The organism is Blastococcus sp. SYSU DS0616, assembly GCF_054051015.1.
On record NZ_JBJHAJ010000004.1, the window covers coordinates 167,955 to 223,658 of the forward strand.

Below are 55,704 nucleotides of genomic sequence, written 5' to 3' on the forward strand. Positions count from 1 at the left end.
CGGAACGCGCGCGCGGCCACCACGAGCGCCGAGCCCCAGGTGTTCGTCCCCGAGGAACCCCCGGCCACCGACGCGACCGGGTAGCGGGTGTCGCCGATCCGCACCTCGACGTCGGCGACGTCCACCCCGAGGGCGTCGGCGGTGATCTGCGGCAGGATCGTCCAGGCCCCGGTCCCGAGATCGGCGGCGCCGATCTCGGCGATGTAGCGGCCGCCCTCGAAGCGCAGGTTCGCCGTCGAGGTGGCCTGGCGCATCGTCGGGTAGACCGAGGACGCGACCCCGTACCCGACGAGCCAGTTCCCCTCCCGCCGTCCGCGCGGGCGGTCGGCCCAGCCGAAGCGCTCGGCCCCCTCGCGCAGGCAGCGCACCAGGTTGCGGCTCGACCAGGGCTTGCCCGTCTCCGGGTCGACCTCGGGCTCGTTGCGGATCCGCAGCTCGATCGGGTCGATGCCCAGCTCCTCGGCCAGCTCGTCCATGGCGACCTCGGGGCCGAACATGCCCGGGCACTCTCCGGGCGCGCGCATCCAGGAGGGCACCGGGACGTCGAGGGCGGCCAGCCGGTGGGTGCTCCGCCGGCTGGGTGAGGCGTACATCATCCGGGCGGGGACGCCGGTCTGCTCCGCGAACTCCTTGATCCGCGAGGTCTGCTCGACGACGTCGATCGCGATCGCCTGGAGCCGGCCGCGGCGGTCGGCGGCCAGCTGCATCTGCTGGATCGTCGGCGTGCGGTAACCGGCCAGGAAGAACATCTGCTGCCGGGTGAGCGCGAGCTTCACCGGCCGGCCGGGCAGCGCGCGGGCGGCCATCGTCGCGAGCATGACGTTGGCGTGCGGCTGCCCCTTGGAGCCGAACCCGCCGCCCACGTACGGGCAGACCACCCGCACCTGCTCCTGCTCCAGGCCGAACACCTCGCAGACCGCGGCGCGGTCGGGGTGCACGCCCTGGGTGGAGTCCCACAGGGTCAGGAACTGCGCCTCGGCGTCCCACAGCGCCGTCGTCGCATGCGGCTCCAGGGGGTTGTTGTGGTACATCGCCGTCGAGTAGGTGCGCTGCAGCGTCACCTCCGCGGTGGCCATCGCCGCGGCGACGTCGCCCTCCGCGGTGTCGGTCTGGTGGCCGGCGTTGACCTTCTCCGGCTTGTAGAGGTCGTCCCGGTCGACGGCGAGCTCGGCGTCGTGCGGCTGCTCGTCGTAGGTCACGCGGATCGCGTCGGCGGCCTGTCGGGCGACCTCGGAGGTCTCCGCGACCACCACCCCGATCGGCTGCCCGCGGAAGGCCACCTCGTCGCTCTGCAGGACGGCGTACTCGGCGTCCTCGGTGCTCGCCAGCCGCTCGGCGTCGAACGGGGTGAGGATCCGCAGCACCCCGTCGAGGGCCGCGGCCGCCGTGGTGTCCATGGCGGTCACGCGGCCGCGGGCGACGGTCGCCTGCACCGGGTGGCAGTAGGCGGGGTTCTCCACCGGCGTCTCGACGGCGTAGGTCGCGGTGCCCCGCACCTTGGCCTCGCCGTCGCGCCGGACCAGCCCCTGCCCGATCGCGCGCGGCTCCAGCAGGTCGGTCATGACTGCTCCTCGGTCAGCGTGCGCAGGGTGGCGGCGACGGTGCGGGTGACGAGCGGGATCTTGAAGCCGTTGCCGCCCTCGACGCCGGGCTGCGGCTGGGCGGCCGCGAGTTCGGCGTCCATCGCGGCCCGGACGGCGTCGTCGGTGAGCGGCTGCCCGCGCAGGATCTCCTCGGCGCGGGACGCCCGCCACGGCTTGTGCGCCACCCCGCCGAGCGCGATGCGGACGTCGCCGTCGTGCACCACGGCCGCGACGCTCACGAGCGCGAAGGCGTACGAGGCCCGGTCGCGCACCTTCCGGTAGGCGCTCCGCGTCCCCGCCGACAGCGGCGGCAGGTCGATCGCGGTGATCAGCTCGCCGTGCTCCAGCACCGTGTCCCGCGACGGGTCGTCGCCGGGGAGCCGGTGCAGGTCCGTGAACGGGATGGTGCGGACGCCGGCCGGGCCGAGGGTGTGCACCCGCGCGTCGAGCGCGGCGAGCGCGACGGCCATGTCGGAGGGGTGGGTGGCGATGCAGGTCTCGGGGGCGGTCGGATCCGGCAGCGCACCCGGCGTCCCGAGGATCGCGTGGTAGCGCACGTAGCCGCCGACCGCGGAGCAGCCGGTACCTGGCTCGCGCTTGTTGCAGGGCGTCGTGACGTCCTGGAAGTACGGGCAGCGGGTGCGCTGCAGCGGGTTGCCCCCGGTGGTCGCCATGTTCCGCAGCTGCCCGGCGGCACCGGCCAGCAGGGCCTGGGCGAGCACCGGGTAGCGCTCCCGGACCCGGCCGTCGGCGGCGACCTCGCTGTTGGTGCTGGCGGCGCCGAGGCGCAGCCCGCCGTCGTCGAGGTCGGTGATCTCGCGGGAGGTCAGGGTGCGGACGTCGACGACCAGGTCGGGCCGGGCGACGCCGAGGCGCAGGTGGTCGACCAGGTTGGTGCCGCCGGCGAGGAAGACGGCGTTCGGCTCGGCGGCGACGTCGCGGACCGCCTCGGCGACGTCGCCGGGCTTGGCGAAGGTGAACGGCTTCACCGGCCCGCCGCCTCTTGCACGGCGGGCGTGATGTTGACGTAGGCGGCGCAGCGGCACAGGTTGCCGCTCATCCGCTCGGCGACCTCGTCGTGCGTCATCTCCGGCTCGCTGGTGAGGTCCTCGGTGACGTGGCTGGGCCAGCCCTTCTCGAATTCCTCGATGACGCCGACCGCCGAGCAGACCTGGCCCGGGGTGCAGTAGCCGCACTGAAAGGCGTCCCGCTCCAGGAAGGCCCGTTGCACCGGGTGCAGCTCGCCGTCGCGGGCCAGCCCGTCGGCGGTGGTGATCTCCGCGCCGTCGTGCGCGACCGCGAGCGCGAGGCAGGAGAGCGCCCGCTGCCCGTCGAGCAGGATCGTGCAGGCCCCGCACTGTCCGTGGTCGCAGCCCTTCTTCGGGCTGGTGTTGCCCAGCCGCTCGCGCAGCGCGTCGAGCAGGGAGGTGCGGGTGTCGACGGTCAGCCGGCGGGTCTCGCCGTCGACCCGCAGCGTGATGTCCGCGTCCATGGCCCGCCGGTGCCCCCGCCGGTCGGCGTGGCAAACCCGGTGCAGATGACAAGCGGGTGTCCTGCCAGGCTGCCGGGCGTGATCGACGAGCCGGTTCTGCGGTGGTGCACGACGCCGGGCGAGGTGGGGGAAGGCCTGTGCTCCCAGCTCACGTCGTGCTGGCGCGATGTCGCGAACGCCGGGGGAGCGGTCGGCTTCGCCCAGCGGCTGCCCGTCGGTGACGACGTGGTGCGTCCCGTCGTCGACCGGCTCGTCGCCGGCCTCGATCCCCAGCTCCAGCGGCTCCTCGTCGCCACGCGGGGGGAAGACGTGGCTGGGTGGCTCGTGCTGACCGGCAACGCCGATCCCGTGACGGCGCACTGGGCCCGCGTGACCCACGTGCAGACGGCGCTGCCCGCGCGCGGGATGGGGGTCGGTGGCGCGCTGATGGCCGAGGTGGCCCGCGCGGCGCGGGGTGACCTGGGCCTGGACGCGCTCCGGCTGGAGGTGCGCGGCGGCATGGGGCTCGAGGCCTTCTACGGCCGGTATGGCTGGACGGTGACCGGTCGCTGGCCCGGCGCTCTGCAGATCACCCCCGACGACCGGCGGGACGAGGTGCTCATGGGTCTGGACCTGGTCGCGACCCGGTCCTGACGCAGGAGCGGTCGCGCGGAATTGTCGGTGGTCGAACGTATGTTCGGAGCATGTCAGACGCCGGGACGACGACCAGTGCCCCACCGGGTGCGCCTGCGGTCGGCTGGGCGACCGGGCCGCTCGGCGCGGTGCAGGCCGCCGACCGGGAGATCGGCCGGCAGACCGCGCTGCGCGCCCGGGCGGTGGCCGAGTTCGCGGCGGCCCGTCCGGCGTCCGTGGACCGGCAGCCGGGCGAGCCGGGCGCCATGAGCGCCGATCGCCGGGCCTCCAGGCCGGAGGTGCTCGCCGACGTCAGCGAGTGGGCCACCCAGGAACTCGCCGTCGCCCTGTCCCGCACTTCGCAGTCGGCCGAAGCGCTGCTCACCCGGTCCTTGACGCTCGTGCACCGGCTGCCCGGGACGCTGCAGGCCCTCGAGTCGGGCACGCTGCACGACGGGCACCTGTGGCCGATGCTCGGCACCGTCGCGCCGATCGCGGACCCGAAGGTCCGCGCCGAGGTGGAGGCCGAACTGCTCGCCTGGGTCGCCCGGCGGACCACCACCACCCCGGCGCAGCTGGGTGACAAGGCGCGGCGTGTGGTCCTCCGGCGCGATGCGCGCGACGCGGCCGGACGGCTGGCCCGAGCGCTGCGCGACCGCGGCGTCTCCGTGCGGCCGGGCACTGCGGACGGGACGGCGGTGCTGAGCGCGCTGCTCACGGTGCCCGAGGCCCAGGCGCTGCTGGACGCCCTGGGTCGGTACGCCGACGCCCTCGACACCGGCCCCGATGACCAGCGCACCCGTGGGCAGAAGATGGCCGACTGCCTGCTCGACCTCGTCCTGCGGCCCGGGGAGCACGAGATGCCGCCGGTGACCGCGCAGCTGACCGTGGTCGCCGGGGTGCGCACCCTGCTGGGCGGCGACGAGCCGGGCGAGATCTCCGGGCAGGTGGTCCCGGCGGAGATGGTGCGGGCGCTCGCCCGTGCCCTGGGGCTGCTCCCCGACGCCGCTGGGGAGGAAGCCGCACCGGTCGTTGCTCCGTCCGTCGCGCCACCCACCCCGGCACGCGCCGCCTGGCCCACGGAGGAGGAGGCCTTCGCCGACTGGTGGGCAGCCTCCGAGGCGCTCGTCCTCGCTGAGTGGGGCGGTGCGGAGGAGCCGCCGGAGGCGGAGATGGAACGCTACTGGGCCGAGCAGGCCCGCTTCCACCGCATGCCCTCACCGGTGGACATGGGCGTGTTCGACCCGCCGCGGGCCGGTGCGGCACCGCCCCTCGACGCATGGTGGTCCGACGGACCCGCGCCCGGCGACGGTGCGCGCGCCCGCTCCACCTCACCGGCCGACGACGGTCCCGGGTCCGAGGTACATCCTCAGCCTGCCGTCGGCACGTGGGCGGCGGCCGATCGTGCCGTCGATGTCGCAGGCGCGGCGCTGCTCGACCTGGAGCGCGCCGTCGGGCGGGCGCAGCGTGCGGTCGCGGCCGCGCGGCTCGCCGACGCGGACGACGAGGAGGCGTGGCAAGCCGGCCCCGAGGGCCGGGCGTCTGCGGCACCCGATGCGATCACCGCGTTGACCGCGGCGGCCCAGCAGCAGCGCGTGGCCCTGGCCGACCTGCTGCACCGCACCGGAGGTGGAGGCCTCGCCGACCGGCCGCGCATCGCCGTGGTGGACGAGCTCACCGGGGCCCTGCTGGCGCTCACCGATGTGCCGGAGCTCTGCCGGCTGGCCGTCTGCGGGGACGCCGCCTGCCGCCGCGACCCGACCGGGTGCGATCACGACCTGACCGGTCGGCCCGGGCTCGGCCCACCGTCACCCACCGACGGCTACCGGCCGGGCACCGCGCTCGACCGTTTCCTCCGCGCCCGCGACCGGCGCTGCCGCTTCCCCGGCTGCCGTCGGCCGGTCCCGCGCGGCGGCGAGCTCGACCACGACCGCCCGTACCCCGACGGACCCACCGCGGTGACCAACCTCGTCGGCTACTGCACGTCGCACCACCGCGGCAAGCACCAGGCCCCCGGGTGGCAGCACGAGCTCGCACCGGACGACACCCTGACGGTCACCACACCGAGCGGCCTGGTGGCGGCGACATCGCCACCGCCGTTCTGAGGCGGTGGCTCAGTCGGCCGGCTCGTCCACCCAGTCGGGCCCGTTGACCTCGCCTGGGCCGGCCAGGTCGCCGGCGTCGACGATCGTGTACGCGTAGCCCTGCTCGGCGAGGAAGCGCTGCCGGTGCGCGGCGTACTCGCTGTCGAGGGTGTCGCGGCTGACCACCGTGTAGAAGTGCGCCTGCCGGCCGTCGGCCTTGGGCCGCAGCACCCGGCCGAGCCGCTGCGCCTCCTCCTGGCGCGACCCGAACGTCCCCGACACCTGCACGGCGACGGCGGCCTCGGGCAGGTCGATGGAGAAGTTGGCGACCTTGGAGACGACGAGAGTCTTGATCTCGCCGATGCGGAACGCCTGGAAGAGGCGCTCGCGCTCCTTGTTCGTCGTCGACCCCTGGATGACCGGGGCGTCGAGGGCCTCGCCCAGCGCCTCGAGCTGGTCGAGGTAAGCGCCGATGACGAGCTTCTGCTCCTCGGGGTGCCGCTCCAGCACCCGGCGGATCACCGGCAGCTTCGACTGCGCCGTGGCGGCGATCCGGTAGCGCTCCTCCGGTTCGGCGACGGCGTAGGTCATCCGCTCCTCGTCGTCGAGCGCCACCCGCACCTCGACGCACTCGGCCGGCGCGATGTAGCCCTGCTGCTCGATGTCCTTCCACGGCGCGTCGTAGCGCTTCGGCCCGATGAGCGAGAAGACGTCGTCCTCCCGCCCGTCCTCGCGCACCAGCGTGGCCGTGAGGCCCAGCCGACGGCGGGACTGCAGATCGGCGGTCAGCCGGAAGATCGGCGCGGGCAGCAGGTGCACCTCGTCGTAGACGATCAGGCCCCAGTCCTGCGCGTCGAACAGGTCCAGGTGCCGGTACTCGCCCTTCCGGCGGGTGGTGATCACCTGGTAGGTCGCGATCGTGACCGGGCGGATCTCCTTGCGCTCGCCGGAGTACTCGCCGATCTCCTCCTCGGTCAGCGTGGTGCGGGCGATGAGCTCGCGCTTCCACTGCCGCCCGGAGACGGTGTTGGTCACCAGGATCAGCGTGGTCGCCTTGGCCTCGGCCATCGCCGCGGCGCCGACCAGCGTCTTGCCGGCCCCGCAGGGCAGGACGACGACGCCCGAGCCGCCGGCCCAGAAGCCGTCGACGGCCTCCTGCTGGTAGTCGCGCAGCTGCCAGTCCTCCTGGTCCAGGAAGATCGGGTGCGCCTGGCCGTCCACGTAGCCGGCGAGGTCCTCGGCCGGCCAGCCCACCTTGAGCAGCGCCTGCTTCAGCCGCCCGCGCTCCGAGGGGTGGACGACGACGGAGTCCGCGTCGATGCGGGCGCCCAGCATCGGGGCGACCTTCTTCGACCGGATGACCTCCTCCAGCACCGCGCGGTCGGTGCTGGAGAGCACCAGCCCGTGCACCGGGTTGTTCTGCAGCGTCAGCCGGCCGAACCGGTCCATGGTGTCCGCGATGTCGACCAGCAGCGCGTGCGGCACCGGGTAGCGCGAGTAGCGCACCAGCGCGTCCACGACCTGCTCGGCGTCGTGGCCGGCGGCGCGCGCGTTCCACAGCGCCAGCGGCGTCACCCGGTAGGTGTGCACGTGCTCGGGGGAGCGCTCCAGCTCGGCGAACGGCGCGATCGCCGCCCGGCAGTCGCGGGCCAGCGGGTGGTCGACCTCGAGCAGCAGGGTCTTGTCCGACTGGACGATGAGCGGACCGTCGTTCACGCGGGGGAGTCCTTCGATCGGGGGCGGCGGCGCGGCGGGCGCACCGGACTGACCACGGTAACGCCGGGGGACGACACGGCCTTCCCCCGCACGACGGCCCGGCTCCGGCGCAGCCGCCGGGGGTTAGGTTGCCGGGATGCGGGCGAGGAGCTGGTTCGCCGCCGCAGCGGCGCTGTACGCCGCGGTCTGGGTGTGGGCGTGGACGCGGATGCCCGACCGGGTGCCCGTCCACTTCGGCCCCGGCGGCGAGCCGGACACCTGGGCCGGCCGGCCCGCGGCCCTGGTCGGCGCGGCGGTGCTCGGGCTGGGCATGGCGGCGGTCTTCGCCGGCTGCGCCCGGTTCGTCCGCCGGTGCCGCCCCGAGCTGGTCAACGTGCCGAACCCGGGGTACTGGAAGCGGGCGGAGAACCTCGACCGGCTGCGCGGGATGATCACGACGGACCTGTGGCTGATCGGCGCCTGGACGTTCCTGCTCCTCACCGGGGTGCAGTGGCTCGTCGTCCGCGCCGCCACGGCCGGCGACCCCGGCCTCGGTCCGTGGCCGCTGGTGCTGGTCGGCGGCTACCTGGCGGGGCTCGCGGCCCACCTGGGCTGGATGTTCACCCGCCGCTACGCCGTGCCAGCGGAGCCGTGACGGCCAGCTCGACCCGGACGCGGTCCCCGGCGTCGAGCCGCTCCGCCGCCCGCACCGACCTCTTGACCGGGAGAAGGTAGCTGCCGCTGCCGGCGTCGGGGAACAGCGACGTCTGCCACGAGGTGCTGCCCACCGTGGCGGTGACGCGCACGGAGCCGAACGCGCTGCGGCCCGTGGCACCGGCCTCGCGCACCTTGTCGGCCACCTCCGGCGGCAGGGTGAGGAAGTGCCAGCCCGCCGGCCCGTCGTGCACCCAGAGCTCGGCGGTGAACGTCTCGGTCACGGCGGCACGGTAGGCCGCGGCACCGACGGTTCGCCGTGCCGGAGACCGCGCGCCTCAGCCGGCCGCGTCGCCCTCCACCAGCGCCACCGAGGTGATCCGGTGGACGGCGAAGGTGCGGCTCTCCCCGCGGCGTTCGTCGTAGCCCTGCAGGAACCCCCCGGCCAGCGACACCGGCTGGACCACGCGCTGGCTGCCGCTGCCCTGGGCGTCCACGTAGCCCAGCCACACCGGCACGCCCTCCCGCACGGCCCGCGACAGCAGCTCCAGCGTCGACGCCGTCGTCACGCCCGGCACCTGCCGCACCGCCTCCCCGCGGCGGGCGGCCAGCGCGGCGTCGCCGGCCCGGATCTCCCGCACCGTGGCGTCCAGGTCGGTGCCGCTGAGCGGGCGCGGCGCGGCCGGTGGCTCGGTGCCGCGGCGGCCCACTGCGCGCGGCCGGGCCGGCGGCCGGGTGAGCACCGCCCCGCCCGGGTGCTCGCCGGCCGGGGCGTACCCGGCCTCGCGCAGCACGGTGAGCACCTCGTCGGCGCCCAGCCCGCTCACCAGCACGCCCGGGGCCAGGCGGCGCAGCTCGGCCCCGGCGGTGCGCCGGTCGCTGAGCACCTGGGACAGCAGGCCGTGGTCGTCCGAGCGCACGTAGGACTCGATCGACCCGACCCGCAGCCGCCCGTGCTGCCGGGCCACGTCGTCGACGAGGTAGTCCAGCGCCTGCGGCACAGGGGTGCGGGACGCCCGGGCGAAGAAGTCGTGCAGGTCCGACGCCGACCAGCCGGCGTCCAGCGCCCGCCGCACGCTGCCCTCCGACACCCGGAACACCGTGGCGCCGCCGGAGGACTCGACGTCGGCGACGACGGCCAGCGTGTCGGCCAGCTCGGCGACCAGCGGTCCCGGCGCGATCAGCGACAGGTCCGGCTGGGCGAGGACGTGGTCGACCGGCTCGGGCAGCAACCCCCGCATGCCGTCGGCGGCGCCGTCCTCGCCGGCGGCCAGCAGGCCGCGGCCACCGGTGGAGAGCACCCCGCCCACGAGCACCCCGAGCCGCGCGGCCTCGGCGAGCATGTCGGGCACCGGCGCCAGCCGGTCCGCCCGGCGCGGGGTGCGCCAGCGCAGCAGCGCGGTGAGGTCGTCGGGCGCCAGCCCCGAACCCGGCGGCTGCTCGGCGAGCACGGCCAGCGCCGACCGGCGGATCGCCGGCGCGGTGTGCCGCACCAGGTCGGGGGAGAGCGGGTTGGCGGCCTTGCCGGCCAGGTCGCGCACCCCCACCAGCGAGGGCAGCCGGACACCGCCGAGCCAGCCGGCCGCGAGCGCCGCCCAGCGGTCGGCGAGGTCCTGCTCCCGCCACACGTCGTAGGCCCGCGTGGGCAGCCACTCGTCCCGGTGCGGCCCACCCACGTCGAGCAGCCCGCCGGCGTGCGCCAGCTCCAGCAGCCAGGCGGCGTCGGGCTCGGCGACCTTCAGCGTCTTCGCCAGCCGCTTCTGGTCGCGCACGCCGACCCCGCCGCTGCGCAGCAGCCCGGCCGGCTCCTCCTCCAGGAGCGCGAGCAGCTCCCCGACGCGCCCGACCGACTCCAGCGCGGCACCGGCGGCCTGCCGGTCCACCACCTGCGGGTCCCGCGTGACGACGGCGGGCTCCGGGCGACGGCGCGGCGAGCCGTACGGCCGGTCGCCGCGCAGCAGCAGGCCGATCTCGCGGGGCAGCTCGACGTTCAGCGCGTCGATGCGGGCGAGCAGTCCGCGCTGCAGCAGCCGCCGGGCCGGTGACGCGCCGCCGTTCGGCGAATCGGGCAGGTGGCCGACCGGCCGGTCGCCGGCCAGCCGCTCCAGGACGGCGCGTTCGTCCGGGGCGAGCTCGGCGAGCGCGGCGGGGAGGTCGGCGGGCAGCTGCAGGCGCAGGTCCACCGCGCGGCGACCCAGGCCGGCGGGGTGCCGGACGGCACGGCGCACCGGGTCGGGGGCGTGCAGCACGTCGTCGCCCCAGAGCAGCGCCCGCGCGGTGAGCGCCTCGATCGCGCCGGCGATCACGTCTTCGCCGACCTCGGGCAGCTCCCCGAACAGCGCGTCGGGCGCCAGACCGTCGGTGGGCGCGAGCAGCACCACGTCCAGCACCTGCAGGGTCGCGGCGTCCAGCTCGTCCAGCGCGCGGTCCACCGACACCGGGACAGCCAGCCGGCTGGCGAGCGCGACGACGTCGGACGGCGCGGGGCGGGCCACGTCGGGCCGGGCCGCCAGCAACGCGCGCAGCTGCTCGTCGCTGCGGGTGCGCAACCAGGCGGCGAGCGTCGCAGGAGCTTCCGTGGGCATCCGGTCCACGCTACGTCGCCGCCCCCGCCGACGCTGCTGCCAGCATGGAGGCATGCACCCGGCGAGTGAGGACCCCGGCACCCGGACCGCCCTGGCCGCCCACCAGGTCGGGGCGCTGCGCTGGCTGGGCGGCGGGGCCATCGCCGTCGTCCTGGGGATCCTGCTCGGCGTCGCCGCGATCACCATCGCCGGCGAGGACGGGCGCCGGGTGCCCGGTGCGGGCCTCGCCGTCCTGGTGCTCGTGCTCGGCGGGCTGGCCGCCGTCGGCGTGGGCGCCGGGGCGCTGTGGCGCACCCACCGCTGGCGGCGGGCGCTGGCCGGCACCCCGTGGCGCCGCGGCACGCTGCGCGTCGCCGGGCCGGCCGTCCTCGCCTTCGAGCCCGACGGCCTCGACGACGACGTCCACCTCCGCCTGCTGAGCACCGCGATCTGGCGGACCCGCGCGGTGCAGGCGCTCGACGGCGGCAGCGTGCTCGCCGCGCCGGTCGGAGTGGGGCAGTGGGTGTTCACGACCGAGGGAGCGGGCACCCTCTACGGCGCCCGGGCCGTCGCCCGGGGGCGCTGACTGCGACACCCCCCCGCCGCGGGGGCGGTGGCGCGCGCCGGGCAGGCCGGTCAGGAGATGATGTGGGGGACAGTGCACCGCGCGGTGCACCCGCGACCGCACACGGAGGCGTCATGGCCAAGCGCAACGAGAAGCACGCCCACCTGGTGGAACCCACCTGGGGCGAGTCCGACGGCGGCGGTCCGCCGATCACCGAGCTCGTGGCCTCGGTCGCCGGCCCGCTGTCGCCGTTCGGCGAGGACCACGGCTTCCCGATCCCGCCGGAGCGCCTGCGCTACGCCCACCCGACGGACAAGCCCAACCGGGCCGGCGTCCAGACCGCAGAGGGCCGGCGGCGGTGAGCGCGCCCGCGCTGCCGTCCTACAGCAGCGGGACCTCCACGGTCCCCCTGCTGGGCGACACGATCGGGGCGAACCTGGATCGGACGGCGGCACGGGTGGGCGACCACGAGGCGCTCGTCGAGTGCGCCTCCGGTCGCCGCTGGACCTATCCCCAGCTGGTCGACGACGTCGATGCCTGCGCGCTGGGGCTCGACGCCCTCGGCGTGGCCAAGGGTGACCGGGTCGGCATCTGGGCGCCCAACTGCGCCGAGTGGGTGTTCGTCCAGTACGCGACGGCGAAGCTCGGCGCGATCCTGGTGAACATCAACCCGGCCTACCGCACCCACGAGCTCGCCTACGTGCTGAAGCAGGCCGGGATCTCCGTGCTGGTCGCGGCCCCTGCGTTCAAGACCAGCGACTACCGCGCCATGGTCGCCGAGGTGCGCGGTGAGTGCCCCGAGCTGCGCGAGGTCGTCTTCCTGGGCTCCCCGGAGTGGGATGCGCTGATGCGCGCGGGCCGGGAGGGGGACCGGGGGCTGCTCGCCGAGCGCGAGACGCAGCTCTCCGCCGACGACCCGATCAACATCCAGTACACGTCGGGCACGACCGGCTTCCCGAAGGGCGCCACGCTCACCCACCACAACCTGCTCAACAACGGGTTCTTCGTCGGCGAGGGGTGCGGCTACACCGAGGCCGACCGCGTCTGCATCCCGGTGCCGTACTACCACTGCTTCGGCATGGGGATGGGCAATCTCGGCGCCACCAGCCACGGCGCGACGATGGTCATCCCGGCGCCGGGGTTCGACCCCGCGCTGACGCTGCAGGCCGTGCAGGACGAGCGCTGCACCTCGCTGTACGGCGTCCCGACGATGTTCATCGCCGAGCTCGGGCTGCCGAACTTCGGCGAGTTCGACCTCTCCAGCCTGCGCACCGGCATCATGGCCGGCTCGCCGTGCCCGGTGGAGGTGATGAAGCGGGTGGTCGCCGAGATGGGCATGACCGAGGTGACCATCTGCTACGGCATGACCGAGACCTCGCCGGTCTCCACGCAGACCGGTGCCGACGACGACCTGGAGCGGCGCACCTCCACCGTCGGCCGGGTGCACCCGCACCTGGAGGTGAAGGTCGTCGACCCGGCGACCGGGCTGACCGTCCCCCGTGGGACCCCCGGCGAGTTCTGCACCCGCGGCTACTCGGTGATGCTCGGCTACTGGGACGAGCCGGAGAAGACCGCCGAGGTCATCGACCGCGCCCGCTGGATGCACACCGGCGACCTCGCCGTCATGGACGACGCCGGCTACCTCAACATCGTCGGCCGGATCAAGGACATGGTCATCCGCGGCGGGGAGAACGTGTACCCGCGGGAGATCGAGGAGTTCCTCTACACCCACCCCGACATCGTCGACGCGCAGGTCATCGGCGTCCCCGACGAGCGGTACGGGGAGGAGCTCATGGCCTGGGTGCGGCTGCGCGAGGGCGCCGAGCCGCTCACCGCCGAGAGCCTCCGCGAGTTCTGCGCCGGCAAGCTGGCCCACTACAAGGTGCCGCGGTACGTGAAGGTCGTCGACGAGTTCCCGATGACGGTGACCGGCAAGATCCGCAAGGTGGAGATGCGTCAGGTGTCGGTGGCGGAGCTGGGGCTGGAGTCCGCGGCGGCCGTGCGCAACGCCTGAAGAAGGACCACCCTTCCCCCCCACGCCTCGCACGCTCGGCGCGGGCCCTTGAAGGGTGGCCGTTCCAGTCCGTCACCCCTGGGCGACCGGGACCACCAGCGCCCGGTGGTCGGACAGGGGGAGCCGTACCGCCTCGGCCGGGCCGCCGGCCCGGATGCCGCCGCGCACCAGGACGTGGTCCAGCTGCCGGGTCGGCCGGGGCGCCGGGAACGTCGCCGCCGTCGCGACCGGGCGCAGCCCGCTGTGCCGCGCGGCCGCGCGCTGCTGCATGTTGAGGTCACCGATCAGCACCAGGGGCTCCGGCGTGCCCGCGAGCGAGCGCACCAGCGTGCGCAGCTGGTGGGCGTTCCACCCGGGGATGAACGACAGGTGGGTGTTGCACACGGTGACCTGCCCGGAGGGGCCGTCGATGACGGCGGCGACGGCCACGCGGGGTTCGTCCCGGGCCAGGAACGGACGGCGGGACTGCTGCGACCACAGCGGCACGCTCACCCGCAGCGCGTCCAGCCGGACCACCCGCCAGGAGACCACCGGGTACCGGGAGAGCAGGGAGATGCCGTAGCTGGCCGACCCCGGCTGCTCGTCGCCGGTGGCGGCCATCCAGGTGCCGCCGGGCGTCCCGGACAGCGCCGCGACGAACTGGGAGTCGACGGCCCCCATCGCCTCGGCCGCGACGGCGGTCAGGTCGGCGCCGTGCGACCGCGGCTGGTCGCGGTCGACCTCCTGCAGACCGAGGACGTCGGCGTCCAGGGTCTTGACCGCGGCGGCCAGCCGGTCGACGTCGACCCGGCCGTCGTCGAGCGAGCGTCCGTGCAGGAGGTTGAAGGTCGCGATGCGCACCCGCTCCCAGTGCCCGCCGGGCGCCCGGTCTACCCCGCTGTGTGCGGGCGTTACCTGCGGGTAGCAGGCGCTGGGTGCAGACGTCTCCCCGGGAGCAGGTGCGCGACCTGCTGAAGCGGACCGCGGTCGCGCTGAAACAGGGGAACGTGCCGTTCGCGCTCTGCGGCGGCTACGCCGCCTGGGCGCGCGGTGCGCCCGAGCCCGATCACGACGCCGACTTCCTCGTCCCGGCGGCCGAGGCCGGGCGGGCGGCCGAAGCGCTCGCCGACGCCGGCCTGCAGGTGGTGGAGCCGGCCGAGGACTGGCTGCTGAAGATCGTGCGGGACGACGTCTTCGTCGACGTGATCTGGCGGGCCTGCGGACTCCCCGTGGGGAACGACCTGGTCGACCGCGCCGAGACGCTGCCCGTCCTCTCCGTGCAGATGCCGGTGCTGGCGCCGACCGACATCGTGGTGTCCAAGCTGATGGCCCTGGACGAGCACTACTGCGACTTCTCCCGGCTGCTGCCGGTCGCCCGCGCGCTGCGCGAGCAGGTCGACTGGGGGCTGGTGGCCCGCGAGGTGGCGGAGAACGACTTCGCCGTCGTCTTCCTGGCGCTGCTGGACCGGCTCCGGATCACCCCGGACGTCAGCCCGGGATGAGCACGGCCACGGCGGCGGCGAGGGCGGTGAGGACGACGGTGGCGGTCGCCGCGCGGGCCAGCGCGGGGCTCGAGACGCGCCCGCCGTCGGCCACCCTGCGGCGCACCTGCCGGTAGCGGGCGGGAGCGAGCGCTCCGAGCAGCAGCAGCCCGAGCAACGCGGTGACCCCGCCCGCGACGAGGAGCGCGGGCCGCTCCGCGCCCACTGCCCGGTGCGCCACCAGCCCGGCCACGGCGAGCAGCCCCAGCCCGGTGCGCTGCCAGGCCAGCGCGGTCCGTTCGGGCTGGGTCTCCACCGGGTCGGTCACCCGCGCAGGACCTCTAGGCCCACGAGGACGCCGACGACGACCACTACGGCGCTCACGGCGGCGACCACGGCGGGGACGAGCACGCTCGAGGGCAGCGCCCGCCCGGACTCGATCGCCGCCTCGTTGGCCCGCCACCGGCGGTACCCGGCCAGCGCGATGCCCAGGCCGATGGCGACCAGCGCCAGCGCGACGGCGGAGCTGCCCCACGGGACCCCGAGGTCGGGGGCGTAGGTGGCGACGGCGACCCCGCCCGCGACCAGCGCCAGCCCGGTCCGCAGCCAGGCCAGCAGCGTGCGCTCGTTGGCCAGGGTGAAGCGGTAGTCGGGGTGGTCGGGCACCGGCCCAGCGTAGGGACCCGCCGGGAATCGGCAGGTCGGCGCGGCGGCGCGGCGGCTAACCTGGTGACCAGCGGCGTCCTGCCGCCGTCGTCCGACCGGCCAGCGTGCCGCGCCAGAGCGAGGAACTGAGGGAATCCACCGTGCCCACCGGCAGAGTGAAGTGGTTCAACGCGGAGAAGGGCTTCGGCTTCCTGTCCCGCGAGGACGGTCCCGACGTCTTCGTGCACAAGGACGCGCTGCCCGCCGGCACCGACCTCAAGCCCGGTCAGCGCGTGGAGTTCGGCATCGTCGCCGGCCGCCGCGGCGACCAGGCGCTGCAGGTCCGCATCCTCGACCCGCTCCCGTCGGTGGCGGCCACCGTCGCCGCGGCCAACCGCAAGAAGCCCGACGAGCTGGTCCCGATCGTCGAGGACCTGATCAAGCTGCTCGACGACGTCTCCGAGGGGCTGCGCCACGGCCGCTACCCCGATCGCGGCCACGCCCGGAAGGTCGCCGCCGTGCTGCGCGCCGTCGCCACCGACCTGGAGGGCTGAGCGCCGCCGCTCAGCCCGCCAGCTCGCCGCCTGCGCGCAGGAAGCCGACCGGCCAGGCCGCGGTGAACTCGCCGCAGTCGCCGCCGGCGTCCTCGACCACCACGAGGTAGAAGGCTGGCGGGACGACGTCGGAGGAGCTGATCCCGTCGAACGTCTCGGTGCCCGCCGGGACGTCCACCTCGCCGATGAGCTCCTCCAGCGACTCGTCGAACACCTGCACCTGCCAGCCCCGTTCGGCGATCGCCTCGGGGACGGTCAGGGAGATGGTGGTGCCCGGGGGGACCTCGACCACCGGCGGCCTCGTGCTGTAGCGCTGCCCCTCGCCGTCGAGGCAGTACTGGGTCGGCCCGGCGGTGACGTCCTGGCTGCCGGCCTGCACCCGGATCTCCTCGGGGGTCGCGGGCTCGCCCGCGCAGGCCGACAGCGAACCGGCCGCGCAGACGGCGAGCAGCAGCGCGGGGAGGGGAGCTCTCACGACCACGACGGTCCCACCGGCGTCGTCGGCGCCTCCGGGCCCCCCGGCGCGGCTGCCGGGGGGTGGCTGCGGTAGAGGCTCCACAGGATCAGGGCGACGGCGAGCACGAGCAGGGCCGCCGCGACGGTGAACCCGATCCAGCCGACCGGCGGCAGCGCGATGCCCAGCGCCCCGCCGGCCACCCAGGCCAGCTGCAGCATCGTCTCGGAGCGGGCGAACGCCGAGGCGCGCAGGCGCTCGGGCACCTCGCGCTGGATGATCGCGTCCAGCGATACCTTGCCGAGGGCGTTGGCGACGGCGGAGACGCCGGCCACGAGCACCGCCATGGCGAACCCGTAGAAGATCGCGGCCAGCACGGTCACCGCCGCGGCGGCGGACGCCGCGTGGAGCACGAGGCGGTCGGGGGCGGCGGTGTGCAGCCGTGAGCCCACCGCGGTCCCGGTGAAGCTGCCGAGCCCTGCGGCGGCCGCGAGCGCGCCGAGCGCGAGGGTGGCCGACCAGCCGTCGGCGAACGTCGCCTGCACCAGGAAGGCGGCGAAGATGGTGAGGAAGCCGCCCAGGCCGCGCAGCGCCGCGTTGGCCCGCAGCGCCAGCACCACGTGCGGGCTCACCCGCCGGCGTCCCCGGCCCTGCACCGGGATCTCGGCGGTGCGCAGGACGTCGGCGGGCTCCTCGCCCGCCGGGACGTCGACGTGCCGGGGGAGCCGGACGGCCAGCACCGCCCCGCACAGGAACACCGCGGCGGTCGCCCACAGCTCCCAGTCGAAGCCGATCAGCGCGGCCACCCCGGCGGCCAGGCCACCGGCCACCCCTGCCGTCGCCAGGCCGAAGACCGACAGTCGCGCGTTCGCCGAGGTCAGCGACATCGCGCCCGGCAGCACGCGGGGGACCACCGCCGCCCGCAGCACGTTGTGCGCCTTGGACAGCACCAGCACCCCCAGGGCCGCCGGGTACAGCCACAGGTCGTCGAAGTGCCCGGCCATCACCAGGGCCAGCGCTGCCCGCCCGCCCAGGGACGCCGCCAGCGCCCACCGGCGGCCGCGCTGCAGCCGGTCCAGCGCGGGGCCGATGACCGGCGCGAGCAGGGCGAACGGCGCCATCGTCACCAGCAGGTACAGCGCGACGTTGCCGCGCTGGGCGTCGGTGGTGGCCGCGAAGAACAGCGTGCCGGCCAGGGAGACGGCGATCATCGCGTCCCCGGCCATGTGCAGGGCGTTGACCCACAGCAGCTGGGTCAGCCCGCTCTCACCCGCGCCGTCGGCCCGGCTGGCGGCGCGGATCCGGCGGGCGGCGGCGGTGGTCAGCTCGCGGCTGCGGGCGGCGGCGACCCGGGTGACGGTGATCTTCGGGGTGGCCGCGGGCATCGGCCGGGTCTGCGGCCGCGGCACCCCGAGCGGGGTGGTGTCCAGCGGGGTGGTGTCCAGCGGCGCCGCCTCCTGCCTGCCCGCCCGCGACCACCGGCGTGCGCCGGGCGGGCGGCTGGAGGCGGACACGCCGCCCATGGTGCCGCACCCACCTGGGAGTCCGGTCCGCGACGCCGGACCGGTCGTCCGCCACAATGGGAGTCGTGTCCGAGTCCCCCGCGCCCGTCCGGCCCGCCTCCCCAGCGGCCGAGCCGTTGACCGCCGCGATCGAGCAGGCCCGAGCGGCGGCCGTCGAGACGGCCGGCGCCGCCGACGCGGTCGGCGAGCACCTGGGGGCCACCGCGGAGTCGGTCGGTCCCCCCGAGCTGGGGGAGGTGCTCACCCACACCTTCGCCAGCCGGCTGCCCGGCTACGTCGGCTGGCACTGGGCGGTCACGATCGCCCGGGTTTCCGGCGAGGAGCGGATCACCGTCGACGAGGTGGTGCTCCTCCCCGGTGAGCAGGCGCTGCTGGCCCCGGCCTGGGTGCCGTGGCACGAGCGGCTGCGGCCGGGCGACCTCTCGGTGGGCGACGTCCTGCCGGCCACCGAGGACGACCCGCGGCTGGTGCCGGCGTACACGACCGACGACGACTCCGCCGACGACCCGGAGGGACGGGTGGTCGCCGCCGAGATCGGCCTCGGCCGGGAGCGCGTCATGTCGCGGGAGGGCCGGTCGGAGGCGGTGGCCCGCTGGACGTCGGGGGAGTTCGGCCCGACGTCGCCGATGGCCCGGCAGGCACCCGGCCCCTGTGCGACCTGCGGGTTCTACCTCCCGCTGGCCGGCTCGCTGCGGCAGTTCGTCGGTGCGTGCGGGAACGCCTACGCCCCCGGCGACGGTCGGGTCGTGGCGGCCGACTACGGGTGCGGCGCGCACAGCCAGGCGACCCTCGTCGTCGTCGAGGAGACCGAGGTGGTCACCTCTGCGCGCTACGACACCTCGGAGTACGACGTCCTGAGCGACTGATCGCGGGTCAGCCGCGGTCGCGCCGGCCCAGCTGCCCCTGCAGCTTCATGACGCCGAGCCCCAGGAGCGCCAGCCCGATCGCGGCGACGCACGTCCAGGTCCACATGCGGTCCACCCGGTCGCCCAGCAGCAGCAGGACGACCAGGGCGACCGCCCACAGCGCGATCCCGGCGAGCACCACGCGCGCGGTGTCCACCTGCAACGGCGGGGGAGCCTGCTTTCCGGGACCGGGCACGACGGCACCTTAGATCCCGGCTCGGTCACGGGGCGACCTGCTTGCCACGTGCGTGTGGCACGCTGGCGCCGCTCGTTGGCCGCTCGCACCGCCCCGGAGAACCCGCATGCCGCAGAAGTCCCGTCCGTCCGGTGGCGCCAGCGCCGCCGCCACCGACGGCAGCACCCCCGCCGACGTCTCGGCCGGCACGCCTCCCACCACCCCGCGCCGCAGCGAGGGGCCGCGGGTGCGGCCGAAGAACGGGCTGGACCGCTACTTCGAGATCAGCGCGCGCCGGTCGACGGTGAGCCGCGAGGTGCGCGGCGGGATCACGACGTTCTTCACGATGGCCTACATCGTGGTGCTCAACCCGATCATCCTGACCAGCATCGCGGGGCCGGACGGCACGCCGGGCGCCGACGTCGAGGGCACGGTGCTTCCGTTCGGCTCGATCGCCGCGGTCACCGCGCTGCTCGCCGGCGCGCTGACGCTGCTCATGGGCATCGTCGGGCGCTACCCGTTCGCGCTGGCCACCGGCCTGGGCATCAACGCGATCGTCGCCGTCTTCGCGGCCACGCAGCTGTCCTGGCCGGAGGTCATGGGCCTGGTCGTGCTCGAGGGCCTGCTCATCACCGTCCTGGTGCTGACCGGCTTCCGCCGGGCCGTCTTCGAGGCGATCCCGGCCCAGCTGAAGACCGCGATCGCCGTCGGCATCGGGTTCTTCCTGGCGATCATCGGGCTGGCCGACGCCGGCATCATCCGGCCGGGCAACCCGCTGATCAGCTTCGGTGTCGGCGGGCAGCTCGCCGGCTGGCCGATGCTCGTCTTCGTCGTCGGTCTGCTGCTCATGAGCCTGCTGGTCGTCCGCAAGGTCAAGGGCGCGCTGCTCATCGGCATCGTGGCGACGACGGTGCTCGCCATCGTCGTCGAGGCGATCGCCGGGGTCGGCCCCCGCTTCGGCGACGACGGGGAGAACCCCCGCGGGTGGGCGCTGCAGGTGCCGGCGCTGCCCGACGACGTCGTCGGCAGCCCCGACTTCTCGTTGCTCGGCAACTTCTCCCTGTTCGGCGGGTTCGAGCGCATCGGCGTCGTCGCCGCCCTGCTCATCGTCTTCTCGATCATGATCGCGGACTTCTTCGACACCGTCGGCACGGTGACCGCCGTGGGGGCCGAGGGCGACCTGCTCGACGAGAAGCGCAACCTGCCCAAGTCGCAGCCGGTCCTGCTCGTCGACTCGCTGGCCGCCGCCGCGGGTGGCGCGGGCAGCGTCTCGTCGAACACCACGTACATCGAGAGCACCGCCGGTGTGGCCGACGGCGCCCGCACGGGGCTGGCCAGCATCGTCACCGGCCTGCTGTTCCTGGTCGCGGTCTTCTTCACCCCGCTGGTGGCGGTGGTGCCGTCGGAGGCAGCCGCCCCCGCGCTCGTCATCGTCGGCGCGCTGATGATCAGCCAGATCAAGCACCTCACCTGGGACGACATGTCCCTGGTCATCCCGGCGTTCCTCACCATCGCGCTGATGCCGTTCACCTACTCGATCACCAACGGCATCGGGGCCGGCGTCATCAGCTTCGTGCTGCTGCGGCTGGCGGTCGGGCGGCGCCGGGACATCCACCCGCTCATGTGGGTGGTGGCGCTCATGTTCGGCGTCTACTTCGCGCTCGAGCCGCTGCAGCAGCTCTTCTGACCCCGGCTGCTGAGTTAGGCTAACGATCGTGGGCCGGACGACGCTGGACACCGCCGCGCTCGCCCACGAGCTGCGGCTGGCGGTCATGCGGTTCTCCCGGCGACTGCGCAACCAGCGGGTGGACACCTCGGTCACCCTCACCCACCTCGCGGCGCTGTCGACGCTCAAGCAGCACGGCCCGATGAGCCCGGGGGAGCTGGCCGGCCACGAGCGGGTGCAGCCGCCGTCGATGACCCGCGTCGTCGTCGCGTTGGAGACGGCCGGGCTGGTGACCCGCACGCCGCACCCCACCGACGGGCGCCAGGTGATCATCGAGCTCACGCCGGCGGCCGAGGAGCTGCTGTCGGCGGAGGCGCGGGCGCGGGAGGCGTGGCTCGCCGGCCGGCTGCAGCAGCTGACCGCCGAGGAGCGGGCGGTCCTGCGCGAGGCGGCCGAGATCATGGACGAGCTGGCCAGGGGTGACCTGGACGAGCACTGACCAGCGGACGCCGCCGGAGCCGGGGCGCGGCATGTTCCGCGCCCTGCGGGTGCGCAACTTCCGCCGCTACGCCTCGGCCAACCTGCTCAGCCTCACCGGTACCTGGATCCAGCGCATCGGCCAGGACTGGCTGGTGCTGCAGCTGTCCGACGACAGCGGCGTGGCGCTCGGGCTGATCACCGCCCTGCAGTTCGGCCCGTCGCTGCTGCTGAGCATGTACGGCGGCGTGCTCGCCGACCGCTACCCCAAGCGCCGGCTGCTGCTGGTCAGCCAGAGCGCCATGGGGCTGCTCTCGCTGGTCCTCGGGGTACTGGTGGCCACCGGGGCGGTGGCGCTGTGGCACGTGTTCGTGCTGGCCGGGATGCTCGGCGCGGTCTCCGCCGTCGACATGCCCGTGCGCCAGGCGTTCGTCCCGGAGATGGTCGGCCCCGCGCTGATCACCAACGCGGTCAGCCTCAACTCGACCATCTTCAACGGGGCCCGGCTGGTCGGGCCGGCGCTGGCCGGGTTGCTGATCGGAGCGGCGTCGGGCAACACCGCGCCGGCCTTCTTCCTCAACGCCGCCAGCTTCGCCTTCACCCTCGCCGCGCTCGCCGGCATGCGGACCGACGAGCTCACCCCGAGCCCGCCGGTGGCGCGGGGGCGGGGGCAGCTGCGCGCCGGGCTCGCCTACACCTGGGCCCACCCCGACCTGCTGCTGGCGATGGGGCTGGCGTTCGTCCTCGGCACCTTCGGCTTCAACTACCAGGTCACCATCGCGCTGATGGCCCGGGAGACCTTCGACCTCGGCGCCCAGGCGTTCGGGCTGCTGTCCACCTGCTTCGCCGTCGGCTCGCTCACCGGTGCGCTGCTGTCCACCCGGCGCAGCGTGCGGCCCCGGCAGCGCTTCCTCGTCGGCTCGGCGGTGGTCTTCGGTGCGTGCACGGTCGTCGCCGGGCTCATGCCCACCCACCTCAGCTTCGCGCTGCTGCTCGTACCGACCGGCGCGGCGGCGCTGGTGTTCAGCGTGGCGAACAACAGCTTCGTCCAGCTCGGCGTCGACCCGCAGATGCGCGGGCGGGTCATGGCGCTCTACTTCATGTGCTTCATGGGCGGCACCCCGGTCGGCGCGCCGCTGGTCGGGTGGGTCTCCGAGCACCTGGGTGCCCCGTGGGGGCTCATCCTCGGCGGCGGGGTGTGCGTCGTCGCCGGCCTCGGCGCCGCGGCCTGGCTGGCCCACCGCGGAGGCCTGCGGTTGGCGGTGCAGCGCACGCCGCTGCGGCTGCGGGTCCAGGCCGCCCCCCGCCCGGCCGTCCCCTCCGCGCAGGTGCGCACCGTGGAGGAGGAGCTCAGCGAGAAGGCCCCCGGTCAGCAGTCGCTCTGAGCGGCCGGGGTGCGCGTACCGTCGGCGGGCACCGGAACCGCCCGTGCGCAGGGGAACGCCATGGCCGCACTCATCCAGCTCGTCGCACTGCTCGCCGCGTTCGCCGGCCTGGTCGCCGGCTTCGGCCCGCTGATCCGGTGGATCGAGGCTCGATCGGCCCGCCGCCACGCGGCGCGGCACCCCGCGGCGCCCGGGCGCTCGGTGCAGCACGTGGCCGCGGACCTGCGCCGGCTCGGGCGCCAGCTCGAGCTGGTGGCGGCCGGGGTGCCGATGGCCCGCCGCCGCGCGCTGCAGGCCGCGTACGACGACGTCCTCCTCGAGGCGGCCGGGATGCTCGGGGTGACCTCGGACCTGGCCGCGCTGCGGCAGGACCGCGCCCGCGAGGTCGAGCGCCTCCGGGTCGCCTGCGCGCTGCGCGCCGCGGGGCTGCAGGTGCCCCTCTGACCGCCGGTCCCGCGCGCCGGCTCTTCTTCGCCGTCGACCCGCCCGAGTCCGCGCGCCGCGACCTCGAGCGGGCGCTGGCCCCGCTGCGGGAGCTCCCGGGGGCGCCGCGGTGGAGCCGTGCCGAGCGCTGGCACCTGACGCTGCTGTTCCTGGGCGAGGTCCCGGACGCCGTGGTGCCCGGCCTCGTGGCCGCCGCCGCGCCCGCCGTCACCGCGACGCCGCCGATGACGCTGCGGCTGGCCGGGGGCGGGCGGTTCGGGTCGGTGCGCCGTCCGCAGGTGGCCTGGGCCGGGCTCGACGGCGACGTCGACCCGCTGGCCGCGCTGGCCGGGCGGCTGGCCGGGGTCGCCCGCGGTCTGGAGCTGCCGGTGGAGGACCGGCCGTTCCGCCCGCACCTCACCCTGGGGCGCTGGCGCCCCGGGCGGCCCGCCGACGGTTCGCTGACCGACCGGCTCGCCGGCTACCGGGGGCCGGAGTGGCCGGTGCGCGAGATCCGGCTCTGGGAGAGCCGGCTCGGTGCCGAGCCGGCGTACACGGTGGTCGCCCACTGGGCGGTCGGCTGAGTCACCGCGTGCAGGCGGGGCGGCGCGGTCGCCCGAGCCGAGGCGCGTGCGGTCCACGCCGGCCGCCCTGGCACCCTGTCCGACGTGCCGCACAACGTTGACCAGGCCCTCTCCGACTTCGACGCCGCGACCGCCGTGCGGCGGGGCGAGGCCGGCGCGCTCCTCGCCGACCTCCACCCGGAGTGGGAGGTCGGTGGCGGGATCCTCAACGGCGGCTACCTGCTGTCGGTCGCCGGGCGCGCGGCGGTGCTGGAGAGCCCGCACGAGCACCCGGTCGCACTGTCGGCCAGCTACCTGCGGGCGGCGGCGGCCGGCCCGGCCACCCTCGCCGTGACGCCCGGGCCGGCGGGTCGGACGCTGGCCCACTCGCTGGTCACCCTCGCGGACGCGAACGGGCCGGTCCTCACGGTCCAGGCGACGACGGCGACGCTCGCCGACGACGCCCCCGAGTACTCCCTCCCGGCGCCCGAGGTGCCCAGGCCCGACGAGTGCATCGACATGGCCGCGAACGCCCACCTGGCGGCCGTGCCGGTGCAGCTGCCCGGGCTGACGCGGCACGTGGAGAGCCGGCTGGACCCGGCCACCGCGACGTGGGCGCTCGGGCAGCCCTCCGACGAGCCGGTGCTCCGGGCGTGGGTGCGGCTGGCCGACGGCCGCCCGGCCGACCCGCTGGCGCTGCTCACCTTCGCCGACGTGCTGCCGCCCACGAGCTTCGCCACCGGCCGGATGGGCTGGGCGCCGACCGTGCAGCTGCAGGTGCTCGTGCGGGCGCTGCCGGCCCCGGGCTGGTGCCTCGTGGAGGCGCGGGCCAGCGAGATCGCCGGCGGCTGGTCCGACGAGGACTACCGGGTCTGGGACTCCACCGGGCGGCTGGTCGCGCAGAGCCGCCAGCTGGCCCGTACCGCCCGCTGAAGGCCCCCGTGCAGGGTCCCGCGGCGAGCCTGCGAGTCGTGGGGGGCAGGGGGGTCCTCTTTCAGCGGGGCAGGTCCAGCTCGCCGGTGAGGTAGCGCTGCACCGTGGGGCCGATCGTGCCCACCAACCACTCGGGCGGGGCCGACGCGAGCGGCTCCAGGCGCAGCACGTACCGGGTGACCACCAGCCCGGCCAGCTGCGAGGCGGCCAGGGCGCCCCGGGCGTCGCGCTCGGCGGGGTCGAGGTCCAGGGAGCCGAGCACCCGGCGCAGCACCTGGGTGACCAGGAACTCGCGCAGCAGGCGGGCGGTCCACTCGTTGCCCACCGCCGAACGCACCAGCGCCAGACCGGCGGTGCGCCCCGGCCCGTCCCAGACCCGCAGCAGCATGCGGACGACGTTGCCGCCCAGCTCCTCCCGCGTGCCGGCGAGCACCTCGGGCAGCAGCTGGGCGGGGTCGGCCGGGGCCTCGATCGCGGCGAGGAAGAGCTGGTCCTTGCTGCCGAAGTAGTGGTGCACCAGGGCGGGGTCGACGCCGGCCGCGGTGGCGATCTGCCGGATGGTGGCGCCGTCGAACCCCCGCTCGGCGAACGCCTCCCGCGCGGCGGCCAGCACCGCGTCCCGGGTGCCGGGGCTGCCGGGACGCCGTCCGGTGCGTCGCCGTGGTGGCTGGTCGCCGGCGTTCAGTCGGTCCTCCTCCGCAGGGTGGCCGCCGCCAGCGCGAGCGCCAGCAGGGCGGCGCCGGCCACGATGCCGACGTCCAGCACCATCGTGCCGGTCGCCTCCGCCGAGCGCCCGACCTCGCGCAGGGCCTCGACCGCGTAGGTCAGCGGGAGGACGTCGCTGATCGCCTGCAGCCACCCGGCCATCTGCTCGCGGGGGACGAGCAGCCCGCAGAGGAAGAACTGGGGCAGGACGACCACCGGCATGAACTGCACCGCCTGGAACTCGCTGCGCGCGAAGGCGCTGGCCAGCAGCCCCAGCGCGACCCCGAGCACGGCGTCGACCACGGCGACGAGGACGACGAGCCCGACGGACCCGGCCACGTCCAGGTCGTACAGCGTCGTCGCCACCGTCACGGTGACCACCGCCTGCACACCCGCGGCCAGCCCGAACGCCAGGCCGTAGCCGAGCAGCAGGTCCAGCCGGGACAGGGGAGTGGTGAGCAGCCGCTCGAGCGTGCCGGACGTGCGCTCGCGCAGCATGGCGATGCTGGTCACGAGGAACATCACGACGAAGGGGAAGACGCCGAGCATCGCCAGCCCGACGCGGTCGAAGGTGCCGGGCTGCCCGGGGGCGGTCGGGACGTCCGCCCACAGCAGGTACAGCAGGCCCAGGAGCAGGCTCGGCAGCACGAGCAGCATCGCGATCGTGCGGTGGTCGTGCCGCAGCTGGCGCAGGACGCGGGCCGCGGTCGTCGCGGTGAGCCGCGGGCCGGCGGCGGTCACCGGGCCACCGCCTCGCGGGCGCGGACGACGGTCAGGAACGCCGTCTCCAGGTCGTCGGAGCGGCCGTCGGCGCGCAGCTGCCCCGGTGTCGTGTCGGCGAGCAGCGCGCCGTCGCGGAGAAGGAGGAGCCGGTCGCACCGGGCGGCCTCGTCCATCACGTGGCTGGACACGACCAGCGTCGTCCCGGCGCGGGCCAGGGCGTGGAAGCGTTCCCAGAGCTCGACCCGGAGCACCGGGTCCAGGCCGACGGTCGGCTCGTCGAGGACCAGCAGCTCGGGCTCGCCGACCAGTGCGCACGCCAGGGAGGCGCGGCCGCGCTGCCCGCCGGAGAGGTCGGCGACGAGCTGCCCGGCGGCTCCGCCCAGCCCCACGTCGGCGATCGCGGCGTCGGCCTCACGCGCCCCGCGGCCGTACAGGGCGGCGAAGTAGCGGGCGTTCTCCCGGACGGTGAGGTCGGGGTAGACGCTGGGCGACTGGGTGACGTACCCGACCCGGCTGCGCAGGCCGGGGGAGCCGGCGGGCTCCCCGAGCACGGTGACCGTGCCGGAGCGCACCCGCTGCACCCCGACGACCGCCCGCATCAGCGTGCTCTTCCCACTGCCGCTCGGCCCGAGCAGCCCGGTCACCTGGCCGGCCGGGACGGCGAAGGAGAGACCGGGGAGCACGCAGCGCTTCCCGCGGTCGACGACGAGATCGGTGACGGTGACGGCGTCCATGACGCGCTCCCCACAACTCAACGGCTGATGAACTCAACGCTAGATGAGTTGCTGGGTGCCGTCAACGGGTCGCGCGCCCGCGGCCGGGCGCGCGCAGGGTCGCCCGCCCGGTGCGGGCAGAATCGGCGCCCGTGCCTGCACCCGTCGTCATCACCGACCCGGCCGATCCCCGCGTCGCAGATTTCCGCGACCTCAAGGCCGGGGACCGCCCGGCGGGCAGGGAGCGGGGCACCGGGCCGGTCATCGTGGAGGGGGTGCCGGCGGTCGAGCGCCTGCTCGCCTCGCCGTACCGGGTGCGCGCGGTGTTCGGTGTGCCGGGACGGGTGGCCGCGCTCGGCCTGCCCGGGGACGTCCCGGCCTTCGAGGCGGATAAGTGGGTGCTCTCGGAGGTCATCGGGTTCCGGCTCACCCGCGGCGTGGTCGCCTCCGCCGACCGCCTCCCGCCGGCCGACCCGGACGAGGTGCTGACCGGCCCGGACCCGGCGGGGCCGCGCCGGCTGGCGGTCCTCGAGGCGCTCAACGACGCCGAGAACCTGGGCTCGATCGCGCGCTCGGCGGTGGCCCTCGGCGTCGACGGGCTGCTGCTGGACCCGCGCTGCGCCGACCCGCTGTACCGCCGGTCGGTGCGGGTCTCGATGGGGCACGTGCTATCGCTACCGTTCGCCGTCCTGCCCGACTGGCCGGCTGGGCTCGCGCGGCTGCACGAAGCGGGCTACCTCACCGTCGCGCTCACCCCGGCGGCCGACGCGGTGGACCTCGGCGACGTCGACCCGCGGGCGCACCCGCGCACCGCCGTGCTGCTGGGCGCCGAGGGGCCGGGTCTCACGCCGGAGGCGCAGCGGACGGCGCGGGTGCGAGCCCGCATCCCGATGCGCACCGGGGTCGACTCCCTCGGTGTGGCCGCCGCCGCGGCGGTGGCCTTCGCCACCCTGCGCTAGTCAGCCGCGCAGCGAGAACCGGGCCAGCATCGCGCGGGCCTCCTCGGCGTGCGAGGGGTGGCACATCACGTCGTACCGGCTGGCGACGATCTTGCTGGTGCTGGTGAAGTCGCGCTTGCCGCGGGTGGCGGCGTACCCCATGCCGCCGAAGGCGGCGCCGAAGGCCAGACCGATGAGCAGGCCGGTCAGCACCGACCCGATCCAGCTGGTCCCGTCGGGCGCGAAGATGCCCAGCAGGAGGCCGACGAACAGACCCCACCAGGCGCCGGCCGCGGCGCCTGCGGCGACCGCCCGGCCCGTCGTCATGCGGCCGGTCACCGTCTCGACCATGCGCAGGTCGCTCCCGATGATCGTCACGTTCTCGACCGCGAACTTCTCGTCGGAGAGGTAGTCGACGGCGGCCTGCGCCCGCTCGTAGCTGTCGTAGGAACCGACCTGCACGCCGCCCAGCGGCATCGACACCGAAGCACTCATGCCGGAGCGACTACCCAGTCCTGCCGGCTGTTCCACGTGCGGTTGGTCAGCGGTTGCGGCGGACCCCGAAGACGATGTCCTCCCACGCCGGGATGCGGGCGCGCGGGTCCTCGTCGCCGTCCTCGTCGGTGCTCTGCCCCCGGCCGAGCACCACGGTGTCGTGCTCGGCGACCTCGTCGAGCAGGGTGGCCAGCGCCTCGTCGTCGGCCGGGGTCCCGTCGGGGGCGTGCACGTCGCGCACGGGCGCGTCGTCCTCCCCGGCCGGGGCGGGGGGCGGCTCCGGGCTGCGCACCACCGAGACCGGCCGGTTGCGGGCGGCCGGCGAGGGCAGGCCGGCCGGCACCTCGGGCACGACCCGCACCAGGCGGGTGCCCTCGGCGAAGTCCGCCGTCGCGGCGTCCCCCGGGGAGACCGTGCGGGACTGCAGGTCGAAGTTCCAGCGCGCGGTGCCGGACTTGGCCCCTGCGCGCCACGCGCCGGTGACCACCCAGGTGCCCTCGTCGTCCCGGTGGGCGTCCCACGCGACGGCGTCGATGTCGGTGTCGATGAGCCGCAGCCGTTCGACCATGAAGTGCTGGAGTACCGCCCCCGGTGCCCCGTCGGTGAGCCGGACCCGCGCCTCGCGGGCCTGGGTGGCCACGCGCTCCCGTTCTTGCAGCACGGGGTGGGCGAAACGCATGATCCGCTCCACCCGGGCACCCGTGGCGGCGGCGACCTGCTCGGGGGTCTCCCCGGCGCGGATGCGGGACTGGATCACCCGGGGCGGGAGCTCGCTGCCGGAGTCGACGTCGATCTGGGTCAGCCGGCGGGCGTCCCCGCGGGCCGCCGCACGGACGCGCTCGTCGATCGGGAGCTCGAACCGCTCGCCGTCGGGGCTGTCGGGGCCGTCCGCGACGAGGACGAGGCTCTTCCCGTCGTCGGAGAGCGCCACGAGGCGCAGTGTGCGCATGGGCGACCTCCTGCAGCCGGCGCGGTGGGTCCGGACGCCGATCCCGGTCCCCGAGGTTATCGGGATCGGGCGCGAGCGGCGCGCAGGCGCACCGGCGTGGCGCGTCTGCGGCGGGGAGCGGCGGGTTCCCCCGGGGGAGGGGTGCGGACGACGTCGTCGCACGCCGATGTCAGCACTGACACACGCCCGAAACGCGCGACCGCCACAGTGGGCGGCTCGCCGGCGGCGCCGCACCGAGCCGAGGAGGAGCGATGGCCAGCCCCGTGACCGACCAGTGGACGGCCGCGCCCGCGGGATGCGCCGCCCTGGAGCTCCTGGCGCCCCCGGAGGTGCTGCCGGCGCGGGTCCGCCGCGCCATCGCAGGGATCGCCGGGGCCACCGCGGCCTGGTGCCCGGCGCCGGCCCCGGACGGCCGCCGCGTCGCCTACGTCACCGACCGATCGGGGCTGCCCCGGCTGGAGGTGGCCGCGCTGGACGGCCGGACCTCGCCGGTCCAGGTGTCCGGCACCGACCAGGAGGTGATCTCCGCCGCCTGGTCGCCCGACGGCGCGCGGCTGGCCTACCTGGTCAGCCCCGGCGGGTCCATCTGCGCCGAACTGCACGTCGTCCGCCCCGACGGCACGGATCGCCGGCTGGTGGCCGGTGCCGATCCACGTGCGGCGGTCTTCGCCGGCTGCTGGGTGGGGCCGCGGCACTACGCCTGCTCGATCGCCCAGGGCAGCGGACCGGACGCCGACGTGGTCCTGGTCGACGTGGTCACCGGAGAGCAGCGCACGCTGGCCTCCGGCGGCTTCCTCGTCGTCACCGCCGTCTCCGCCGACCACCGCACCGTCCTCGCCCGGCGCGGCCCGCGCGCCTACCGGCACATCGTGGTCATCGACGTCGCCACGGGCATCCAGCGGCGGGTCCTCCCCCTGGACGCCCCCGGCGGCATCGCCTCCGAGGACGGCCGGTTCACCGACGACGGGGCCACCGTGCACGTCCGTGCCGCGCTGCCGGGGCCGCCCGGGGCCGATCGCGCCGGCCTGGTCGCCGTCCCCCTGACCGACGGGGTGCCCGGACCCGGCCGGACGGTCCTGCAGCGCGCCGACGCCGACCTCGACGGGTACGCGGTGCGCCCCGACGGCACGGTGCTCGCGGTGTGGAACGCCGACGGGGTGAGCCAGCTGTGGCTGCACGCCAGGGCCGACGGGGCCGTGGTGCGGCGGATCGAGCTCCCCCGACCGGTGCTGTCGGGGTGGGCGCCGGCCGCCGACGGCGACGCGCTGATCGCCGAGCTGTCCGGGCCGCGCGCCCCCCGGGGGCTGTGGCGGGTGCCGCTCGACGGCGCGGGCGCACCCGAACCGCTCGCCTGCTCGCCCACCAGCCCGGAGGTGCCGGGCGTGGTCGAGCCGGTGCGCCACGAGTACCTCGCCCCGGACGGCGTCCGGCTCTCCGGCTGGCTGTACGTGCCCGAGGGCACCCGCGGCCCCAACCGCACGGTGGTCAGCTTCCACGGCGGACCGGAGGGGCAGGCGCGGCCGAACTGGTCGCCGATCACGCAGAGCATGGTGGCCGCGGGGCTCACGGTCTTCGCCCCGAACGTGCGCGGCTCGGGCGGGTTCGGGCGGGCCTTCATGACCGCCGACGACGGGCCCGCGCGCGAGTCCTCGTTCGCCGACGTCCGGACGACGGTGGACGAGCTGGTGACCGCGGGCATCGCGGCGCCCGGCCGGGTCGGCGCCCACGGCTGGTCCTACGGCGGGTACCTCACCCTCGTCGCCCTCACCCGGTGGCCCGAGCTCTTCGCGGCCGGCACCTCGCTGGCCGGGATGAGCGACCTGCGCACCTTCTTCGCCGGCACCGAGCCGTGGATGGCCGCGGCCTCGGTGACCGAGTACGGCGACCCGGTCGCCGACCGCGAGATGCTGGCCGCCCTCTCGCCGATGACGGCCCTGGACCGGCTCACCGCGCCGGTGCTCCTCGTGCACGGGGACCGCGACACGAACGTGCCGGTGGCCGAGTCGGTGCAGGCGCACCAGGCGCTGCAGGCGCGCGGTGCGCGCGCCGACCTGCTGCTCTTCGCCGGCGAGGGGCACGCCATCGTCGGCCGGGAGCACCTGGTCGAACTGGGCGAGCGGCTCGCCGCCTGGTTCGATCGGTGGCTGTGAGCGGGGAACTCTTCGCCGGTTACCCCACCGCCCGCAGCGACGAGGCCGTCGCTGCCGACGGCCGGCTGCGCGACGGGTGGGCCGGGCCGATCGCTGCCCTGGAGCGCCTCGGGGCGACCGGGCTGGCGGCCGCCGAGGCGGAGCTGCGGCTCCGGCGGCAGGAACGCGGCGTCGTCGTCGGCACGTGGGTGGACGGCCGGCAGCAGTTGCGCCCGGTGCCCCTGGACCCCGTCCCACGGCTGGTCGACGCCGGCACGTGGCGGACGCTGTCGGCCGGGATGGCGCAGCGGCACCGGGCGCTGAACGCCTTCCTCGCCGACGCCTACCGCCCGGCCGGGCGCCGGCGCGGCGACCCCGACCGCGCGGCCGAGATCGTCCGGGCCGGTGCGCTGCCCGAGTGGGCCGTGACGCACGGGCCGGGCCGGGATCCGGACGCCGTCGCCCGCGCGTGGCGGGGTCAGCCTCGCGCGACCGTCGCCGCGGCCGACCTCGTCCGCACCGACGACGACCGCTGGGTGGTGCTCCGCGACGACCTGCGGGTGCCGTCCGGCATCGGGTACGCGCTCGCCGACCGGGACTCCGCCCGCGCCGCGCTGCCGGAGCTGTTCGCCGGTGCCGGGGAGCGGCTGCGGGAACCGGGGGACGCCGTTCCGCTGCTGGCCGGTGCACTGGCGGCCGCCGCCCCGCCGGCGGTGCCCGGGGCGCCGCGGATCGCGGTGCTCACCCAGGGCGAGAACGACGGGTCCTGGTTCGAGCACCGGCTGCTGGCCGACGCCCTCGACGCCCCGCTGGTGCGGGCCGGTGACCTGTGGCCGCGCGCCGACGGGGGAGTGGAGGTCGCCGTCGACGGGGGCCGGGTACCGGTCGACGTGCTCTACCGGCGCTTCGACGACGCGCTGCTCGGCGCCTACCCCACCGGCGCGGGCGTCCCGCTCGGGCTGGCGCTCACCGAAGCGGTGCGGGCCGGGCGGCTCGGGCTGGCCAACGTGCCCGGCAACGGGGTGGCCGATGACGCGGCAGGCTACGCCTGGGTCCCGGCCATGATCCGCTTCTACCTCGGCGAGGAGCCGCTGCTGGGCTCGGCGCGGACGTGGGTGCTCGCCGACCCCGCGGCGTGGGCGGAGGTCGCCGACCGGCTGCCGGAGCTGGAGGTCGAGTCGGTCGCCGGGTACGGCGGCCGGCAGGTGGTGCTCGGCCCGGCCTGCTCGGCGGCGGAGCTCGCTGCGCTGCGGGCCGAGATCGCCGCCGCCCCGCACCGGTTCGTGGCCCGGGAGCCGCTGGCCGCCTCGACGGCGCCGACGCTGGTCGACGGGTGCCTGCGTCCCCGGCCGGTGGAGCTGCGGCTGTTCTCCGTGGCCGGCGAGACCACCGCCACCCTGCCGCTCGCCCTGACCCGGGTGGCCCGGGACGACCGGCCGGGGGAGCTCGACCGGGCGAGCAAGGACACCTGGCTGCTCCGCTGAGGAGCTCCGCGGTCAGGCGGCCGGCTGCAGCGCCGACCGGATCCGCACGGTCGTCCCCTCGGGGCCCGGGACGGCGGTGACCTCGGCGACCGCGCTCATCAGCGTGGAGCCGCGGCCGCGGTCCATGCTCGGCTCCCGCTCCCGCCACTGGCCGTGGTCGCGGACCGTGATCTCCACCGCGCCGTCCCCGACGACGGCGGTGACCTCGACGACGGGCCGGGTCGGCTCCTGAGCGTGCTCGATCGCGTTGCTGGCCGCCTCGCAGGCCGCCAGGAGCAGGTCGTAGGACTGGTCGGCGCCGACCCCGGCGTCGGCCAGGAGGCCGCGGAGCCGGCGGCGGATCACCGGGATCGAGGAGAGGACCGACGGCAGCTGCCAGTGCGCCCGGTTCCGGGCGCCGTCGGGGCCGGTCGACGGCTGCGGACCCGGGTCCGACGCCGGCGCCGGCCGGCCCACCGGCGTGGCCACCAGCGGCGCGGGCAGCGGGGAGGTGGCCGGCCGGGGCGGCTCGCCGACCTCCCGCGTCGTCGCCGGGGTCACGGCGCGACCGGCCGCCCGCTCGAGCACCACCCGTACCCGGGCGAGCAGCTCCGCGGCGCGGAACGGCTTGGCCAGGTAGTCGTCGGCGCCGGCCTCCAGGCCCTCGACCGAGGCGTCCTGCCCGGCGCGGGCCGTCAGCATGATCACCGGGATGTCCCGGGTGGCCGGGTCCCCGCGCAGCGCCCGGAGCAGCTCGAAGCCGTCGACGCGCGGCATCATCACGTCGGTCAGCACGAGGGCCGGCCGCTGCTCGGCCACCGCGGCGAGCGCCTCCTGTCCGTCGGCCGCCGTGCGCACCGCCCAGTGCGGCCGCAGCAGGCGGTCGAGGTAGCCGCGCATGTCCGCGTTGTCGTCCACCACCAGGACCGCAGTGGCGTCCGCCGCGCCGGGAGCCCGGTCGGCCGGGCGCGAGACCTCCCGCTCCCAGCCCTCGGCCTCGCCGTGGGCGGCCTCCGACGGGACGGCCGCAGGACCGCCGACGACGGCGTCGGGGGCGCCGAACGGCAGGGCGACGGTGAACGTGCTGCCCCGCCCCGGCTCGCTGGTCACCGTCACCGTGCCGCCGTGCAGGGCGGCGAGCTCCTGCACCAGCGCCAGGCCGATGCCGGTGCCCTCCCGCGTGCGGGCGGTCGCGCCCGACACCCGGTGGAAACGCTCGAACAGGTGCGGCAGCTCCTCGGCGACGATGCCCACGCCGGTGTCGGCGACGGTGAGCTCGAAGCCGTCGCCGGTGCCGCGCACAGCCACGTCGATGCCGCCGACGAAGGTGTACTTCACCGCGTTGGCCAGCAGGTTGACGACGATCTTCTCCCACATCCGGGGGTCGACGTAGGCCGGGCGGTGCAGGGGCGGGCAGGCGACGGTGAGGCGCAGCCCGGCCCGCTCGGCGGCCGACCGGAAGATGCCGGCGAGCTCGGCGGTGAACGCCGGGACGTCGGTCTCCACGCGGACCGGGGTGGCCCGCCCGGCCTCGATGCCGGCGAAGTCCAGCAGGTCGTTGACCAGCCGCTGCAGGCGCTGCCCGTTGCGCAGCGCCAGGGAGAGCTGCTCGCGGACGTCGTCGCCCAACGGCGGGTCGGTGTTCTCTAGGACGTCGCCGATCGGGCCCAGCAGCAGCGTGAGCGGCGTGCGCAGCTCGTGGCTGACGTCGGCGAAGAAGGTGGTCTTCGCGCGGTCGAGCTCGGCGAGCGACTCGGCCCGCCGACGCTCGTCCTCGAACGCCCGGATGGTGGCCAGCGCGCCGGTGAACTGGCCGGCCACCAGCTGGTGGAAGGCCTGGTAGTCGGCGTCCACGGCCCGGTTGGGCGAGGTGCCGAGGACCAGCAGGCCTGCCGGCTCGGCGTCGTGGCCGGACGCCAGCGGCAGCACCACCGCGTCGGTCACCGGGTCGTCCCAGGGACCGCCGGTCAGCCCCAAGGAGGCGACCGGCGGTAGTGCCGCGCCGGCGTCGGCGACCGCGGGCAGGAGCGCGGCGTCGACCCCGGTCGTCGCCACGCGGGCGAAGGTGCCCTCGTCGGTGGCGAGGTAGACGGCGGCGAAGGGGATGTCGAGCGGGTTCGAGCGCAGGGCCGCGCACATGGTCGCGACCGTCTGCCGCTCGTCGGCGAGCTGCGTGCCCGCCACCGACAGCGTGTGCAGCAACTGCTGGCGGCGGGCGGCGAGCAGCTCACCGGTGACCTCCGTGCAGACGGCGTGGATGCCGGCGACCCCGCCGTCGTCGTCGAAGGCCGGCGCGTGGGAGACGGTGAAGTAGGTCTCCTCCCGGTATCCGGTGCGTTCGAGGAGCAGCAGCAGCCCCGGCAGCCAGGAGGCCTCGCGCGTGGCCATCGCGTGCTCGATCGGGGGCCCGAGCGCGTGCCAGCCCTCGGCGAGGGTCTGCCGGATGTCCTGGCCGATCGCCGGGTGCTTCGCGCCGATGAGGGGCGCGTAGGCGTCGTTGTAGAACTGCAGGAAGTCCGGGCCCCAGGTCAGCACCATCGGGAACCTGGACACCAGCACCGTGCGCACGGCGAAACGCAGGCTGGCCGGCCAGCCGGCCACGGGGCCGAGCGGGGTGCTCGCCCAGTCGAGGCCGGCCATGATCCGGCCGGCCTCGCCCCCGGCGGCGAACAGGTCGCCGATCCCGGGGCCCGACGGGACATCGGGGCCCACACTCACCTCCCGCCTACGAACCTTCACCTCGGAACTGCCCACTGCGGCCCCCTGCAGGGACCCACCGCGAGCGTGCGAGCGGTGGGCGGTAGGGGGCCCTTCTTCAGAGCCGCTCGGTCACGTAGTCGATGCAGGCCGTCAGCGCCGTCACGTCGTCGGGGTCCACGGCGGGGAACATGCCGACGCGCAGCTGGTTGCGGCCGAGCCCGCGGTACGGCTCCACGTCGACGATGCCGTTGGCGCGCAGGGTCGTCGCCAGGGCGGCAGCGTCGACGGAGTCGGCGAAGTCGACGGTTCCGACGACGAAGCTGCGGTGCTCGGGGTGGGGGACGAACGGGGTCGCGTACGGCGACTGCTCCGCCCAGCCGTAGAGCCGCGTGGCGGACTCGCGGCTGCGCGCGACGGTGCCGGAGAGGCCGCCGAGGGAGAGCATCCAGTCGAGCTGGTCCGCCAGCAGGAACAGGGTGGCGACCGCGGGGGTGTTGTAGGTCTGGTCCCTGGTGGAGTTGTCGACGGCGATCGACAGGTCCAGGAAGCCGGGCACCCAGCGGCCCGCGGCCTTGATCTCGGCGATCCGCTGCAGCGCGTCGGCCGACATCAGGGCCACCCAGAGCCCGCCGTCGGCGGCGAAGGACTTCTGCGGGGCGAAGTAGTAGACGTCGGTCTGCGAGACGTCGACGGGCAGGCCGCCGGCGCCGGAGGTGGCGTCGATGAGGACGAGGGCGTCCTCGGTGCCGTGCGGGCGCGAGATCGGGGCCATGACGCCCGTCGAGGTCTCGTTGTGCGCCCAGGCGTAGGTGTCGACGCCCTCGGTGGCGGTCGGCAGCGCCAGCGACCCCGGCTCGGCCGTCACGACCACCGGGTCGCCGAGGAACGGTGCCCGCACCGCCGCGGAGGCGAACTTGGCGGAGAACTCCCCGTAGGTGCCGAAGGCGGCGCGGTCGCGGACGAGCCCGAACAGCGCCGCGTCCCAGAATGCGGTCGTCCCGCCGTTGCCGAGCACCACCTCGTAGCCGTCGGGCAGGTCGAACAGCGTGGTCAGCCCCTCGCGGACCCGCCGCACGAGGTTCTTCACCGGCGGCTGCCGGTGGGAGGTACCCATGATCGCCGCCCCGTCACCGGCGAGGGCGCGCAACGCCTCGGGGCGCACCTTCGACGGACCGCACCCGAACCGGCCGTCGGCGGGCAGGAGTGCGGCGGGGATGGTGATGCTCATCCGGGGAGGGCCTTCCGGTCGTGCGGGTCGGGCGGCCCCGCCGCGCGCCCCCACCGCGGGCGTGCGCGGTGGGGGCAGCGGGGTCCTCGCTCAGGCCAGCTGGGCGGCCGAGGGGTTGATGGTGTCCCAGCCCTCGACGGCCTCGGGCTTGCGGGGCTCGGGGCCGACGTAGCGGGCCGACGGGCGCACCAGGCGACCGGTGTTCTTCTGCTCCAGGATGTGCGCGCACCAGCCGGCGGTGCGGGCACAGGTGAACATCGAGGTGAACATGTGGCTGGGCACCTCGGCGAAGTCCAGGACGATGGCCGCCCAGAACTCCACGTTCGTCTCGACCGGCCGGTCGGGACGCCGCTCCCGCAGCTCCTTGAGGGCGGCGTTCTCCAGCGCGAGGGCCGCCTCGAAGCGCGGCGCACCCAGCTCCTGGGCCGAGCGGCGCAGCACCCGGGCGCGCGGGTCCTCGGCGCGGTAGACCCGGTGGCCGAAGCCCATCAACCGCTCCTTGCGGTCGAGCAGGTCCTTGACGTACTTCTCCGCGTCGCCGGTCTTCTCGACCTCGTCGAGCATGTGCAGCACCCGGGAGGGGGCGCCGCCGTGCAGCGGCCCGGACATCGCGCCGATCGCGCCGGACATGGCGGCGGCGACGTCGGCGCCGGTGGAGGCGATGACCCGGGCGGTGAACGTCGAGGCGTTCATGCCGTGCTCGGCGGCCGAGGTCCAGTAGGCGTCCACAGCGGCCACGTGGCGGGGGTCGGGCTCGCCGCGCCAGCGGACCATGAAGCGCTCGACGATGGTCGAGGCCTCGTCGACCCGGCTCTGCGGAACGGCGGGGGTGCCGATGCCGCGGGCGGACTGGGCGACGTAGGACAGCGCCATGACGGCGGCGCGGGCCAGCTGCTCGCGAGCGGTCTCGCTGTCGATGTCCAGCAGCGGGCGGTAGCCCCAGAACGGGGCGAGCATCGCCAGGGCGGCCTGGACGTCGACGCGCACGTCGCCGCTGTGCACCGGGATGGGGAACGGCTCGGCCGGCGGCAGGCCGGGGCCGAACTTGCCGTCGACCAGCAGCGCCCAGACGTTGCCGAACGTGACCTTGCCGACCAGGTCCTCGATGTCGACGCCGCGATAGCGCAGCGCGCCGCCGTCCTTGTCCGGTTCGGCGATCTCCGTCTCGAAGGCGATGACGCCTTCCAGGCCGGGTACGAAGTCGTCGGCCATCTCGCAAGCTCCTCTGCGCGTGGACCCACGTGCGCGCAGGACACGGCGCACGATTGCCAGCCGACCCTAGGCCGTCGGCCCCGTCCTGGCACACGGGGGGCGCGGTGGACGCCCTCCCGAGCCGACCCGCGCCGCCGGTGTCAGCATGGCGGCGTGCCCGACCTGACCCGCATGCGCAACGACTACACGCTCGGGCGGCTGCGCGAGGACGAGCTCGCCGCCACCTGGGTCGAGCAGTTCGACCGCTGGTTCGCCGACGCCGTCGCCGCGGACCTCCCGGAGCCCAACGCCGTCGTGGTCGCGACCGCCGACGCCGACGGCGCCCCGGATGCCCGGATCGTGCTGATGAAGGGCTACGACACCGACGGGATCGTGTTCGGCACCAGCTACGCCTCGGCCAAGGGCGCGCAGCTGGCGGTCAACCCCCGCGCGGCGCTGGTCTTCCCGTGGCACGCGCTGCAGCGGCAGGTGCGGGTGGCCGGTCGGGTGGAGCGGATCGGCGATGCCGCCTCCGATGCGCTGTGGGACCCGCGGCCACGCGGCTCGCAGCTGGCGGCGGCGGCCTCGGTGCAGTCGACCGTCGTCGACTCCCGGCACGAGCTCGAGGAGCGGGTGCGGCTGCTGGACCAGCAGACGCCGGAGGGGAAGCTGCCCCGCCCCGCGGCGTGGGGCGGCTACCGGGTGGTGCCCGAACGGGTCGAGTTCTGGCAGGGCGGTGGGGACCGGTTGCACGACCGGCTGCGGTTCGTCCGCGACACGGCGGAGGGCGGGGGCTGGATCGTCCAGCGGCTCGCCCCGTGAGCGGGCCGCCCGGGCCGGTCGACCCGGTCGAACCGGACCGGGCGGTGGTGGAGCCGGTGCCCGAGCCGGTGCGGCGGCGCGGGTGGGCGGTGGACACCACGCCGCTGCGCGTCCCGGCCTACCGCCGGCTCTTCGGCGGTGTCGCGGCCACGATGATCGGCCAGCAGATGACGCTGGTCGCCGTCCCCTACCAGGTCTACGAGCTCACCGGCCGGTCGCTGTTCGTCGGGCTCACCTCGCTGGTCGCGCTGGTACCGCTCGTGGTGTTCGGGCTCCTCGGCGGTGCGATCGCCGACGTCGTCGACCGGCGGAAGCTGATGCTCGTCACCTCGACGGGCGCCGCGGTCACGAGCGCTCTGCTGGCCCTCCAGGCGCTGCTGCCCGGCGGCGGGAACCTCGTGCTGCTGTGGGTGCTCACCGCGTTCGTCTCCGGCTTCGCGGCGGTCAACCAGCCGGCGCGCAGCGCCGCCATCCCCGCGCTGGTGGGCACCGCGCTGGTGCCGGCCGCGAACGCCCTGGCGATGACGGTGCGCCAGGCAGGCGTCATCGCCGGTCCGCTGCTCGCCGGGGTCCTGATCGGTCAGGGGGAGCTGTTCCTCGCCTACCTGGTGGACGCGCTGGGCTTCCTGGTCGCCGCGCTGCTGCTGCGCGGCCTGCCCGCGCTGCCGCCCGGCGGCCGGGCCCGCCGGCTGCGGCTGGGCGCCGCGGTGCGCGGCGTGGGGGAGGGGTTCGCCTTCCTGCGCACCCAGCCGGTGCTGCTGATGACGTTCGTCGTCGACATCATCGCGATGCTGTTCGCCTGGCCCAACGCGGTCTTCCCGGAGCTCTCGGCCGAGCGGTTCGCCGACTCGCCGAACGCGCTGGGGTGGCTCTTCGCCGGGGTGTCGGTCGGCGCGCTCGCCATGGGGCTGACCTCGGGGTGGGTGTCGCGGGTCGATCGGCAGGGAGCGGTCGTCCTGGGCGCCATCGCCGTCTGGGGAGGGGCGGTGATCGGGTTCGGGCTGGCGCCGTCGCTGTGGCTCGCCGTGCTGTTCCTCGCCGTCGCCGGCGCGGGGGACATGGTGAGCGCGGTGCTGCGCTCGTCGATGCTGCAACTGGCGGCGCCCGACGAGATGCGCGGCCGGATGCAGGGCGTGTTCCTCGTCGTCGTCGCCGGTGGCCCGCGGCTGGGCGACCTGCGGGCCGGGGCGCTCGCGAGCGCGGCGTCGGTGACGGTGGCGATGGTCTCCGGCGGCATCGTGGTGGTGCTGGCGATGGCCGCCGTCGCGCTCCTGGTGCCCTCGTTCTGGCTGTTCCGCGCCTCGCGCTCCGGCGTCGAGCGCACCCGCTGACGGCCCGGGGCCCGGCCGGGCTCGCCCGCCCCCGAGAGTGGCGAGGCCGGCCGGGCGCTGGGAGGCATAACCAGCACCGGCGGTCCCTACTCGCCGGTAGTCCTCTCCGTGGGATCAGGCCAGCGCACCGGCGACCGTCCGCAGGTCGGCGACCAGGGCGTCGTAGGCAGCGGCGCGCGCCTCGTCCGGGGTGCGCAGGACCGCCGAGGGGTGCGTGGTGGCGAGGATCCAGGTCTGGTGCGGCGCGTCCTCGTCGTCGTCCTCCGTCGCCGCCGGGGCGCCCGGTGGTGCCCAGGGCAGCAGCTGCCCGTGGTCGCGGGTGATCCGGAAGGACGGCGAGATGAGCCCCTTGGCCGCCGTCGCACCCAGCGCGACGACGACCTCGGGCTTCAGCACGGCGAGCTCCGCCTCCAGCCACGGCCGGCAGGCCCGAAGGTGCTCGGGCCGGGGTGTCTGGTGGATGCGCCGCTTGCCCTTCACGGTGTGCGAGAAGTGCTTCACCGAGTTCGTGACGTAGCTGTCGCGCCGGTCGATGCCGGCGTCGGCCAGCGCCTTGTCCAGCAGCCGGCCGGCCGGACCGACGAACGGCTCGCCCCGCCGGTCCTCCTGGTCGCCCGGCTGCTCGCCGACGAAGACCACGCGGGCGGTCTCGGGCCCCTCCCCGAACACGGTCTGGGTGGTGTCCTGCCACAGCTCGCAGGCCCGGCAGCCCGCCGCCGCCGACCGCAGCTGCTCCAGGCCCACCCCGGTGGGTGGCCGCGCCACGCCGTCGCGCTCGCTCATCCACCGATCAGACCGCACCCTCCCGGCCGTCGCGAGATGAACTCTCGGGGTCCCGACGTCGCGCCCGCGAGTCGATCACCCTGGCGTGATCATGAGCTCGGCTACGGTTTCCGGCGGACGTGCCCAACGGCAGGAGGAACAGGTGCTCGAGTTCGACGGGCTGCAGAAAAGTTTCGGGGACGTCCGCGTCCTCGACGGCGTGGGCTTCACGGTGGCGCCGGGATCGATGTTCGGTTTCTGCGGCTCCAACGGTGCGGGAAAGACGACGACCATGCGCGTGGCCATGGGGCTGGTCCGGCCCGACGCCGGGGAGGTGCGCTGGCAGGGACGCCCGCTCGACCAGGAGTCCCGGCGCCGCGTCGGCTACATGCCGGAGGAGCGCGGGCTCTACCCGAAGATGAAGGTCGGCGAGCAGATCGCCTACTTCGCCCGCCTGCACGGCATGGACTCCGCCGCGGCCACGCACGCGGCCGGCGAGTGGGTGGAGCGGCTCGGGCTGGGGCCGCGCAGCGGCGACGCCGTCGAGAAACTGTCGCTGGGCAACCAGCAGCGGGTGCAGCTGGCCGCCGCGCTGGTGAGCCGGCCCGAGGTGCTCATCCTCGACGAGCCGTTCTCCGGCCTGGACCCCATCGGCGTGGACTCGCTGGCCGAGGCCCTGCTGGACCAGGCCCGCGCGGGCGTCCCGGTGGTCTTCTCCAGCCACCAGCTGGACCTGGTCGAGCGGCTCTGCGACTCGGTCGGCATCCTCGCCCGCGGGCGGATGGTCGCCACCGGGACCGTCGACGAGCTCCGCCGGCGCGAGGCCGGCCGGCTGCTGCGCGTCGTGGTGCCCGACGCCGCGCCGGGGTGGGCCGCGGCGCTCCCCGGCGTCCGGGTGGTCTCCGAGCAGGCCGGTGACACGCTGCTGGAGCTCGCGTCGGACGCCGACGACCAGGCGGTCCTGGCCGCCGCGCTGCACACCGGCCGGGTCACCCACTTCGCCTGGCAGCAGCCCACACTCGTCGAACTCTTCCGCGGGGCGGTCGCCGCCCCCAGCGCCCAGGAGGTGGCGGCGTGAGCCCGTCGCGTACGCCCGGCAGCGCGGGACTCGTGCGGCTCGTCGCCGCACGCGAGGTCTCCGCCCGCATCCGGGACAAGAACTTCATCATCAGCTCGGTCGTGATCCTGGTGCTGCTGCTCGGCACGCTGGGCATGCAGGTGGCGCTCGGCTCCGGCGGCGACGCCACCCGGATCGGGATGGTCGGCGGGGGCGCCGGGCTGGAGCAGACGCTGGAGGCCCAGGGCGAGGCGCTCGACGTCGACGTCACGGTGGTCGCCCTCGACGACGAGGCCGCCGCCCGCACGGCGATCGAGGAGGGCGACGTCGACGGCGTGCTGCTGGCCGAGGGCGGGGGTGAGCCCGAGCTGCTGGTCGAGCAGTCGGCCGGCGGAACGCTGCAGTCGGTCGTCCAGGGCGCGGTCACACAGCTGGCGCTGGCCGAGCAGCTGGCGGCCGCCGGGGTCGACGACCTCGTCGTGCCCGAGGTGGCGGTGACGCCGCTGGACCCGGACGCCGACCAGGACGGCCAGCGCATCGGCATGGCGATCATCGGCGTCGCGCTGCTCTACGGCCTGCTCATCCTCTTCGGCCAGTTCGTCGCCCAGGGCGTCGTCGAGGAGAAGGCCAGCCGGGTGGTGGAGCTGCTGCTGGCGACCATGCGGCCGTGGCAGCTGCTGGCCGGGAAGATCATCGGCCTGGGACTGCTCGGGCTGGCGCAGATCGTGCTCATCGTGGTCGTCGGGGTCGCCGGGGCGCTGGCCCTCGACATCGTCGACATCCCCGGAGAGCTCATCGGCACGGCCGTCGCCGTCGTCGCCTGGTTCGTGCTCGCGTACGCGTTCTACGCGGCGATCTTCGCGGTGACCGCCTCGCTGGTCAGCCGGCAGGAGGACCTCAACACCGTGGTGATGCCCACGATCATGGTGCTGGTGGTCGCCTTCGTCGTCGGCATCCAGGCCGCCGCGGAGCCCGACGGCACCCTGGCGGTCGTCACGTCCTACATCCCCGGGCTGTCCCCGCTGGTGATGCCGGTGCGGCAGGCCGCGGGCAGCGTGGCCGTCTGGGAGATCGTGCTGTCGGCCGCCCTGATGGTCGCGGCCATCGTCCTGGTGGTCCGGCTCGGCGGTCGGGTGTACGCCGCGGCGCTGCTGCGCACGGGCGGGAAGATCACGATGCGGGAGGCGCTGAAGGCCGAGCGGGTGTGACCACCTGGCGCGGGTCGGTTCGCCCCGGCCCGCGCCGGGTAGCCGCGCGGCATGGTGATGCAGCTGGGCTACACGATGATGACCGAGCAGGCCGGGCCGAAGGACCTGGTCGGCCACGTGGTGGGCGCCGAGGAGGTCGGCTTCGACTTCGCCGTCAGCAGCGACCACTACTTCCCGTGGCTGGACGAGATGGGCCACTCGCCCAACGCGTGGGTGACCCTCGGGGCCGCCGCGCAGGCCACCAGCCGGATCCCGCTGATGACCTACGTGACCTGCCCGAGCTTCCGCTACCACCCGGTGGTCGTGGCGCAGCAGGCGGCGACCCTGCAGATCCTCTCCGGCGGCCGCTTCACCCTCGGACTGGGGGCGGGGGAGAACCTCAACGAGCACGTCGTGGGCGCCGGCTGGCCACCGGCCGACGTCCGGCACGAGATGATCATGGAAGCGCTGCAGATCATCCGCGACCTGTTCGACGGGGAGGGCTACACCAACTTCCGCGGTGAGCACTTCGACGTCGAGTCGGCCAAGCTCTGGGACCTGCCGGAGAAGCGCGTGCCCATCGGCTTCGCGGCCGGCGGGAAGCAGGCGGCCACCATCGCCGGCGAGCTGGCCGACGTGCTGGTCGCGACCGATCCGCTGTCGGAGCTGGTCGAGGCGTTCGAGGCCGCCGGGGGCGCGGGCAAGCCGAAGATCGCCCAGATGCCGATCAGCTACGGCACCGACAAGGCCGCCGCCGTCACCCGGGCGCACAGCCTCTTCCGCTGGTTCGGCCTGGGCTGGAAGGTCAACTCGGAGCTGCCCGGTCCGTCGGCGTTCGACGCGGCGACCTCGTTCGTCCGCGAGGAGGACGTCGAGGGCAGCATCCCGTGCGGGGACGACGTCGGCGCGGTGATCGAGGCCGCGAAGGAGTACGCCGACGCCGGGTTCACCCACCTGGCCCTGGTCCAGATCGGCGGGGACCAGCAGGAGCCCTACCTGGAGTGGGTGCGCAGCTCGCTGATGCCGGCCTGGCGGGAGGCGTTCGGCAGCTGACCGGCCGGAGGGGACAGCTGATCGGGTGACCGTTCGGCCTCCGGGCCGATCCCATGGGGTGAGGTCCGGCGGCGAGGGGGCGCGCCGGGCGCCTCCTCGCCGCGATCATCGGCGGCATGACCGAGGACCTGGACGTGCGGCTGCGGCGGCTGCTCGCCTCCGACGACGCCGACGCGCTGATCGACCTCGGCTGCGACCTGGCCGACGCCGGCCGGCAGACCGAGGCGGAGGCCTGCTTCCGCCGCGCCTTCGACCTGGGGGACTCCGTCGCCGCGTTCAACCTCGGCAACTCGCTGGCCGCCCAGCAGCGCTGGGAGGAGGCGGTCGACGCCTACGAGGTCGCCCTGCGCGGCGGCGAGGCCGACGCCTGGCGCAACCTCGGCCTGGTGCTGGAGGACCTCGGTGACCTCGCCGGCGCCATGCGCGCCTACCGGGGGGCGGCGGCCGCCGGCGACCTCGAGGGCGGGTTGCAGCTGGCCTTCCTGCTGCGGGAGCAGGGGGAGCGCGAGCAGGCCATGGCGGTGGCCGAGGAGTTCGCCGCCGCGGGTGACCAGGAGGCCGCCGCCGTCGTCGCCTGCTGGCGCTGGTGCTCGACGCTCGACCCGGCGCTGGAGGACGACCTCCGCGCCGGCCAGCACCACTTCCCGGCCGCCCGCGCGGACCTGGCGCACCTGCTGCGCGAGACCGGCCGCTCGGCCGAGGCGCGCGCGGTGCTGGAGCGCGGCGCCAAGCTCGGCGAGCAGGTGGCCTGGCTGCCGCTGGGCAACCTCTACCGCGAGGAGCTCGGCGACGAGGAGGCCGCCGAGGAGGCCTACCGCAGCGGGATCTCCGCCGGTGACGCCTACTGCCACCAGAACCTCGGCGTGCTGCTGGCCGACCGCGGGGACCTCGAGGGAGCCGTGGAGCAGTTCCGCCTGGGGGCGGCGGCCGGCGACCAGCTCGCGGCGCAGTGCCTGCGGGAGCTCGAGCACGACTAGCCTGCTGCGCCTCGCGTGGCCGGTGGGGCGCATGGGGCGGTGCAGTGGGCCCTCCGGTACGAGCCACCCGCGGTTGCCCTGGAGGAACGGCGCTCCGCTGCCGAAAGCCTCGTGCACGCGCCGGACGGGGTCGACCGTCCGGGCGGGGACGGGGAGGACATGCACGTGGACGGACGGCTGGATCGGGGGCGCCGGCTCGCCCGGGCCCTGGCCGGGGGCGCGGCCCTGCTGGCAGTGACCATCGGTGGAGGGGCCACGGGGGCCGGGGTCGCCGTCGCCGAGGAGCCGGGCGCGGACGTCGCCGTCCAGCCGTCGGAGGCGACGTCTCCCGAAGTTACGGCGGTTCCGGAGGGTCGGGGCGGCACTGCGCCGGCGGCCGTCGACCAGTGCGGCCCCTACCAGGACTACTGGAACAGCATGGACCGGCCGCCGCCGCCGCTGCCACGGGTCGTCTTCGTCTCGGCGGCCTCCTCCGCCGCCGGCCAGGTGACATTGAACTGGACCGCCGCGAAGCCCGAGGAGCACCCCGACGTCGTCTACACCTCCTACTACTTGAAGGTGGACGGCGTCGCCCGGCCCTACCTCGACGGCGGGGCCTTCACCGAGGACGTCGGTACCGGGGTCGTCACGACCACCGTCACGGGCCTGACCGAGGGTCCCCACTCCTTCGTCGTCCAGTCGATGCTGTGCGGTAACCAGAGCAACCCGCAGACCCCGCTGACCATCGCGGCCGACGGTGTCGCGACGTGGACGCCGCCCGCGCCGCCCGCGCCGCCCGCGCCGCCCGCGCCGCCCGCGCCGCCCGCGCCGCCCGCGCCGCCCGCCCCGCCCGCGCCGGTCGCCACGCCGGCTGGCGAGCCGACCGTGCCGCCGCGGGTTCCCTCGACGTCCCTCACGCTGACGACGGACAAGGGCCTGATCACCCGGGCCTCGGCCGGCGAGCAGCTGACCGTCCTCGGTACGGGCTTCATGCCGAACTCGACGGCGAAGGTCGTCATCTACTCCGAGCCGCAGGTCCTGGCCACGGTGACCACCGACGGCAACGGCGACTTCAGCGCCCCGGTGACCATCCCGGCCGACCTGGCCGCGGGCGTGCACTCACTCGTGGCTTCCGGGTTCGCGCCGGACGGATCGGACCGGTTCCTCCGGCTGGACGTGACGGTGGCCCCGGCGGTCACCCCCGTCGTCGGTCAGCTCGCCTACACCGGCGCTGACCCGCTGCTGCCCGCGGCGCTGGGCGCCGGTGCGCTGCTGGCCGGTGGGGCACTGCTGGTCGCGGCCCGGCGCCGCAGCGCCGACGGGAGCTGAGACCCCGCAGGGACCGGCTCTCGCTCCCGGCGCCCGCCCCTCGATGGCGGGCGCCGGGACCGAGGTGGAGGCCGACACCTGCCCGTCACATCGATCCCCGATACTCGGGGTGTGTCCGAAGCCACTGTTGACGTCGCAGACCTCCGACACCACGGTGCACCCGGCACCGGTGACCGCGCGGACGACGAGCCGCTGCGCGAGGACATCCGGCTCCTGGGGCGCGTCCTCGGCGAGGTGATCGGCGAGCAGGCCGGCCCCGAGGTGCTGGAGCTGGTCGAGTCCACCCGCGTGGAGGCCTTCCGCATCCGTCGCTCGGAGGTCGACCGGGCCGAGCTCGCCCGCCGGCTCGCCGACCTGGACGTCCGCTCCGCCAACCACGTCATCCGGGCGTTCAGCCACTTCTCGCTGCTGGCCAACCTCGCCGAGGACATCCACCACGAGCGCCGCCGCCGGCACCACCGCCGCGCCGGCTCCCCGCCGCAGCAGGGCAGCCTCGCGGCGTCGTTCGCCCTGCTGGACCAGGCGGACATCCCGGGCGAGACCGTGGCCCGCGAGCTCGCCGGGGCCCTCGTCTGCCCGGTGGTCACCGCCCACCCCACCGAGGTCCGACGCAAGACCGTGTTCCAGGTGCAGCGGCAGGTGACCCAGCTGATCCGGGAACGGGACCGCGCCGGCGGCGACGTCGACCCGGCGTGGTCGGCGCAGCTGTGGCGCGCGGTGCTCACCCTCTGGCAGACGGCGCTGCTGCGGCTGTCCCGGCTGCGGCTGACCGACGAGATCGACGAGGCGCTGCGCTACTACGAGCTCTCCCTGTTCGAGGTCGTGCCGGCGATCAACGCCGAGGTGCGGCGGGCGGTCGAGCAGCGGTGGCCCGGGGCCGGGGTGCTGCGCCGGCCGATGCTGCTGCCGGGGTCCTGGATCGGTGGTGACCGCGACGGCAACCCGTTCGTCACGGGTGAGGCGCTGCGCCGGGCCACGTCCCGGCAGGCGGAGACGGCCCTGAGCCACCACCTGGTCGAGCTCGCGGCGCTGCGCAGCGAGCTGTCGATGTCCGACCGGCTGGTCACGCCCACGCCGCAGCTCTACGCACTGGCCGACGCCTCCGGCGACGACTCCCCGTTCCGGGCCGACGAGCCGTACCGGCGGGCGCTCAGCGGCATCTCGGCGCGGCTGGCGGCCACCGCCGCCCGGGTTCCGGGGGTCGTGCCGGGGGACGCGGGGTCCCTGCCCGCGCTGCCGCCCTACGCGACGCCCGACGAGCTGCGGGCCGACCTCGACGTCGTCGACGCGTCGCTGCGCAGCCACGGGGCCGGGGCGCTGGCCGACGACCGGCTGCTGCGGTTGCGGGAGGCCGTGGAGGTCTTCGGGTTCCACCTGTGCGGGCTGGACCTGCGGCAGAACTCGTCGGTGCACGAGCAGGTGGTCGGCGAGCTGCTGGCCTGGGCCGGGGTGTGCGACGACTACACCGCGCTCGACGAGACCGCCCGGGTGGAGCTGCTCGCCGGGGAGCTGACGCTGCGACGTCCGCTGGTGCGTCCCGACGCGCAGCTGTCGGAGGAGGCGCGCAAGGAGCTCGACGTGCTCGTGGCCGCGGCCGAGCGGGTCGCGCTGCTGGGCCCGCGGACCATCCCGAACTACGTGATCAGCATGTGCGAGTCGGTCAGCGACGTGCTGGAGGTCGCCGTCCTGCTCAAGGAGGTCGGCCTGCTCGACCCGGCCGGACCGGAGGGGCCCACCTGCCCGGTCGGCATCTCCCCGCTGTTCGAGACGATCACCGACCTGCAGAACGCCGCCACGACGCTCGGGGCGGTGCTCGACCAGCCGCTGTACCGGGCCCTGCTGGCCAACCGGGGCGACGTGCAGGAGGTCATGCTCGGGTACTCCGACAGCAACAAGGACGGCGGCTACCTCGCCGCCAACTGGGCGCTGTACCGGGCCGAGCTCGACCTGGTGGAGCTCGCGCGCCGCGAGGGGATCCGGCTGCGGCTGTTCCACGGCCGCGGGGGCACCGTCGGCCGAGGCGGCGGCCCGAGCTACGAGGCGATCCGCGCGCAGCCCCCGGGCGCGGTGGCCGGGGCGTTGCGGATCACCGAGCAGGGCGAGGTGATCGCCGCGAAGTACGCCGACCCCGACCTCGCCCGGCGCAACCTCGAGGCGCTCGTCGCCGCCACCCTGGAGTCGACGCTGCTCGACGTCGAAGGCCTCGGCGCCGACGCCGAGGACGCCTACGCCGTGCTCGACGACCTCGCCGCCCGCGCGCAGCGGGCCTACCGGGAGCTGGTGCACGAGACGCCCGGTTTCGTGGAGTGGTTCCGGGCGGCCACCCCGATCGGTGAGCTGGCCGAGCTCAACATCGGCAGCAGGCCACCGTCGCGCAAGGCGGGCAACTCCATCGCCGACCTGCGGGCGATCCCGTGGGTGTTCAGCTGGTCGCAGACACGGATCATGCTGCCCGGCTGGTACGGCACCGGATCGGCGCTGGAGGAGTGGGTCGGGGGCTCCGCGGAGCGGCTGGAGCGGCTGCGCGAGCTGCACCGGCGGTGGCCGTTCTTCCGCACCGTGCTGTCCAACATGGGAATGGTGCTGGCCAAGACCGACCTGGAGCTCGCGGCCCGGTACGCCGAGCTGGTGCCCGACGAGGAGCTGCGGGCGCGGGTGTTCGACCGCATCACCGCCGAGCACGAGCGGACCTGCCGGATGGCGCTGGCCGTCACCGGCGACGACGACCTGCTCGCCGACAACCCGTCGCTGGCCCGGTCGATCCGGAACCGGTTCCCCTACCTGGAGCCGCTGCACCACCTGCAGGTGGAGATGCTGCGGCGCCGGCGGAGCGGCGAGGACGAAGAGCTCACCAGCCGCAACATCCAGCTGACCATCAACGGCATCGCCACCGCGCTGCGCAACAGTGGCTGAGCCGGGGCTGCGCACCGCGGCCAGCCCGGATCTGCCGGCCGCGGCGGAGGCGCTGGGGATGTCGGCGGCCGCGCTGGCCCCGGCCCTGCTCGACCCCTGGGCGCGGGTGCTGGTCGGGGACGAGGGCCAGGTGGTGCTGCTCCGCCGGCAGTGGACCGACGATGCCACCACCGCGGCCGTGGTGGTGCGCCGGGCAGGGGTGCCGCTGGACCACCCCGTGGTGCTCGCCGCCGCGGCGGGGTGGGGGTGCGACCGCGTGCGGCACCTCGCGACCGGGCGGGCGATCGACGTGCCGGGTCCACCGGCCGACGCCCCCCTGCCGCTGCGCTTCGCCCACCTGGCGGCGCTCGCGGCCACGCGGGTGGAGACCGCGGTGGCGCTCGCCCACGGCACCGGGGAGACGCGGACCAAGCGGGACGGGAGCCCTGCGCTGGCCGCCGATGCCGCCGCCCACGCCGCCGCCGTCGAGGTCCTCGGCGCGCTGGGCGTGCCGGTGCTCAGCGAGGAGAGCCGCGACACCGGGGTGGCCCCCGGCCGGCCCTGGGTGGTGCTCGACCCGCTCGACGGCACCGGAAACTTCGCCGCCGGCCTGCCGCCGTGGGCGTTCTCGGCCGCGCTGGTGCAGGAGGGCCGGCCGGTCGCCGGGCTGGTCGCCGACCTCTCCTCGGGCCGGCGGTGGGCGGCGGTCGAGGGGCACGGCGCCGTCCGGGACGGGGTGCCGGTGCGCACCCGGCCGGGTAGCACCGTCGTCGTCCCCAGCGGGCCGCGGGGCGGCGCGGTCACCGTGCCGGTGACCGCCCGCCGGGTGCGGATCACCGGGTGCACCGCCGTCGACCTGTGCCTGGTGGCCGACGGCGCGGCCGCGGCCTGGCACGACCTGGACCGCGGCGGCACGCACGTGCACGACGTCGCCGGCGGACTGGCGGTGCTGGCCGCCGCGGGGGGCGTCGTCCTCACCGACGCGGGGGAGCCCCTCGAGCTGGCACCCGACACGGACGCGCTGATCCGGTTCGTGGCCGCCGCCGACGAGACGGCGGCCCGCGAGCTGCTGGCCGCGCTGCGCTGATTCAGCGCTGACGGGCGGCGGCCTCCCGGACGGCGGCCAGCAGCGCCTCCCGCTCGTGCAGGGTCGTCCGGGCCCGGCCGCGGCTGGCACCCAGCGCCTGCTCGGCGGCGTCGATCGCCCGCCAGTCCTCCAGCAGCACCGGTTCGGCCCCGCGGCTCTGCAGCGTGCGCACCAGGTCGTCGGCCGGGCCACGCACCCGCAGCGTGCCGTCGGCGGCGTCGGCCAGCAGGCCCGCGATGGTCTCCCGGGCGTCGTGCTTGTTGTGCCCGACCACCCCGGTGGGGCCGCGCTTGATCCAGCCGGCCACGTACTCCCCGGCCGACGGCCGCCCGTCGCGCAGCACCCGTCCCACGCCGTCGTGGGTGACGGTGCCGGTGCGCTCGTCGACCGGCAGCCCGGGCAGCGGGGTGCCGAGGTACCCCACCGACCGCACCACCAGGTCGGCGGGCAGCACCTCGAACTGCCCGGTGCCGATCGCCCGGCCGTCGCCGTCGACGGCGGTGCGCTCCACCTCGACGCCCGTCACCCGGTCGGTGCCCAGCAGCCGCACCGGGCGGGTGTAGAAGCGCAGCCGCAGCCGGGTGCGACCGGGGGCGGGCACGTGGCCGGACCACTCGCGGAGGACAGCGAGGTTGCGGCTGGCGTTGCGGTCGGCCGCGGCGCGGGCCTCGGTGTCGGCGTCCAGGTCGAGGTCAGCGGGGTCGACGAGCACGGTGGCCGCCGCCAGCTCCCCGAGCTCGCGCAGTTCCTGGGTGGTGAAGGTGGCCTGCGCCGGACCGCGGCGGCCGAGCACCGTCACCTCCTCGACGGGTGCGGCGGCGAGGACGTCGATGACGTGCTGGGGCATGTCGGTGGGGTCCAGCTCCTCGGCGGTCCGGGCGAGGATCCGCCCGACGTCGAGCGCGACGTTGCCCACCCCGACGACCACGACGTGCCGGACGCCGGCCAGGGCCGCCTCCACGGTCGCGCGGTCGGCGTCGGGGTGCCCGGTGTACCAGGCCACGAGGTCGGTGGCGGCCAGGCTGCCGGGGAGCTCCTCGCCCTCGATGCCCAGGCGCCGGTCGAGGGCCGCGCCGTAGGTGTAGACGACGGCGTCGACGTGGGCGCGCAGCTCGGCCAGGGAGAGCTCGGTGCCCACCTCGACGTTGCCGACGAACCGCACCAGCGGGTGGTCCAGGCTGCGGTGCAGGGTGTCCCGGATCGCCCGCATCTTCGGGTGGTCCGGGGCGATGCCGTGGCGGACCAGCCCGAAGGGGGTGGGCAGCCGGTCGAGCAGGTCGACGGCGACGGGGACCGCGCTCTGCCGGGTCAGGGCGTCGGCGGCGTAGATGCCGGCCGGACCGGCCCCGACGACCGCCACCCGCAGCGGGTGCTCAGCGGTCGGGGGAGGAGGAGCGCCGTCGTCGACCACCCTGGCATCCTGACCCGGCCGGGGCCGCGCCACCAGGGCAACCGTCCGGGCCGTTGTCGTCCCCCCGTCCCAGGAGGTCTGCGTGTCCGTTGTCGTCGTCGCCACCATCACCCCGAAGCCCGAGGCGGTGGACGCCGTCCGGGAGGCGATCCTCGCCGCCGTGCCGAAGGTGCACGCCGAGCCCGGCTGCGAGCTGTACGCGCTGCACGAGGGGGACGGGGTGTTCGTCATGGTGGAGCGGTGGGAGAGCCCCGAGGCGCTGCGCACCCATGGCAAGGCCGAGGCGCTGACCACCCTGGGAGCGGCGCTGGCCGACAAGCTCGCCGCGCCGCTGGACGTGCGCCGGCTGACCGCCGTCCCGGCGGGGGAGCCGGGCAAGGGCGCGCTCTGACGTCGAGCGAGCTCAGCGGCAGGCGTGGTCGTGGTCGAGCTCGCCCGGGACGTACTGGGTGAGCTCGACCTCCCCGTCGGGGACCAGCGGCGGCTTTCCGCAGGCCGCCACGGCCCCGATCCGGGTCGTGGCGCCGGCCAGCCAGCTGGGCAGCCCGGCCAGCGGGCTCTCGTCCGGGACCTCGCCGACGATGCGGCCCCACTGGTAGCCGGTGGAGTAGACGCCGACCCGTGCGCCCCGCCCGGTCAGGTACTCGGTCATGCCCTCGAGCGCGGCCCGGTTGCGGGCCCGCGCGTCGGAGGACCCGTACTGCCAGGTGTTCATGGTCTCGACGTCCAGCCACCACGTGTAGCCCGCCGGCTGGCTGCCCAGCCCCGCGGCGCGGGCGGCGGGGCGGAAGAACGACTGCACGCTCGCGCGCGCCCGCTCCCAGCCGTACTGCCACGAGCACGCCGTCGAGTTGCCGCCGTCGCAGCGCCCGTAGGGCGTGCTGCCCGCCTCGGGCCAGGTGGTGACCTGCTCGCGCAGCTCGCCGGGGTTGGCGGTGTTGAGGTAGAGCTGCACCCGCGGCTGGCCGGCCGCACCCGAGGAGCCGGCGGCCCACTCCAGCTGGTCGGCGAGGCAGGGGTTGGCCCGGGTGGCGAGCCCGCCGTTGACCCCGACCACGGCGAACGCGGCGTCCTCGGGGAGCTCGGTGCCGCACTGCGGGTGGGAGACGTCGTAGCCGACGGTGCGCGTCGGGCCGGCGGTCTCGACGGGTGCGGCGGAGGCGGTCGCGGGCAGACCGAGGAGCGCCCCCACCGCGGCGAGGGCCACCATCGTGCATGATCTGCGTCTCACTGCCCTCGACGGTACGCGCGGCCGAGCGGCATCCGCCGGTACCGGTCAGGTCGCCTGGCAGACGGGGCACCAGTAGAGGTTGCGCCCCACCAGGACCTGGGTGCGGATGGCGGTCCCGCAGATCCGGCAGGGCAGGTCGGTGCGCCGGTAGACGTAGTGGGCGTCTTCGCGGGTCACCGCACCGCTGCGCCGGGAGCGGTCCTCGGGGCGGGTGGTCACGATGCGGCCCATCCGGACGCCGGAGCGCATGAGGGTCACCAGGTCCCGCCACATGCCGGCCCACAGCGCGGCGTCGATCTGCCGGCCGGGCCGGAACGGTGAGACCCGGTGCCGGAACAGCAGCTCCGCGCGGTACACGTTGCCGACGCCCGCCAGCACCGACTGGTCCATGAGCAAGGCCCCGACCGCCGTGCGGCTGCCCGCGATGCGCCGGTGGGCGACCGTCCCGTCGGCGCGGGGCCGCAGCGGGTCCGGCCCCAGGCGACCCAGGATCCGCTCGACCTCCGGGGCGGGGAGCACCTCGCAGGCGGTGGGACCGCGCAGGTCGCCCCATGCCCCGGCGCCGTCCGGCCCGTCGCCCACCCAGCGCATGCGCAGCGCGCCCTTGGCCGGGGGTGGTCTGCCGGTGCCGGTGAGGAAGGTGCCGTACAGCCCGAGGTGGACGTGCAGGTGGTCGCCGCCGAAGCGGGCGAACAGGTGCTTGCCGTACGAGAACACCTCGTCGAGCACCCGCCCGTCGAGGAGGGCGGCGCCGGCCTCGAACCGGCCCTGGGGGCTGGTCACGTGCACCGGGCGGCCGGCGAACGGCAGCTCGAGCTGCCGCGCCAGGCGGTACAGGGTGTGGCCTTCGGGCACCCGCGCAGCGTAGGTGGCGCCGCGCGTCACCTGCTCAGTGGTCGGCGGTCTCCAGGCCGAAGTGCGGCCGGTCCTCGACCGCGACGAGGTCGACCAGTTCGGGGTGCTGCTGGATGTAGTGGCGGACGAAGGAGCAGTACGGCAGCACGGTCAGCCCCCGCTCGCGGGCCGCGGAGAGGACCCCGGCGACGAGCGCCTTCCCGATGCCCTGACCGCCCATGGCGGGGTCCACCTCGGTGTGCGGGAGGGTCATCTGCCCGTGCTCGACGTGGTAGCTGGCAAGTCCGACGACGCGCTCGCCCTGCCGGATCTCGAACCGACCCCGCTCGGGGACGTCGACCACCGTGGTCTCCATCGCTGCGGCCCACCTCTCTGACCCCGGCCACGCTGCCGGAGCTCGTTTCGACCCCAGCACGGTAACCCGCTGGAGGCGTTCGCTCTCTCAGCCGTACCGACGAGTCGGGTCCCGCCGGGGTTCCCTCGGCCACCCGATAGCCTGCTGGCGTTGGTCCCGGGGCAGCTGGTGCCGCGCCGTGGCCCCCGTAGCTCAGGGGATAGAGCATCGGTTTCCTAAACCGTGTGTCGCAGGTTCGAATCCTGCCGGGGGCACCAGCTGGACCTGTGGCCGGCGGTCCCGTGCTGCACCGTCGTCCTGGGCGCCGGCCGGTCGAAGCCGCCCTCCTGTCCCGACGATGCAGCCGTCACGTGGCCATGGGGATCCGGCCCGCACCGTGTCCGGCGATCGCCACCGGTCCCGGGGACCGCCGCCGACGAGGGAAGCGGGGCGGTGGTCGGCCCCCGCCCGCACGTCCATGACAGCTTCGTGTCAGGCGTCCAAAAGGCTTGTCCCGGCCCGGTGGTGGCTGGCTATCGTGCCGGGACGGGCAGCGGCGGCCGGTACGCCACGGCGCGCCGGTGCCGGAGGACCACGAGACGCGGTCGCCGCGTGCCGGCTGCGGGACGGGACTGTCGATGAGCTGGCACCTGCGGACGTTCCTGGCGATGTTGCTCGCGCTGACCACCGCGGGCATGCTGCCCGCGGCGCCGGCGCAGGCCCAACAGGCCATCACCTACACCGTCACGGCCCAGGGCACCGTCTACGGCGACCTGGACCACTTCGCCGGCGTCGCCTCGGAGACGCTCAACGACCCACGGGGCTGGAGCCTCGGCGGCGCCCTCCGCTTCGACCAGGTGCAGTCCGGAGGGAACTTCAGCCTCATCCTGGCCTCGCCGGCCGTGGTCGCTGCTGCTGCTCCCGGCTGCAGCAGCGAGTGGAGCTGCCGGGTGGGCCGCAACGTCTACATCAACGACGAGCGGTGGCGCGGCGGCACGGACTCGTGGCCGCACGGGCTGGACCTGTACCAGCGGTACGTGATCCTGCACGAGGTGGGGCACTGGCTGGGTCTCGGTCACCAGGACTGCCCCACGCCCGGCCGCACCGCCTGGGTCATGCAGCAGCAGTCGATCTCCCTGCAGGGTTGCCGGGCCAACGTCTGGCCGGTCATCGCCGAGCGCCAGCAGGCGGCGGACAACCGCGGTGTGTCGGTGAACTGGTCGGCCATCGAGGCCAGGTACCGGGACCTCGGGCAGGAGGGGGGCGTGCTGGGTCCCCCGATCACCTGGGAGAGGTACGCCGGGGCCGACGGCGGGTCCTACCAGCACTTCGCCGGGGGTTACGGCGGTGGCTCGATCTACTGGTCGGCGAACACGGGCGCGCACGAGATCTACGGGGAGATCCGGGACCGCTGGGAGGAGCTGGGCTGGGAGCGCGGTGTGCTGGGCTACCCGATCACCGGGGAGCGCAGCACCGCGGACGGCGTGGGCCGGTACAACGCCTTCGCCGGGGGTTACGGCGGTGGCTCGATCCACTGGTCGCCGAGCACCGGTGCGCACGAGACGTACGGGGAGATCCGGGACCGCTGGGAGGAGCTGGGCTGGGAGCAGGGTGTGCTGGGCTACCCGATCACCGGGGAGCGCAGCACCGCGGACGGCGTGGGCCGGTACAACGCCTTCGCCGGGGGTTACGGCGGTGGCTCGATCCACTGGTCGCCGAGCACCGGTGCGCACGAGA

54 protein-coding genes and 1 tRNA gene (1 of these 55 cut by a window edge) are annotated in these 55,704 nt (G+C 75.4%); 30 read left to right on the forward strand and 25 right to left on the reverse strand.

The features are described 5' to 3' along the window. The 3 genes in view from ACI79K_RS04650 to ACI79K_RS04660 are tightly spaced (each overlapping or abutting the next) and all read right to left on the reverse strand, a layout consistent with a single transcriptional unit that may run on beyond the window. Nucleotides 1-1,562, reverse strand: partial view of a xanthine dehydrogenase family protein molybdopterin-binding subunit gene (locus ACI79K_RS04650; protein ID WP_456599091.1) — the 5' portion only. 526 nt of this gene lie to the left of the window's left edge; only the first 1,562 of its 2,088 coding nucleotides appear in the window; the start codon lies at nt 1,560-1,562; the stop codon falls past the left edge of the window. Then, complete coding sequence (locus tag ACI79K_RS04655) at nt 1,559-2,572, reverse strand: FAD binding domain-containing protein (protein WP_456599092.1); 1,014 nt, start codon at nt 2,570-2,572, stop codon at nt 1,559-1,561. The genes ACI79K_RS04650 and ACI79K_RS04655 overlap by 4 nt, the downstream gene beginning before the upstream one ends. Further along, nucleotides 2,569-3,075, reverse strand: coding sequence for a 2Fe-2S iron-sulfur cluster-binding protein (locus ACI79K_RS04660; RefSeq protein ID WP_456588076.1), 507 nt, complete (start codon nt 3,073-3,075; stop codon nt 2,569-2,571). Before ACI79K_RS04660 ends, ACI79K_RS04655 begins: the two co-directional genes overlap by 4 nt. 78 nt (nt 3,076-3,153) lie before the next feature. On the opposite strand from ACI79K_RS04660, the gene ACI79K_RS04665 reads away from it, so the two are divergent. Both ACI79K_RS04665 and ACI79K_RS04670 read left to right on the forward strand, forming a co-directional pair. Further along, complete coding sequence (locus ACI79K_RS04665; RefSeq protein WP_456599093.1) at nt 3,154-3,708, forward strand: N-acetyltransferase family protein; 555 nt, start codon at nt 3,154-3,156, stop codon at nt 3,706-3,708. A gap of 50 nt (nt 3,709-3,758) precedes the next feature. Next, the gene (locus ACI79K_RS04670; RefSeq protein ID WP_456599094.1) at nt 3,759-5,792 is read left to right on the forward strand and encodes a DUF222 domain-containing protein; all 2,034 of its coding nucleotides are present in this window, start codon (nt 3,759-3,761) and stop codon (nt 5,790-5,792) included. Nucleotides 5,793-5,801: 9 nt separating this feature from the next. Here ACI79K_RS04670 and ACI79K_RS04675 read toward each other — a convergent pair whose 3' ends face one another. After that, the gene (locus tag ACI79K_RS04675) at nt 5,802-7,487 is read right to left on the reverse strand and encodes a DNA repair helicase XPB (RefSeq protein WP_456599095.1); all 1,686 of its coding nucleotides are present in this window, start codon (nt 7,485-7,487) and stop codon (nt 5,802-5,804) included. A gap of 136 nt (nt 7,488-7,623) precedes the next feature. On the opposite strand from ACI79K_RS04675, the gene ACI79K_RS04680 reads away from it, so the two are divergent. Further along, nucleotides 7,624-8,121 (forward strand): DUF1648 domain-containing protein, encoded by a 498-nt coding sequence (locus tag ACI79K_RS04680; protein ID WP_456599096.1) that lies wholly within the window; start codon nt 7,624-7,626, stop codon nt 8,119-8,121. Here the strand turns inward: ACI79K_RS04680 and ACI79K_RS04685 are convergent. Further along, on the reverse strand, nt 8,087-8,404 hold the full coding sequence (locus ACI79K_RS04685) for a DUF1905 domain-containing protein (RefSeq protein ID WP_456599097.1): 318 nt from the start codon (nt 8,402-8,404) through the stop codon (nt 8,087-8,089). The genes ACI79K_RS04680 and ACI79K_RS04685 overlap by 35 nt on opposite strands. Before the next feature lie 54 nt (nt 8,405-8,458). Next, nucleotides 8,459-10,705, reverse strand: coding sequence for a helicase-associated domain-containing protein (locus ACI79K_RS04690; protein WP_456588069.1), 2,247 nt, complete (start codon nt 10,703-10,705; stop codon nt 8,459-8,461). Nucleotides 10,706-10,757: 52 nt separating this feature from the next. Here ACI79K_RS04690 and ACI79K_RS04695 point away from each other — a divergent pair, with 52 nt between their 5' ends. The 3 genes from ACI79K_RS04695 to ACI79K_RS04705 all read left to right on the forward strand — a co-directional run bounded on the left by ACI79K_RS04695 (nt 10,758) and on the right by ACI79K_RS04705 (nt 13,263). Beyond that, nucleotides 10,758-11,270: a hypothetical protein gene (locus tag ACI79K_RS04695; RefSeq protein WP_456588068.1), complete on the forward strand. Its 513-nt coding sequence runs from the start codon at nt 10,758-10,760 to the stop codon at nt 11,268-11,270. 113 nt (nt 11,271-11,383) lie between these two features. Continuing rightward, entirely contained in the window at nt 11,384-11,611 is a 228-nt protein-coding gene (locus ACI79K_RS04700; protein ID WP_456588067.1) for a hypothetical protein, read from the forward strand. Beyond that, the gene (locus ACI79K_RS04705; RefSeq protein WP_456588066.1) at nt 11,608-13,263 is read left to right on the forward strand and encodes an AMP-binding protein; all 1,656 of its coding nucleotides are present in this window, start codon (nt 11,608-11,610) and stop codon (nt 13,261-13,263) included. Before ACI79K_RS04700 ends, ACI79K_RS04705 begins: the two co-directional genes overlap by 4 nt. Nucleotides 13,264-13,335: 72 nt before the next feature. Here the strand turns inward: ACI79K_RS04705 and ACI79K_RS04710 are convergent, their stop codons facing one another. Next, nucleotides 13,336-14,103: an endonuclease/exonuclease/phosphatase family protein gene (locus ACI79K_RS04710; RefSeq protein ID WP_456588065.1), complete on the reverse strand. Its 768-nt coding sequence runs from the start codon at nt 14,101-14,103 to the stop codon at nt 13,336-13,338. A gap of 74 nt (nt 14,104-14,177) precedes the next feature. On the opposite strand from ACI79K_RS04710, the gene ACI79K_RS04715 reads away from it, so the two are divergent. Continuing rightward, on the forward strand, nt 14,178-14,744 hold the full coding sequence (locus ACI79K_RS04715; protein WP_456588064.1) for a nucleotidyltransferase family protein: 567 nt from the start codon (nt 14,178-14,180) through the stop codon (nt 14,742-14,744). On the opposite strand, the gene ACI79K_RS04720 is transcribed toward ACI79K_RS04715, so the two are convergent. Beyond that, nucleotides 14,731-15,051, reverse strand: a complete 321-nt coding sequence (locus ACI79K_RS04720; RefSeq protein WP_456588063.1) for a DUF202 domain-containing protein — start codon at nt 15,049-15,051, stop codon at nt 14,731-14,733. The two genes, ACI79K_RS04715 and ACI79K_RS04720, sit on opposite strands and share 14 nt — an antisense overlap. Continuing rightward, the gene (locus tag ACI79K_RS04725; RefSeq protein WP_456588062.1) at nt 15,048-15,389 is read right to left on the reverse strand and encodes a YidH family protein; all 342 of its coding nucleotides are present in this window, start codon (nt 15,387-15,389) and stop codon (nt 15,048-15,050) included. The genes ACI79K_RS04720 and ACI79K_RS04725 overlap by 4 nt, the downstream gene beginning before the upstream one ends. Nucleotides 15,390-15,529: 140 nt before the next feature. Here ACI79K_RS04725 and ACI79K_RS04730 point away from each other — a divergent pair, with 140 nt between their 5' ends. Further along, a complete protein-coding gene (locus ACI79K_RS04730; protein WP_456588061.1) occupies nt 15,530-15,922 on the forward strand; it encodes a cold-shock protein in 393 nt (130 codons plus the stop codon). A 10-nt stretch (nt 15,923-15,932) separates the two neighbouring features. On the opposite strand, the gene ACI79K_RS04735 is transcribed toward ACI79K_RS04730, so the two are convergent. Next, entirely contained in the window at nt 15,933-16,397 is a 465-nt protein-coding gene (locus ACI79K_RS04735) for a DUF2771 family protein (RefSeq protein ID WP_456588060.1), read from the reverse strand. Beyond that, nucleotides 16,394-17,890: an MFS transporter gene (locus tag ACI79K_RS04740; protein WP_456599098.1), complete on the reverse strand. Its 1,497-nt coding sequence runs from the start codon at nt 17,888-17,890 to the stop codon at nt 16,394-16,396. Before ACI79K_RS04740 ends, ACI79K_RS04735 begins: the two co-directional genes overlap by 4 nt. Before the next feature lie 65 nt (nt 17,891-17,955). Between ACI79K_RS04740 and ACI79K_RS04745 the strand changes: the two genes are divergently transcribed. After that, the gene (locus ACI79K_RS04745; RefSeq protein WP_456599099.1) at nt 17,956-18,765 is read left to right on the forward strand and encodes a DUF3027 domain-containing protein; all 810 of its coding nucleotides are present in this window, start codon (nt 17,956-17,958) and stop codon (nt 18,763-18,765) included. Between the two features lie 7 nt (nt 18,766-18,772). Here ACI79K_RS04745 and ACI79K_RS04750 read toward each other — a convergent pair whose 3' ends face one another. Continuing rightward, nucleotides 18,773-19,000 (reverse strand): DUF2530 domain-containing protein, encoded by a 228-nt coding sequence (locus tag ACI79K_RS04750; RefSeq protein WP_456588057.1) that lies wholly within the window; start codon nt 18,998-19,000, stop codon nt 18,773-18,775. A gap of 106 nt (nt 19,001-19,106) precedes the next feature. Between ACI79K_RS04750 and ACI79K_RS04755 the strand changes: the two genes are divergently transcribed. From ACI79K_RS04755 to ACI79K_RS04780, 6 genes are all read left to right on the forward strand, one after another. Next, nucleotides 19,107-20,666, forward strand: a complete 1,560-nt coding sequence (locus ACI79K_RS04755; RefSeq protein ID WP_456588056.1) for an NCS2 family permease — start codon at nt 19,107-19,109, stop codon at nt 20,664-20,666. 28 nt (nt 20,667-20,694) lie between these two features. Further along, on the forward strand, nt 20,695-21,144 hold the full coding sequence (locus ACI79K_RS04760; RefSeq protein WP_456588055.1) for a MarR family winged helix-turn-helix transcriptional regulator: 450 nt from the start codon (nt 20,695-20,697) through the stop codon (nt 21,142-21,144). Next, nucleotides 21,125-22,507: an MFS transporter gene (locus ACI79K_RS04765; protein ID WP_456588054.1), complete on the forward strand. Its 1,383-nt coding sequence runs from the start codon at nt 21,125-21,127 to the stop codon at nt 22,505-22,507. Before ACI79K_RS04760 ends, ACI79K_RS04765 begins: the two co-directional genes overlap by 20 nt. 60 nt (nt 22,508-22,567) lie before the next feature. After that, nucleotides 22,568-22,951 (forward strand): hypothetical protein, encoded by a 384-nt coding sequence (locus tag ACI79K_RS04770; protein WP_456588243.1) that lies wholly within the window; start codon nt 22,568-22,570, stop codon nt 22,949-22,951. Then, a complete protein-coding gene (gene thpR / locus ACI79K_RS04775; RefSeq protein ID WP_456599109.1) occupies nt 22,948-23,514 on the forward strand; it encodes an RNA 2',3'-cyclic phosphodiesterase in 567 nt (188 codons plus the stop codon). Before ACI79K_RS04770 ends, thpR begins: the two co-directional genes overlap by 4 nt. Nucleotides 23,515-23,598: 84 nt before the next feature. Continuing rightward, nucleotides 23,599-24,426: an acyl-CoA thioesterase gene (locus ACI79K_RS04780; protein ID WP_456588053.1), complete on the forward strand. Its 828-nt coding sequence runs from the start codon at nt 23,599-23,601 to the stop codon at nt 24,424-24,426. A 61-nt stretch (nt 24,427-24,487) separates the two neighbouring features. Here ACI79K_RS04780 and ACI79K_RS04785 read toward each other — a convergent pair whose 3' ends face one another. The 3 genes from ACI79K_RS04785 to ACI79K_RS04795 form a co-directional block, all read right to left on the reverse strand. Continuing rightward, a complete protein-coding gene (locus ACI79K_RS04785) occupies nt 24,488-25,039 on the reverse strand; it encodes a TetR/AcrR family transcriptional regulator (RefSeq protein ID WP_456588052.1) in 552 nt (183 codons plus the stop codon). Nucleotides 25,040-25,107: 68 nt separating this feature from the next. Then, nucleotides 25,108-25,872, reverse strand: coding sequence for an ABC transporter permease (locus tag ACI79K_RS04790; protein WP_456588051.1), 765 nt, complete (start codon nt 25,870-25,872; stop codon nt 25,108-25,110). Beyond that, the gene (locus ACI79K_RS04795; protein WP_456588050.1) at nt 25,869-26,588 is read right to left on the reverse strand and encodes an ABC transporter ATP-binding protein; all 720 of its coding nucleotides are present in this window, start codon (nt 26,586-26,588) and stop codon (nt 25,869-25,871) included. Before ACI79K_RS04795 ends, ACI79K_RS04790 begins: the two co-directional genes overlap by 4 nt. Before the next feature lie 131 nt (nt 26,589-26,719). Here ACI79K_RS04795 and ACI79K_RS04800 point away from each other — a divergent pair, with 131 nt between their 5' ends. Further along, the gene (locus tag ACI79K_RS04800; protein ID WP_456588049.1) at nt 26,720-27,526 is read left to right on the forward strand and encodes a TrmH family RNA methyltransferase; all 807 of its coding nucleotides are present in this window, start codon (nt 26,720-26,722) and stop codon (nt 27,524-27,526) included. On the opposite strand, the gene ACI79K_RS04805 is transcribed toward ACI79K_RS04800, so the two are convergent. Both ACI79K_RS04805 and sepH read right to left on the reverse strand, forming a co-directional pair. Next, on the reverse strand, nt 27,527-28,000 hold the full coding sequence (locus ACI79K_RS04805; protein WP_456588048.1) for a general stress protein: 474 nt from the start codon (nt 27,998-28,000) through the stop codon (nt 27,527-27,529). Between the two features lie 46 nt (nt 28,001-28,046). Beyond that, on the reverse strand, nt 28,047-28,949 hold the full coding sequence (gene sepH, locus ACI79K_RS04810) for a septation protein SepH (protein WP_456588047.1): 903 nt from the start codon (nt 28,947-28,949) through the stop codon (nt 28,047-28,049). Nucleotides 28,950-29,200: 251 nt separating this feature from the next. Between sepH and ACI79K_RS04815 the strand changes: the two genes are divergently transcribed. Then, complete coding sequence (locus ACI79K_RS04815) at nt 29,201-31,099, forward strand: S9 family peptidase (protein WP_456599100.1); 1,899 nt, start codon at nt 29,201-29,203, stop codon at nt 31,097-31,099. Then, nucleotides 31,096-32,562 carry a circularly permuted type 2 ATP-grasp protein gene (locus tag ACI79K_RS04820; protein WP_456588045.1) on the forward strand — a complete coding sequence of 489 codons (1,467 nt, stop codon included), beginning with the start codon at nt 31,096-31,098 and terminating at the stop codon, nt 32,560-32,562. The genes ACI79K_RS04815 and ACI79K_RS04820 overlap by 4 nt, the downstream gene beginning before the upstream one ends. A 12-nt stretch (nt 32,563-32,574) precedes the next feature. On the opposite strand, the gene ACI79K_RS04825 is transcribed toward ACI79K_RS04820, so the two are convergent. From ACI79K_RS04825 to ACI79K_RS04835, 3 genes are all read right to left on the reverse strand, one after another. After that, a complete protein-coding gene (locus ACI79K_RS04825; RefSeq protein WP_456599101.1) occupies nt 32,575-35,253 on the reverse strand; it encodes an ATP-binding protein in 2,679 nt (892 codons plus the stop codon). 103 nt (nt 35,254-35,356) lie between these two features. Then, nucleotides 35,357-36,469 carry a phosphoserine transaminase gene (gene serC, locus ACI79K_RS04830; RefSeq protein WP_456588043.1) on the reverse strand — a complete coding sequence of 371 codons (1,113 nt, stop codon included), beginning with the start codon at nt 36,467-36,469 and terminating at the stop codon, nt 35,357-35,359. Nucleotides 36,470-36,559: 90 nt separating this feature from the next. After that, nucleotides 36,560-37,681: a citrate synthase 2 gene (locus tag ACI79K_RS04835; protein ID WP_456588042.1), complete on the reverse strand. Its 1,122-nt coding sequence runs from the start codon at nt 37,679-37,681 to the stop codon at nt 36,560-36,562. 153 nt (nt 37,682-37,834) lie between these two features. Between ACI79K_RS04835 and pdxH the strand changes: the two genes are divergently transcribed. Continuing rightward, entirely contained in the window at nt 37,835-38,482 is a 648-nt protein-coding gene (pdxH, locus tag ACI79K_RS04840; RefSeq protein ID WP_456588041.1) for a pyridoxamine 5'-phosphate oxidase, read from the forward strand. Continuing rightward, nucleotides 38,479-39,813 (forward strand): MFS transporter, encoded by a 1,335-nt coding sequence (locus ACI79K_RS04845; protein WP_456599102.1) that lies wholly within the window; start codon nt 38,479-38,481, stop codon nt 39,811-39,813. Before pdxH ends, ACI79K_RS04845 begins: the two co-directional genes overlap by 4 nt. A gap of 114 nt (nt 39,814-39,927) precedes the next feature. Here the strand turns inward: ACI79K_RS04845 and ACI79K_RS04850 are convergent, their stop codons facing one another. Next, nucleotides 39,928-40,596, reverse strand: a complete 669-nt coding sequence (locus tag ACI79K_RS04850) for a UdgX family uracil-DNA binding protein (protein ID WP_456588039.1) — start codon at nt 40,594-40,596, stop codon at nt 39,928-39,930. Nucleotides 40,597-40,738: 142 nt separating this feature from the next. Here ACI79K_RS04850 and ACI79K_RS04855 point away from each other — a divergent pair, with 142 nt between their 5' ends. From ACI79K_RS04855 to ACI79K_RS04885, 7 genes are all read left to right on the forward strand, one after another. Further along, entirely contained in the window at nt 40,739-41,653 is a 915-nt protein-coding gene (locus ACI79K_RS04855; RefSeq protein ID WP_456588038.1) for an ABC transporter ATP-binding protein, read from the forward strand. Then, nucleotides 41,650-42,840 carry an ABC transporter permease gene (locus tag ACI79K_RS04860; protein WP_456588037.1) on the forward strand — a complete coding sequence of 397 codons (1,191 nt, stop codon included), beginning with the start codon at nt 41,650-41,652 and terminating at the stop codon, nt 42,838-42,840. Before ACI79K_RS04855 ends, ACI79K_RS04860 begins: the two co-directional genes overlap by 4 nt. A 51-nt stretch (nt 42,841-42,891) precedes the next feature. After that, on the forward strand, nt 42,892-43,872 hold the full coding sequence (locus ACI79K_RS04865) for a TIGR03557 family F420-dependent LLM class oxidoreductase (RefSeq protein ID WP_456588036.1): 981 nt from the start codon (nt 42,892-42,894) through the stop codon (nt 43,870-43,872). A gap of 116 nt (nt 43,873-43,988) precedes the next feature. Then, complete coding sequence (locus ACI79K_RS04870; protein ID WP_456588035.1) at nt 43,989-44,849, forward strand: tetratricopeptide repeat protein; 861 nt, start codon at nt 43,989-43,991, stop codon at nt 44,847-44,849. Nucleotides 44,850-45,014: 165 nt separating this feature from the next. Continuing rightward, a complete protein-coding gene (locus ACI79K_RS04875; RefSeq protein ID WP_456599103.1) occupies nt 45,015-46,157 on the forward strand; it encodes a hypothetical protein in 1,143 nt (380 codons plus the stop codon). A gap of 111 nt (nt 46,158-46,268) precedes the next feature. Next, nucleotides 46,269-49,070 carry a phosphoenolpyruvate carboxylase gene (gene ppc, locus ACI79K_RS04880; protein ID WP_456599104.1) on the forward strand — a complete coding sequence of 934 codons (2,802 nt, stop codon included), beginning with the start codon at nt 46,269-46,271 and terminating at the stop codon, nt 49,068-49,070. After that, nucleotides 49,063-50,136: an inositol monophosphatase family protein gene (locus ACI79K_RS04885; protein ID WP_456599105.1), complete on the forward strand. Its 1,074-nt coding sequence runs from the start codon at nt 49,063-49,065 to the stop codon at nt 50,134-50,136. The genes ppc and ACI79K_RS04885 overlap by 8 nt, the downstream gene beginning before the upstream one ends. 1 nt (nt 50,137) lies before the next feature. Here ACI79K_RS04885 and ACI79K_RS04890 read toward each other — a convergent pair whose 3' ends face one another. Further along, nucleotides 50,138-51,547 carry an FAD-dependent oxidoreductase gene (locus ACI79K_RS04890; protein WP_456588031.1) on the reverse strand — a complete coding sequence of 470 codons (1,410 nt, stop codon included), beginning with the start codon at nt 51,545-51,547 and terminating at the stop codon, nt 50,138-50,140. Between the two features lie 82 nt (nt 51,548-51,629). On the opposite strand from ACI79K_RS04890, the gene ACI79K_RS04895 reads away from it, so the two are divergent. Beyond that, nucleotides 51,630-51,938: a putative quinol monooxygenase gene (locus ACI79K_RS04895; RefSeq protein WP_456599106.1), complete on the forward strand. Its 309-nt coding sequence runs from the start codon at nt 51,630-51,632 to the stop codon at nt 51,936-51,938. A gap of 12 nt (nt 51,939-51,950) precedes the next feature. On the opposite strand, the gene ACI79K_RS04900 is transcribed toward ACI79K_RS04895, so the two are convergent. Genes ACI79K_RS04900 through ACI79K_RS04910 form a run of 3 tightly spaced genes read right to left on the reverse strand, consistent with a single transcriptional unit; the run spans nt 51,951 to nt 54,048 of the window. Further along, nucleotides 51,951-52,778, reverse strand: coding sequence for a hypothetical protein (locus ACI79K_RS04900; RefSeq protein ID WP_456599107.1), 828 nt, complete (start codon nt 52,776-52,778; stop codon nt 51,951-51,953). Nucleotides 52,779-52,823: 45 nt separating this feature from the next. Continuing rightward, nucleotides 52,824-53,633, reverse strand: a complete 810-nt coding sequence (locus ACI79K_RS04905; RefSeq protein ID WP_456599108.1) for an Fpg/Nei family DNA glycosylase — start codon at nt 53,631-53,633, stop codon at nt 52,824-52,826. Between the two features lie 34 nt (nt 53,634-53,667). After that, on the reverse strand, nt 53,668-54,048 hold the full coding sequence (locus ACI79K_RS04910) for a GNAT family N-acetyltransferase (RefSeq protein ID WP_456588027.1): 381 nt from the start codon (nt 54,046-54,048) through the stop codon (nt 53,668-53,670). Between the two features lie 121 nt (nt 54,049-54,169). Between ACI79K_RS04910 and ACI79K_RS04915 the strand changes: the two genes are divergently transcribed. Further along, nucleotides 54,170-54,245 (forward strand) — tRNA-Arg (locus tag ACI79K_RS04915). A 360-nt stretch (nt 54,246-54,605) separates the two neighbouring features. Continuing rightward, the coding region (locus ACI79K_RS04920) for a DUF3152 domain-containing protein (protein ID WP_456588026.1) at nt 54,606-55,704 on the forward strand (1,099 nt) is incomplete at its 3' end.

What these genes read in the sequence shown, in the direction of transcription:
- ACI79K_RS04660 (WP_456588076.1), bottom strand. Translation starts at nt 3,075, where the DNA reads ATGGACGCGGACATCACGCTGCGGGTCGACGGCGAGACCCGCCGGCTG.
- ACI79K_RS04670 (WP_456599094.1), top strand. Translation starts at nt 3,759, where the DNA reads ATGTCAGACGCCGGGACGACGACCAGTGCCCCACCGGGTGCGCCTGCG.
- ACI79K_RS04680 (WP_456599096.1), top strand. Translation starts at nt 7,624, where the DNA reads ATGCGGGCGAGGAGCTGGTTCGCCGCCGCAGCGGCGCTGTACGCCGCG.
- ACI79K_RS04690 (WP_456588069.1), bottom strand. Translation starts at nt 10,705, where the DNA reads ATGCCCACGGAAGCTCCTGCGACGCTCGCCGCCTGGTTGCGCACCCGC.
- ACI79K_RS04695 (WP_456588068.1), top strand. Translation starts at nt 10,758, where the DNA reads ATGCACCCGGCGAGTGAGGACCCCGGCACCCGGACCGCCCTGGCCGCC.
- ACI79K_RS04700 (WP_456588067.1), top strand. Translation starts at nt 11,384, where the DNA reads ATGGCCAAGCGCAACGAGAAGCACGCCCACCTGGTGGAACCCACCTGG.
- ACI79K_RS04745 (WP_456599099.1), top strand. Translation starts at nt 17,956, where the DNA reads ATGGGAGTCGTGTCCGAGTCCCCCGCGCCCGTCCGGCCCGCCTCCCCA.
- ACI79K_RS04755 (WP_456588056.1), top strand. Translation starts at nt 19,107, where the DNA reads ATGCCGCAGAAGTCCCGTCCGTCCGGTGGCGCCAGCGCCGCCGCCACC.
- ACI79K_RS04770 (WP_456588243.1), top strand. Translation starts at nt 22,568, where the DNA reads ATGGCCGCACTCATCCAGCTCGTCGCACTGCTCGCCGCGTTCGCCGGC.
- ACI79K_RS04795 (WP_456588050.1), bottom strand. Translation starts at nt 26,588, where the DNA reads ATGGACGCCGTCACCGTCACCGATCTCGTCGTCGACCGCGGGAAGCGC.
- ACI79K_RS04805 (WP_456588048.1), bottom strand. Translation starts at nt 28,000, where the DNA reads ATGAGTGCTTCGGTGTCGATGCCGCTGGGCGGCGTGCAGGTCGGTTCC.
- sepH (WP_456588047.1), bottom strand. Translation starts at nt 28,949, where the DNA reads ATGCGCACACTGCGCCTCGTGGCGCTCTCCGACGACGGGAAGAGCCTC.
- ACI79K_RS04815 (WP_456599100.1), top strand. Translation starts at nt 29,201, where the DNA reads ATGGCCAGCCCCGTGACCGACCAGTGGACGGCCGCGCCCGCGGGATGC.
- serC (WP_456588043.1), bottom strand. Translation starts at nt 36,469, where the DNA reads ATGAGCATCACCATCCCCGCCGCACTCCTGCCCGCCGACGGCCGGTTC.
- ACI79K_RS04835 (WP_456588042.1), bottom strand. Translation starts at nt 37,681, where the DNA reads ATGGCCGACGACTTCGTACCCGGCCTGGAAGGCGTCATCGCCTTCGAG.
- ACI79K_RS04850 (WP_456588039.1), bottom strand. Translation starts at nt 40,596, where the DNA reads ATGAGCGAGCGCGACGGCGTGGCGCGGCCACCCACCGGGGTGGGCCTG.
- ACI79K_RS04865 (WP_456588036.1), top strand. Translation starts at nt 42,892, where the DNA reads ATGGTGATGCAGCTGGGCTACACGATGATGACCGAGCAGGCCGGGCCG.
- ACI79K_RS04870 (WP_456588035.1), top strand. Translation starts at nt 43,989, where the DNA reads ATGACCGAGGACCTGGACGTGCGGCTGCGGCGGCTGCTCGCCTCCGAC.